Below are 57,671 nucleotides of genomic sequence, written 5' to 3'. Positions count from 1 at the left end.
TTGGACGTGCACTCGTTGTTGGGCATGCGCTCTGTCACGCAATAATTCCTGATCATATGTGGTATGCAAGAAAATTCATTGGTTGGCTAGCCTCATTCTTTGCGCTCATATTCATTGTTATAGCTTTTAGATTTGCGGTTGCGCTCGCCCCTGAGATTCCGCGCAGCATCGATACTGGCATTGCACTTTCGCATTTCACAAGTCCGCAGATGTTTCTGTTTACCCTTGTGTTACTCGTCGCCACAACCTTTTCTATCTTATTGTTCCGTTTCGGCTTCTCTCGCAAATGGAGAATGATCTTTGCGAAGCCAAAGTGCGATGAAATCAAGAAATTCTCCGCCTTCGACCATGATAATTATTCAAAATTCAGGGTCGTTCATGCTTCTGATCTACACGTAACCGCGAGCCAAGAAGCGGGCCTTATTGAAACCGGACAACCGATATCCGACGATGTCGTTCGTAAAGTATTGACGTCGATAGAGCGAGATGCCTCGGATTGCGATGCAGTTCTCATGACCGGTGATATCACGGACGACGGATCTGCGGCTGCCTGGGAGCGGTTCTTGACGCTTTGCCCGTCGAGCCTCCATGGCAACCTGATCTTGATTCCGGGCAACCACGACCTCAACCTTCAACAGGGCGCTAAAGCTGACACAAGACCACTCCGGCGAAAGCTGAATTGGCTTCTCAGTGTGCCAAGAATGAAAGCGGAACGGTTCAGTAATTTTGGTCGCGGCTTGCGTCAAATTCGCGCAATGTGTGTCATGACTGAACTAATGGGAGACCGTGCGCTTCTAGTCGACCAGCGGACAAATCGCGTCGTGACCCTCGCAGACTATTCACGAAGTCACCTTGCGTCTATTAATGCGCATATCAGCAGTACTCCGGGCCCCCAAACCCCCATGTCCGAGATTTGGAGTGGCATGTTCCCGCTGGTGGTCAAATCTGGAACCCACGACGTTGGCATGATTTTGCTCGATAGCGTAAAGCCAGCTTCCGTGAACGCCACTAATGCAATCGGTGCAGCACCATCCGATGCAATTTCTCGCTGCGAAACGTTGATGGCCGCTACCTCAGACACGTTCAAGTGCTTTGCAGTCGCCGTGCACCATCATCTCGCTGTTCCGAAAAGTAGCAGCCTCGCAACGCGATTCAAGGCCGCTTTCCTCGTGTTCGAAAACGCCATTGAGTTGGTTGAGATGCTAGTAAAGCGAGGCGAGCCTTCCGTCGTCCTTCATGGTCATCGACACCAGGAATATCTAGGCATCGTGCAGGACAGCGATGTAGCAGTCGTCGCGAGCGCCTCCGCTACAGTAGGTCCTCACGGAGTTGCTGATGGAAGTTGGAGGATAGTCGAGTTGGCCGTAAGCAAAGGTGCGTGCCGATTATTGACTCCGCCCGCTCGACGAAACCTGGCATGAAAAAGCGACGCGCTAGGGCTCCGCTCTATCGAGTAGGACGAGGACGCCGCCTATTTAGCGATAGGCGGCATCGCTGACCATGCGCCGGCTGTCGGTGAAGTGCGCGGATTTGTATTGGTCGCACGACGGAAGAGACTTCGTAGGGTAATAAACCTGTGGCAATTTGGGGTCTCTCGCGAGAGCTACCAATCAGGTCACAACCGGACGAAAGGGATAACAACCGCACTCTATCGGAAATCTTGTCCTCGAGAACTCGTCCTGCTCTTGCCTCACCTACATGCCGTTCTGTTCGCTCTCGCATCATGCAAAGCGTGATGCCGCCCCCCGTTTTTTTTAAAATACTCCTCTCTGCACCGGTGGTCGATCATCTGGGAAATTAGCTTTTCCTTCCATCCAGCAGGCCGCCCGCCGACTAGTCGCCACAGAAGCTCAACATCAACTGGATGGTCGTAGCAAATTACGGGGCGCTGCTTCTGTCCCTCGAAACTGTGCATCCACGTTCGAACGGCACCGCCCAAAGCTACAAGCGACATCATTTGCGCAGGCACCGTTCCCAGTTGCGGCAATACGTTAGCTAGTACGAATGAGCTACAGCGCTCTATCGGAATATCGTTCGATTCGCCGTAAAATTCCCGGCCATCCTCCGCGACCATCCCTAGGCTAACAAGCTCTGGTGCAGCTATGTCAGTGAATTCGGTGTCTATGTATATTCGACATTCCCATGGATGAAGTGTGCCCATGATCAGCGCGGCCCCGATGTTCGGTCAAACAATTGGTTGATAAGTTCGGTGATGATTTCGAACGTCCTCAAGACGGAAGAACTATCCAAATGACTCGAGCCGTGGGCATATTCATTTCGAATTTCAGGAAGCGTCTCGATGAACGTGCCAATCCAATCTTCGGCGAAATCCTCGCGCGGCAGCTCTGCGCGCGAATAATCGAGCTGTATGGATTTCAACCCCAAATCCTTCATCTGCTGAATCGCTTGAACATCTACTCGTCGCTTCGCACGTGCCTTCGCCCACTTTTCAGCCCACTGAAATCGATCATTAGCTATCGCACCTTGCTTCAAGGCTTCATTCAGCCACGCCTTCAACCCGCGCGGTCGCTTTGCACCTCTTGACGCTGAGCGAGAAGCATCGTCTTCCAGTCTTGTTCGAAGAGCGAACTCAAGCGAGGCCAACGCTTGCTGCTCCGCTACCGGATAGAAGCGATAAACAAACCACGCGTAAACGTAGAGATTCTTGGCCGTTTCAAAGTGGATATGAACCGCCGTCGGAACCCTGCTGGAGAGATTGAAGACAGCCATGTCGGCAATTTGATCTGCAGATGTGGCGAGACGAAGTTCCCCGGTGCTTGTATCTTTGCGCAAAGAACACGCGTTACGACTGTCGGCTTCGCAGAGCGTGTCCAGTGACCTCGTCAATTCACACGAATTCAATGCCGTAGGGGTGGCGCCCTCTGGATCGTTCCCGCTCATTATTCCTCCACTGCGAATGGGTATGACACGACGGAATGGGGTTGGAGAGCTGCGCCCCTAACTCCGCGATCTCTTGTCTATCAAATTGCCATACCGCTGAGCCATCCACGGAGGGACCTCGAATCGCGTTCATCATGCCTGAGCGTATGAGTGCATAAGCGTGCTTCCGCGAGATGCCAAGAACCCCTCGCACTTCGATCAGCGTCATCCGCTGCGCCCCTGCATTACGTAGCTGTTCAACGCTTAGCTTGCTTACTGTGCCCCAGGTCCTACCAGTTGGAGATACGTGGGTTTGTCCCTCGAGCCTTCCTTCTTCTATTAGCGCTCGAACAGTATCCCGTCCAACTCTTAGTAACTTCGCCGCTACTGTGATGGGAAGCCACGCGTGCTCGCGTCTTGTGGCTAGAGACATGCGACGGTTCCGTCCCGCTAATTGCCCCACCCATTCGCGTCCTACGAACGTCTCGAACTCTCTGCGCAGAAAATCGAACTGACTGGCACCGAACCGACGATAAAGCGCGGTATAAAAGTACCCGAACCTTGCCGACAGGCGACTAGGCGTGCCATTGACGGCGGCACGGTTACCGATTTCTCGAAGCAGTCCATAAAACCCATTGGGCCAATCGATCAATACGTGCCCAGCTCCATTTGCCACACCCAGAGCAACCGCCACATCGTACAAATTTGCCACCTTCGTGGGCTTTGTTCCCTTGGGGGATAGGTAGGTACCGAACTGAACGCAGAGGTCAAACAGATCGACAAGGGAAAGCGCCTGAACGTCCGGCTGTCGGTACCTCAGAGAGCTAGCTGCTTTAGGAGACATCGCGTAGGCTAAATAGGCCCCTATTGCGACAGACTCATCGGAGGCGTGCTCTGGTTCCACCTCCGTCAACGTATGACCACAATCACACTCGGAAACATGGCGACGCTTCCACGTTAGAGCACGATGACAACCAGGACAAGAATCGCGTAACAAGACCCGGTGCGCCGAGCAAGCGACCATCAATGTCAAGTCCCATACTGCGCGCCAATAAGGCGCCTGAGCGAGGCAGATTGGGCAATAACGCGGTCTTCGTCCATTCCAGCACTTCGAATCAACGCCCCCACAGTCAGGAATCTGGAGGTTCCGAAAGTGCGTCACCTGCCCGCGAGTTGCTGACAATGACAGCCCACCAAGCAGGCTCTCTACCTTTACGCGGCTACCACCGCAATTCTGGGAAGAGACCAAGAAATCGAGATCGCACAACGATGCAAGCCCATTGCATTCGGCGAGCCGAAGCAAATAGCCGATCATACTTTCATCGCGCATCGGCGCTGGACGCACAAGGAGCCTAGCCACGGCTCCGCCTTGCGAGTTCATCGAGCTCAGTTCGTCGGACATAACACCCATCCAGCCTTGCCGTACCTTTGGTGTCTCTGAACAGGGATATGCGAGCGGCGGCAGCCGCCCTTAGAATTTGCAACAGTAAACCCTTCCTTCGCACAGACAACTGGCTCAGCGGCAGCATATCGTCGAAGTCCGTGATATAGGTGCTGGCGTTAGTCAGCCAAGTACGGAATCGCTCAACTTCGGTCGACAACATGTTCCGTCTTTCGTCGTCAACTTTGAGGAAACCACCATTGACAAGCGCACCTCGTTGGATCGCCGTGGCCCCAATCAGGACTTCCACTTCTCGATTGTCGTAAAGCACGATGTTCGCGGCGCGCACGCCCTTGATGAAGCGCCCCAGCGGCAGAAAATTCCGCCGTTTTTTGCCCGCTGATGAACGCACGTGCGCAGCGTGTGGCAGTTCAAGGCCGAGCACCCCGTCCTCCCCAGACACCAGTCGGTTCGGATTGACGACGAGACCGCATCCGTCGCTATACACAACCAGCGAATGGCCGTAACCCTCAATTAAGTTGATCATGAAGTCGGGTAGGGTGAGCTCTCCACGGCGATACCTTAGGAATCGCGCCGGTATCTTGGCGCGCAAGTGTCGCGATGCGAAAAGTAGCGGACCGCCAGGGTCACACAGGGCCTGAGTGCTGCTGTTCAACTCCATTTCTGCACCCCGGGGCCATTGAGTGAACCATCTTACCGCCAGCAAGGTGGCACGCTTTTCGGCGTCCAGGTTCGCCTTTATTCGTGGGCTGACGCGAGGTTCGCCATCAACAAAAATGGCGAAGAAGCTCGCGACGGCTAACCAGTCGATGGCACTCATTTGCCGGGCTTCCAAGCAAAAATGCTGCTCATCTACGAAATTCGCCGCGTCTGAACCCACAATAGCGGCAGAGATCAGCATGCTGATGAGTACAGCCTGATGGGGAGCCGCAGTGGTCTTGGCTTGCCCGAACTCGAACCCGCATGCGCAGATCGTCGACCCGGGACGATCCCATCCCACCAACGCACAGCAACGTTGGCAACGTTCCAGAAGCCAGAGTCCGTGCGACTCACAAACGGCGAGCGCACGAAAATTCCATAGAGCCCTGAAGATCCCTCGCTCCCGGACACACGCCGGACAATACGCCACGTGCGGGTCACGAAAGAAATTGCGGCGCGCGTGGTCCTTAGCGTGCCCCGCAAAACCGTGAACGCGTCGATGACGTAGGCTGATTTCCCTCATGACGGATTCGTCCACGTCCAGCGCGCCTGAAACTGCTGCCCGTTCACTTGGGCGCTCAAGCGCGGCGGTGAGATATCGGACCAAGCTCCCGAGCGCTTTCCTACCCGTGAAGCCGTTCGCCTCGCCAAGGCGCATGAAGTAACTCAGTACGTGCTCGTCATCCGCCGGACGCGGCCGGCGGACAAAGCGACGGCCACCGATTTCAGACGGCATAACCACCGAAGGGCTCCCCAACGTGCGTCAGAGGCCTCATGATGAAGCGAGGATGAAATGGGTTATTGTTCCCCCGTGCTTCGGGCCAAACGGACTCGACAAATGCGTGCGCGAGCACCTCCCGGTCGATGCTCGAACGCTTCTCGTCCAATGCGATCTCCACCGACGTGCTCACAAGCGTCATGATGTAACCAATCAGGCCATACGTCGCATAGTGAATTCGGTCCAACATGTCGCCATCCTCCACCAAATCCGGTGACGGCATCACCGGGACGTTGGCCCAGATGGAGCGCATTAGACCATCAAAGATGCGTCTGGCACGTTTCTCAGAATTACCGAAGGGTTCGAGTGCGATGTGTCGCGAAAAACGCCGGCGTAGTTGCTCGTTACTCTGAAGAATGCGACGACATCGCCCCAGTCCCATTAGGACGAACGGCACTTTCGTGATGTTCACCAGATGCTTTAGCCAGTCCGCAACCCGAGTCTCGATCTTCTCACTCGAGTGGTCGATGAAATGCTGGAACTCATCGAGAACCACCAGTTCGACCTTGCAGTTTTTGAATAACGTCACAATCCGCGAGGTCATCGCTTCAGCAGAACCCCGGGTAAATAACGGATCGCCTAGCTCCCAAAGCACGCGTTCAGCAACATTTTTTATTGTCGGTTGCGCAGGCAACTCAAGATGCAATACCGGAATTTCCGTCCCCTCAGGGGTCTCCCGGCGAGGATGATGCCGCGCGTACTCTTTGCGAAGCGTGGACTTGCCACTGCCCGAAACGCCGGTAATTAACAGGCAGCCGGGCTCCTCGAGCGCAAACCGCCCCATGCGGTGGCATCGTTGAATCGCCGCAATTCCTGCAGCGAATGCCGGGTGTTCGATCAGTGTGCCCCGAACTCCGGCCACGATCTCCGTTATTCCGATCGCGGACGAAGACATCGACGCGATTTCGCTCGAACTGACCCGACTCGGCGGCTGCGCCCCTGCTCTAATGACGTCACTCATGACAAGTGCCTCCTGTGGGGTGCCGGGCCTCCGACGGGATTGTGCTCGCCGCCGCCCGTGCAGGTGGCACTCCATTCGTGCCGCGACGAACAGGGAAAAGCGGGACCTCGTGATCGTGCGCGAGGTCTTCCGTCGGTTCATGCGGCGCAGACGGCTCATCGGATTCGAGCTCCAGCGGCAGGTTTTGCTGTCGCGCCTCCGCCTGTTGCACCATGAGCTCCCGCTCATGCTTGGGCAGCGTTTTTCTTCGGTCCTTGCCCCGCAAAGCCCGGCCCGCGTCCATGGCTTTTTCCGTGTCAGCGCGCAAGTCTGCTTTCGCGGCGAGCAAAGCGTGTCGCATCGGCGAGGCCGCGTAGTCCCGACGTGCCTTGGACCGTATCCATCGGTGTTGCTCCACACTGACGCCATCCGCATAGCCTGGCATGGTGGATCGCGCTTCAAGATATCGTTTTGACTGATCATCAAAAACAAAAATGGCGCCCAAGTCATCAGGATCGGTCCTGACGGATACCTCAATGTTGCCGCATCGTCGCCTGAGCTCTTGCAGCGCTGCCGAGTTGTACTGTAAGGAATGGACCTCGATCCCGTTCTTCGTCAGGTGCCGGCGGCTGCAATTCCCGAGGTAAGCATTCACGACATCGGCGGATTTGGGCAGGCGTGGGGGAAACTTTTGTATTCCCTCATCCCACCTCTGGCTAGGTGTGCTTTGAATTGCCCGATGGAAAGTCACCGAGTAGACATCGACGATCCAGCGGTGAACGATTTCCTGCAGAGATTCGAGCGTGAGCGCCGCAGTGGCGCCAGAGTCGTACACATGCCGCTTGTCGTAGGTCGCGAATGTCGTTCCAGGCTGCAAGTGAACGAAGCCATAGTTCAGCGTTTTCAGGAAGCGCTCAACGCGGCCTTTCATCTGCGGGGATCTCGTCGGGCAATAGACCACGTGCGCGCCAAGCTCAGCGCATGCCGCCTCCAAATCGTGGGCGTGAAACTCAAGCCCGTTGTCGCACACCAGTTGATGGATGAGTCCGTACGCTTTCCATTCACCGTTGACCTTGGGGAAGCGCTCCTTCACATCGACTTTGGGCAGGATTGCGTGCTTCAGGCATCGAAGGACCGAACGAACGCTCGGATTGCGAAATGAAATATGGATACCAACGATCATCCTTGAGTACCCATCGATCATCACCGTGATCCAAGGTCGCCCCAGAAGCAGTCCGGTCTCAGCGTCAACGACCAGGATGTCCAGCGGCGTATGATCGACCTCGACGCGCTCCAGCGGATACGTACATGCCGGGCCTTTTCCGTAGACGCGCACCGCATCCTGCGCATATCGCTGCCCATAGCGGGCCTTGAGAATCGCATATCGGTCAATGCGAGAGAGTGCCTGGCGCAACATCCGATGCGTAACGTCAGGAAGCGCCTGCGTGGGAGCCCGTCGTCGGTTTTCCTGCTCAATCCTCAACTGAATCCAATCCCGAGTCTCTCGTAGCGACTCTCGCTGCGGCGTGAGGTAAATCTTCTCAATCCCCTCCTCAATGAGCTCCGATAGTGCCTCGGGCAACGACGTCGGGCGCCGGCCCCGCAGTTCATGCTTGTCGATGAGCGAACGCACATCAAACCGTGCCCAGACCCACTTCGATCTCCAGCGGTAAAAGCTCTGTATCGATGGCGGCATTGCACCGCCCGACTGCGCGCCAAGCCCCGTCCACACGCTCCTGAGCATTTGCGCCAGCACGGGCCGCGAGACCCCGAGCCGACCGTCGGGACAAATCGCGTTCAGGTATCGCCATTTTCGTAGTGCGCTTTGCTGGAGCGCCAACGGAAAATCCGCGAGGCTTCGCTCAAGCGTCACTTCGGTCGCAGCGCCGCTCATGCCGAACGCGAGCTCGTCACGCGTGATGAATCTCAACCGCCCTTGTGCGAAGTGCTGGAGAAGGGTGTACACCGGGTAGGTGGTGCGATGTGCGTCAGTCGCGCCGACCACGTGAACCACCTCGTCAATCACGTGTTCAACCAAGAAAGCCGTTTCCTCGAGCGCGATCATCTCACCGACTTTAAAGGAATAAGGCTGCATCGTCGCCCTCCTCAAAGGCCCTCAAGCGCGTCGTGCCGGTGATTTCTTCGTCCAGAGAACAGACGATTTCGCGTGATGCCAGTCGATGTAATATCGCCCGCCCTGATGCTCCGGCGTTAAGCACTTGCGCAATTGTGCGGTTTTCCATGCTCGACGGTGCTACCGCATCCACCGTTCCATCCAACCAATTTTCATAACGAATGCGCAACAGGTGCTTGATCTGCTTGAGCCGGACGGTGTTTCGTATCTGCTCGTCACACAGAATCACGAATTTTTCTTGCTGGTTACCGAATACCTCCGCGAGTCGCTCGAACTTCTCTCTGTTCGCAGGCGCTTGTAGTATGTCCGCTGGCTTCACTTCGACCAGCCAGCGTTGTCCGTCGGCCCAATCAACCGCAAAGTCAGGCGTGTACGTGCGCGAGCGACCTCGTAGCTGATATCGAATCGTTTTCGGCTGTTCGACGAAGCTCGTCACACCACGCGCAAATTCAAATAGGTGTAGGCAGTCAAACTCGAGAAGGCTTTCACACCGGATAAGCCGCTGGTTTTTGGGTGAGAAGAATTTCGCCCGAAAACCTCGACCGGACGGAGTAACAGGATTGCGCGCTGGAGCGCGATTGTGTGACGAGGAGGAAAGGATACTGCGGCTAGTGCCGGCCTCTCTAGGTTCAATGTCCATGTCCGCACCTACGACAGAATCCGCGCGCGTCGCATAAAACGCGGGGGTTCGTTGAAGACGAAACTTGGAACCAGCCAATGCCGATGTCGGCCACGTCGTGTTCACAACGTCAGCTACCGATATGCCGGAATTCAGGCGACATAGTGACCACACGCGGACACGTACGGTTCGCGCGCTTTCCATGTTCCGACGAAAAAGCGGCTTGACTGTCGCGAGTCGGCGATTGATACTAAAGGCGCTAACCGGGTTAGTGTCGTTCGCTAACTCGCAACGGGACAGGCCGCGAGGTTTGTCCCGTTTTTACATTGGCGCCTCCTCTTTTACTCGGCGTTTGATGCGTGACGGCTGATAAGTGGGCTGCATCCGTATCTCCTCGTCGAGCCCGGCGATTTTCCGTATCGCCACGATTTGTCCAGGCGACAATCTCCCAAGCTTCCGAGCAAGTTCTGCGTACATCCTGTACTCGTCGGTGGGCAAATCCGGAATCAATTGAATGCTCGTCGGAGAATCCGACATCTCCCTTTCCAAGTGCGCAATTTCGTCTTGCGAAAGCCGAAGCGCACTAGCAAAGCGAAGAAGGAAATCCTGAGATGGATTTTTGCGACCAACCTCTACGCTTGAGATGTGTGACGCGTCATATCCAAGCCGAGCAGCAAGCTCCTGCTGTCGAAGGCCAGCTCTCAATCGAAGCGTCTTAAGGTGGATACCGATCGGCGTTGACATCGTGAAATGCTTGCGGGCGGTCATAAGTGTTACCAACGTTAGACCAAAGGTGAAACCGAGTCAATGCGCAAGTTATTGATTAAAAAGAAGTATTTTTATTTCACTTTGCCACAAGAATGATTTCCTACGTTGGAAATCTGTGGTGGCGGGAAGTACGGTAAGCGTGCAGCGAATACATACGCGAGCGGGCACCGTGGTATCCAAGCTGGATCTGTCAGTCTCAGAGCGCCCCAATGAGGCGCAAGCAAACTCAGGCGTCCACCTATGTGCCAGACCAGACAAGTAGCTTGCGTCAAGGTTGCGCCAATGTGAAAACTGCTCGCACCCGTTGCATTTCGACGTGATGCCTTACCAAAACCGCCAAAAATTGACTGCCAGATAATTTTTATTGACTTTGGTGGGCATTCCACTATTATTTGCGCTGGGAGGAGTAGAACTGCTCCGGTGCTCTTTAACAGGTCGATTTCGTAATTCCTCAAGTGGTAGCGAGGTAGTGCCGCTTCGTCCTTTGGACGGGGTACCCGCTATGCGGGCAATTTTCGTGAGGCCTTCGGACTAACGCGCCGTCTCATTGTCGAACCGAGACGTATCGCGCCGTATCGCACGAAACGAGGCCGAGCCGCTGTCTGCGATTCGGGCGTCAATACTTGGCTCCGGAGCTCAGTGCATGCTGTCGGAACTTAGCTTCCGCGCGTGTCCTCTCCGATACCGGGTGGATTCTTGGAAGCTGTAGGCAATGTTCGGTATCTCAAAAGCTGTGTTGTGGAAGCTAATTGGAATGTGGTTCGTGGTGCTCTAACTCTCTCCGTTCGGTTACCTGCTTGTGGAAGCTGGGCATGTGCCCTGCAACGGAGAATCTCCATGAAATCAGACCATTTGAAGTACTGCATCGATGTGCTCAACGCGCTTCGTCAGAGCAAGCACCAAGAGTTAAGCACCAGCGTCAATGAAGAGTTGAAGGCACTCGTTGAGGAATTGGAACGTTGCCTGCAAGATAGGGAAGATGAAGTTGAAGTGCCGCGTCACCTGCGCATGCGCGCGTTGGAACTTATCGTTCAAGCCGCAGGTATCGTGAGTAACTTGGCAGCTCTCATTCACCAATTCTTCAACCCGAGTTGACGCAGCGAACCATTTTTTCCAAGGGTTAGAAAATGAATTTGGGCCGCGCAATCACGCTTTGTCGCAAGCAGCGTGGGTGGAACCAAGCGCAGCTTGCGGAGAAGGCCGAGATTTCTGTGTCGTACCTTTCGCTCCTAGAACAAAACAAGCGTAAGGACCCAACGTTATCGGTTATTCAGAAAATCGCTGAAGCGTTGGCTGTACCATCAGGTATTCTGTTTTTCCTCGCAGCCGATCAAACAGAACTCGCTGGGCTGCCACTTGACCTTCAAGAGAAGCTTTCCTTCACTGCACTCCAGTTGTTGAATGAAGAGCCTTCAGAACAAGCCCTTTTATAGAAACGCGCCTATAAAGAGTGTGGGCGCGCTTGCTCGGACATTGCTTTTGACCGAGCCTCAATTGCTTCAACTCGCCCGTAACGCGTCTCGCATGTACAGAAAAGTGCCCGTACCTAAAAAGGATGGCTCGACGCGGTACACATGGGATGCTCAGAAGCAACTGAAAGAAGTTCACGGACACATTAACAGCAGGATCTTCCACCGGACGATGTTTCCCCTATTCCTTCAGGGTGGAATTCGTGACCGGCTCCATCCTCGCGACTATGTTCGTAATGCCGAAATCCACGTTGACCCCACAATCCTCGTGACGCTGGATATCGCTGACTTTTTTCCAAGCACCTCCGATTCGGCAGTAATGGACATTTGGTCCAAATTTTTTCGTTTTTCTCCTGCGGTTGCGAAGTTGCTCACCATGCTCACAACCAAAGACGGGTTCCTTCCTCAAGGCGCGAGGACCAGTAGTTATCTCGCAAATCTTGTGTTTTTTTCAGACGAGCATGATCTAGTCGCTCGATTGGAAAGGCAGGGATGGCGATACTCTCGCTTGGTTGATGACATCACAATATCGAAGCAACAACGAGTAAATAGCGACGAAGTGACGGAGACGAATCGAATGCTGTTCGCGTTTGTCAACAGGCATGGCTATTCCGTCAAACGCCCCAAGCATGATGTTCAACGAAGCAACGCACGGACGTCCGTCAACGGCCTTGTGGTGAATAAGAAGGTCTCGTTGCCGAAACCTCAACGTCGAAGCATCTCCTCTCTGCTCCATCGCACAAACCTGGCTATCTCCATCGGTGAGGAGTCCACAATGCCTGTGAGCAGAGTTAGGGGACAAGCCGCTATGGTGAAACGTATGCACCCGGAGTTGGGCGAGAAGATGCTGGAGAGGTTGAAGCAGTCCCTCTCCGTAGGGGCAAGGCGACCGGCAGTCATGCCAGATGATCAGGAGGCGTCTCTGCCAAACCGGAGACAAACAAAACAAAAAAATAGTCCGGGCACGTAACGTCTCTGGCCCGTATAGCGTGAAGATCGAGCTCGACCGTTCCGGACATGAAACAGCTCATCGACACGACGATGCCGTATTCCTACAGCCGGCTGTGGTGGGCTCCTCCCCGGATGGGGTAGCCCGTATCATCGGCTAGGCACACCGATTACTGTAACCAATTGGTCGCACGGACTTCAGTTTCGCAAACGAATAAGCAATCTCAACGGGGGCAGGATGAAGTTGATCAAATACCGGGTAACGAATTTCCGCTCTGTGAAGGACAGCGGCGATATTGAAGCTGGTGACGTTGCCGCACTAATCGGTGTAAACGAGTCTGGAAAAACGAACTTGCTGCTTCCCCTTTGGAAGCTCAATCCCGCCCGTGAAGGCGAGATTCAGCCGACATCAGACTACCCGAAGACCATGTTCGCGGATGTGCGTGACAAACCGGGGCGGTTTCGGTTCATCAGTGCCGACTTTGATGCAACGTCTCTCAGCGCCAGATTGGTCGAAAGCACGAATCTGGATGCTTCACAACTTAAAATCGTGCGTGTCGACAGGTACTTTGACGGGCAATACGAGATCTCGTTTCCTCTGTATATTCCCGAGACGACCGTCACCGCTCTGGACATGAGGCACGAGTTGACGTCCTTATCCACAGCTCTTAAACAGACCGAGGCGCTCAAAAGCGAAGAGTCTCTTAAGCTAACACTTGTCGACGCTGTTCACGAGCTGATCGACTCCATTAGCCAAGACTGGACTGCACAGGACTTGGATACAGCCATTGAGTTACTGAATAGGTTATTGCCAGAACAACCAGCTAAAACGTCGACAATCGTCCCTCGCGTCCAGCAAACCATCGACGTCTTAACCGGCCGCTTGTCCCAAATCCGGTCACCCGCTCCAGAGAACATCGACGGAGTCCTGAACCTTGTCCTGAACGCGCTCCCCAAATTTGTCTATTACTCCAATTATGGAAATCTGGACTCCGAGATTTATCTCCCCCATGTAGTCCAGAATCTGGAAAGAAAAGATCTGGGCGCCAAGGAAACGGCGAAAGCTCGAACCCTCCGCGTGCTATTCAGCTTCGTTCGGCTTCAGCCCAAGGAAATTCTTGAACTCGGTCGTGATTTCAAAGACCCCAGCAATCAAAACCGGCAGCCAACCCAAGACGAGATCGCGAAGATCGCCGAGCGCAAGCGAGAGCGATCCATCCTGTTACAGTCTGCGGGCACAACTTTGACCAAAGAGTTCAAGTCGTGGTGGAAACAAGGCGACTACCGCTTCCGCTTCGAGGCAGACGGCGATCATTTTCGCATCTGGGTATCGGACGATCGACGTCCGGAGGAAGTGGAACTTGAGAATCGCAGTACTGGATTGCAGTGGTTCCTAAGCTTCTATCTCGTGTTCTTGGTTGAAAGCCAAGGTGATCACGAAGGTGCCATCCTTCTGCTCGATGAGCCGGGCCTATCCCTTCATCCTCTCGCGCAGCGCGATCTATCCGCCTTCTTCGATGGGCTGGCTAACACCAATCAAATCATCTATACGACGCATTCGCCATTTCTCGTTGATCCCGACCGCTTAGATCGAGTACGAAAAGTTTATGTCGCTTCAGATGGCTCGACTGAGTCCTCGCCAAATCTACGTCAGTCGGGGGCCGACCCAGCGCAAGCTGGCGCTGCGTATGCTGTGTATTCGGCACTCAATCTGAATGTCGCCGAGAGCTTGCTTCTAGGGTGCCTGCCGATCGTCGTGGAAGGTGCGTCTGATCAGCACTATCTCACGATGATCAAGGCTCTCCTCATTGGCGCAGGAAAGATTAAACCTCGTAGAGAATTGGTGTTTCCACCCGCAGGTGGAACCAAAACACTCCGGATCACTGCCAGCATCCTGACTGGTCGAGATGAGACTCTGCCGGTCGTTTTGCTAGATGGTGATCACATGGGCACTAAGTTGGCCGCAGAGCTTCGTAGTAGCCTCTATAACCTCGAGGAGGCGAAGGTCATATCAACAGACGAATTCGTCGATTTCCAAGGGTCGGAGCTGGAGGACTTGATTCCTCACCAGCGCTTTGTAGATGGTGTGGACCGCGTCTTTCGTGCTGCGGAGCAAACCTTCTCGGATGCCGCCTTGAAAGGTAAGCCCATCGTGCCTCAGGTGGAAGCTTGGGCCAAGCGTGAAGGCATTGAGCTCACGCTTGGTTGGAAGGTGGAGGTTGCGAAGCGTGTGAAGACCGTCTCGCTGTCCAAGGGGATCTCGGACATAGATATTGATTTGATTGAGCGATGGGTACGACTCTTTGCCAAGTTTGAGCCCTCCGTCGACTGACATGTCGCAGTTGGCGCGATTACGGGATCACGCATCGTTACTGTGAGGCTGACTAACCTGTTTCGTGCACCTACATAATTGGAGAAGTCTGCCGATAGCGAACATGAATCCGACGAACCGACAATTGCCCAGACAGAACCGCCTCGCCATGCGTGCCACTCCACGCCTCAATTAAATACCGCCATCCCGAGAGAGCGAATTGAAAATCGACACTGCGTGGGTCGAACCTCCACACTCCATCGGCGGATTGGATCACCTCGGCGCACAAGCGCCGTGCGTTCTTATTTACGGTCAGCTATTGCCGGGAATAACGAACGTCACCGACCGAGCCCGTTATTACTCCTTCTATCCGTGGCTCATATGGTCGCTCGCAAAACGCTTTCCGTATGACGAGGACGAGACATCGTTCGTCGAACGTTTTCGGCGAGCCGATTGCCTGTTCACACTGATTGCCGAACACCACTCGCAATGCACCGACAAGATCAGCGAGCGCCACGGCGCAGCGATGGTGGGTCGACAGAAACTGGTCAGCGCAGTGCAGCGAGCGCTCGACGGAGAGACACTGAAGCTAGTCAGGTTCACCGCCAACGACTCCGAAGATCGGTACTTCATGAATCGCATGGGAGGGCTTTCGCAGTATTACGCAGGAACGCTCACCGACTTACGCATGCTGCACGGCGGCAGAAAGCCGTGGTTTCAATTCACAAAGGAAGTCGGCAAGCCAATTGCCGAAGCTTTCAATGCATCGGTGCCGTCAGACCTATTCTGGAGCATCCTCGAGGAAGGTGAGATCGCTGACGACGACATTAGACAGTTGCATGCGTTCTGTCCGTGCCACCTTCGAAGCCCCGAGTCGAGTGAGCGCGAACGGCTCACCGATATCTATTTCGACCGGTTGCGAGAGTACGGCGAAGATGGCACGCAGCGCAAGCGTTCGCTAGCGATAATCCAGCGTCTCATAGATAATCTGACGCCTGACGTCGAGTTTTCCGAATACGTATTCCGCGCCGTCATGTATGGCAACGCACTGCCGGATCGGCCGTGCTGGAGCATCCCCGCCGATCTGGCGTCCACGCGTGCGACCTGGGCCATTTACGTTCGCAACGATCTGCTATCGGTTGCGGTTCAGACGATCTTCTCGCTTGTTTTAAACAAGCTATCCCCGCAGATCGCGGGAGAGCGCTATGTGTGCGACACAGTCGAGGCGTTCGTCAAGGCGTTCGAGGAATCAGCCGTCGTGGAAGGCTTCGTTGCCGACACCAACTGTGCGACGTTCGGAGCGTGGCTCTCGAACATCGAATCTACATTGCCAGCGCTCGAGGAGTGGTCCGCTGAGGGTCACGAGATGCCGATGGCTCAAAACATGGTTTCGTCTTGGGGGCGCGAAAGCGAAGCCGCGTTGTTTGCGTCAGCCATGCGAGTGCTCGCGATCCTCGTCATTCGTGATGATTTTAGTCGTGCGCCGTATGAAGGGCTCGCGATCACGCCACAAGCACTGCGGGATTACCCCATCAATCTCGATACGTTCCGGCGCAAAGCTGCTGAGTGGCGAGAGATGTCACCAAGCGCCGTGGTCTCTGACGTCGTTGCGTGGTGCATGAATACGCATTTGCGCGTGTCGTTGCGCAAACTTCATCGCACGAATTCAGCGACGTTTCGTTTCCGCCCGTCTGAGCGCGGTTTGCAACTGACAGATGGAAACATACCCGCACCGTCCAATACCACGCCGCGCTTTCGTCAAGCACTACAGATCCTGATGGACATAGGCGCGGTCGTGCGCAATGACGATAAGCGTACGTTGCTGAGCGCGGAAGGCAAGCAGTTGATGGAGGGCGTCAGTGCCTGATTCGATCTCCCTTTTGAATGTCATCAAGCAAGGCGGCTTCGACGCATCACTAATCACCACGTTCAACGCGAGCCTGCCCTTCTATGAAGAGGTCTTGCTGCGTCGCCTGGTGGCGGCGGGCTGCCACCAGAACATCGTCTTGATGGATCACGCACAATGCAGCTTAAGCTGGCAATCCGAAGCGACCCGCCCGAGGCTTGCAGGGATAGCGTACTCGCTCTTGCCGGTCAACGTGCGCGGAGCATTTCATCCCAAAGTCTGTATTCTGGCCGGCAAAAAGAAGGCCTCGATTCTCGTCGGCAGCCACAATCTGACGCTATCAGGCTTCGGCTACAACCGGGAGATCACGAACTGGGTGCACGTGACGGACCGTAAGGATCAGGAAGGTGCCGCTCTGCTGGACTCGATTTGGCAGATGGCGCAGGAATGGATCGAACTTGCACGGGAGCAGGCGCCACCCTCCCTGATCGAAGCGGTGCTTTCCTTTTCCAAAAGCGTGGCGCCGTTGTCGTCGCCAGGCGCAACCACGACGACCGTCGCGTTACATCAGCGCCCAGGAGGAGCGTCGCTTATTGAGCAAATTGACGCGCGCGTTAAAGGCGAAGTTCGCAGGATCGGGGTGACCGGTGCGTTCTTCGATAGCGACCTGGCTTTCGTCGCGCATCTGCATGAACGCTGGCCGCAGGCCGACGTCGTCATCGCAATCGATCCGGAAACCGTGCATTTGCCAAGCATGCATAAGGTGCAGGCGCGTTTCGTGGACGCGAGGCTTCTCTGGACAAACCCCAGCAATTGCGGCGACAAGTACCTACATGCGAAGGCGCTATATATTGAGCAAACGCATGACAATGGGAACGCGCTCATATCGGGAAGCGCCAATCCCAGCCGCCCCGCTTGGATGGGCGATCGAAGCCGCGCGAATGTCGAAGCCGTGATGATGCGCATTGGTCCAGACGCACAGGTGACGGCGGAGGCGCTGGGGTTGTACGGCATGTTCGCGTTGCCACCGCTCTCAGCACGCGAACTCGAGGCCACCGCTACACGAAGCGTCGCCCAAATAAGTTCGAACGATAAATCGGCCGAACGCTTCTGGATAGGTGTGGCGGCAAACCCTAACGAACTGCAAATCGCAACGCCAGGCGGGGCCATCGAGCCCGGTAGCGCCCGTCTGTTAAGTGACAATCTAGACGTAATTCAAGCAAATATCGCCGTCACTCGCAAGGGAGATGTCCTGAGTATTCCCGTGTCGATCGACGTGAAGCTGGTGCGCGCGTGCGACTTGTACCTGGGTAGCGAGCGAGTGGCTAGGGCGATGATCGCTCACCCACATTTGCTGACGGCGGAGACGCGATCGTCGCATCGCCAAGTTCGCGACGCGCTCGGTGCATTGGACCCGTCCGGTGAGAGCATTTCAGAAATGCTCAAGGCGGTCGAAGCTGCGATCTTCGAACCGGCCGCCGAAGAAGAAATACAGAACGAAGTGCGATTACGGCGTGGATCGGCGCAAGCCCACATAGCGAGTGGCGGCAGACCCGACACATTCGAAATCAGCGTCACCGAGCTTTGCCAGACTAGGAGACGTCGCCGTCTAGTCGAATCCGCCGATATCATCACGCTGATCGACCTTCTGACCCGAAAATTCGGCGAGGAGCTACGTACGCAGCCGACCATGCCCATGGACAGGGCAGGCCGAACCGAGGAGGAACAGGTCAATCAGGACGACAATCCAGAGCAAACCGAAGACGGTGAGAATGTCGACGCTCAGGTTCTCCGCGATGCCGAGATTGCGCGGCGGGTTGGCAAAAAGGTGACGAGGCTCATCAACCGGATGCTCGTCAAGCTGACTAAGGCCGACACAACTGATACCAAAGCGCGGGCGCTCGTTCAACTCATCGCCGTGCTTTCGCTCGTGAAGGAGCTGGTGCGTATTGAGCGCTTTCCGCGTTGGCAAATGGCACGCGAGTTCCTCGTTCCCGAGGCAGAGCGCCGTCGCTTGCTGGACGAATCCATGTGGTGTTTGTTCAATTCCAGAACGCGGCTAATCGACACACTGACGGACGATACCAACACGGAAACCGAGGAAGCGATTCAGCTCCGTGTGTTGCTGTTGTGGTTGGCATGGATTATCGGCGAGAAGGTTCCGGAATCATCCGTCGACGCGTTCGACACGAACGGTCAGAACGAACAGTTGCGCGCAAAGGCGATATTCCTCGCCCTCGCGCCACCTGTGGCCGCCGATGCCGCCGCCAGCGACGATCTGAGGCGCTACACTGCAGCGACGCTTCGATCCAATCCATTGGACTCAGCGCGGGCAGACAAATGGATCCGGCTCACAAATGAATTTGGCCAGTTCTGGAGCAGAGACTTGTCCGACGCCCCGCAAATCGAAGTAGGCGGTTGTTGCATCGTGGGCGACTGTAACTATCCTCGGTTGGTTGCCAAGATCCACGGTGAATTTGTCGATTTTTGGGACTTCGGATCCATCCGTTCCTTCAAACAAGACTTCGTGATGGCTGTTCAGCCGGAAGTGGTGTCCGGATAGTTCGCGGGAATGCCGCCCATCAGCCTCCAATCATCGAGATCCGCTGATCGGAGGAGTCGAACAACAATGGTCCGATCTTTAATCGGATTTTGCTCCCGTACGAATTGCCCGACGTCGAGCACATTCAACTCCGCACCCAACAAATCAAGCGGATTCGAATACCCACGCTCCTTACAGACGATGTACATTCGTGCCTCGGATCGACTGCGGCGTTGTCACGGTAGTCATCCAGATTCTCAGCTGGCCGGTAAGAGACGGTCGGGAGAACACCGCACGACGAAAGACTTCACGCTCATCATTTGTGGTCGTGCCGCAACCAGTTGGCTCGATTAGCGGCCGGTGGCGCCGTATCTGGCGTCCTACCGCGCGAGTTGTGGTGCCCCACAGCAGGGTTGCACTCCAATATCAAACAAAAAGAGGGCCTTGAACTTCAAGGCCCTCTTCGAATTTTTGCTATGGTCAACACACACCGTCATTTTGGCTCAGACGGTGCAAATGTGTGGCAGATCGAGTCCAGATAGTCTCATCAACTTCGTTACTTTGGTCTCACGAATTCGCGTCAAATCTCACGAATTCCGTTTCCCTGCAACAGGATAACCATCAAACGTCAATATTCCCCGCACGCAACGCGTTCGACTCAATAAACGCGCGACGCGGCTCGACATCGTCACCCATCAGCGTGGTGAAAATACCATCCGCTGCAATCGCGTCTTCGATCTGCACGCGCAGCAGGCGGCGCACCGTCGGGTCCATCGTAGTTTCCCACAGCTGTTCCGCGTTCATCTCGCCCAGGCCCTTATAGCGTTGCTTCGAGAGCTTGCTCTCGGCGTCCGCCATCAGCCACTTCATCGCCGACTTGAAGTTCGTCACCGGTTGCGAGCGTTCGCCGCGCTTGATCGTTGCACCTTCGCCGATCAGACCCTTGAACGTTTCCGCCGTCTTTTGCAGTTGCGCGTAATCCGCCGTCTGCAGGAAGTCCGGATCGATCACCGTCACCTTCACGTTGCCATGATGACGACGGTCCACGCGCAGCGAAATCACCGGGTCGGCGTTCTCGACTTCTTCCGTCACCGCCGTGATCGTGATCTCCGGGGCCAGCGGGTCGTTGCTGAGTGCAGCTTCCAGCGCCTTCGCCGACTTCGCTGCCGCTTCCTCAGTGTCCAGATTGATCTCGACACCTTCGGTCACGGCCGTCAGTACCGACGGCTCGTACAAGCGGCTCAGGCGCTCGATCACGCCATCCGACAGCTGATAGCTGCGCGTCAGCTCGCCCAGCGCGTCGCCCGAAATCGGGGCAGCGCCCGTCGACGGCGTCAGCTCGGCATTGTTCAACGCCAGCTTCAGCATGTACTGCGCCAGCTCGCTCTCGTCCTTGATGTAACGCTCGTCCTTGTTGTGCTTGACCTTGTACAGCGGCGGTTGCGCGATATACACGTAACCACGCTCGATCAGCTCCGGCACCTGGCGGTACAGGAACGTCAGCAACAACGTGCGGATGTGCGCGCCGTCCACGTCAGCATCGGTCATGATGATGATGCGGTGGTAACGCAGCTTGTCGATGTTGTAATCGTCCTTGCCGATACCGCAGCCCAGTGCCGTGATCAGCGTCACGATCTGTTCGCTCGAAATCAGCTTGTCGAAGCGCGCCTTCTCAACGTTCAGCACCTTGCCGCGCAGCGGCAGAATCGCCTGGAACTTACGGTCGCGACCCTGCTTCGCCGAACCACCGGCCGAGTCGCCCTCGACCACGTAGATTTCGCACAGCGCCGGATCCTTCTCCTGGCAGTCCGCCAGCTTGCCCGGCAGACCGACGCCGTCGAGCACGCCCTTACGACGCGTCATTTCACGCGCCTTACGTGCCGCATCACGCGCACGCGCCGCTTCCACGATCTTCGTGCAGATGATCTTCGCGTCGTTCGGCGTCTCTTGCAGGAAGTCCTCAAGCGCCTTCGCCACATACTCTTCCACCGGCGCACGCACTTCCGACGACACCAGCTTGTCCTTCGTCTGCGACGAGAACTTCGGCTCAGGCACCTTCACCGACAACACGCAGGTCAGACCCTCGCGCATATCGTCGCCCGTCGTCTCGACCTTCGCCTTCTTGGCGATCTCGCTCTCGGCGATGTACTTGTTGATCACGCGCGTCATTGCCGCACGCAGACCGGTCAAGTGCGAACCGCCGTCACGCTGCGGAATGTTGTTCGTGAAGCACAGCACTGTTTCGTTGTAGCTGTCGTTCCACTGCATGGCGACTTCCACGCCGATACCGTCGCGCTCGCCCATCACGTGGAACACGGTCGGGTGCAGCACCGTCTTCGACTTGTTGATGTACTCGACGAAACCCTTCACGCCGCCGCCAAAGGCGAAATCGTCTTCCTTGCCCGTGCGCTGATCCGTCAGACGAATACGAACGCCGTTGTTCAGGAAGGACAGCTCGCGCATGCGCTTGGCGAGAATGTCGTAGTGGTATTCGACCTTGCCGAAGATCGTTTCGTCGGCCAGGAAGTGCACCTCGGTGCCACGCTTGTCGGTGTCGCCCAGCAACTTCAGCGGCGACGTCTCAACGCCGTCGACCATCTCGAGCTCGCGGTTCTGCGGCACGCCCTGATGGAACTCCATGAAGTGCTTCTTGCCGTCGCGACGCACGGTGAGCTTAAGGTAGGTCGACAGTGCGTTCACGCACGACACACCCACGCCGTGCAGACCACCCGACACCTTGTAACTGTTCTGGTCGAACTTGCCGCCCGCGTGCAGTTCCGTCATCACGATTTCCGCCGCGCTACGCTTCGGCTCGTGCTTGTCGTCGAACTTGATGCCCGTGGGAATGCCGCGGCCGTTGTCCGTCACGGAAATGGAGTTGTCGGCGTGAATGACGACGTGAATGTCGTCGCAGTAACCCGCCAATGCCTCGTCGATCGAGTTGTCCAACACCTCGAAAACCAGGTGATGCAGGCCCGTGCCGTCCGACGTGTCGCCAATGTACATGCCGGGACGCTTGCGTACAGCCTCCAGACCTTCGAGGATCTGGATGGAGGCTGCGCCGTAGCCGTTTTCGGCCTGCTTTTGCTGTTCGCTCATGACAATCTTCCGGTTACTGCGTCATTGCTGACGAATTACTGCTTCATGACCTGCCGCCCCCCGCACGCTTTTGGCGCTCCGAAGGCCGCTTATCCCGCAAAAGGATAATTCTCTAGAAACGCCAAAGGGGCGCTCGGCCCCTTCGCGCATATGTGACGGCGCGTATGGCGGAATATCCGCTCAGATGCGCATCGGCATGACGACGTATTTGAATTCGTCGTTGTCCGGCAGGGTGATCAGTGCGCTCGAATTGGCATCGCCAAGGCTCACCTTCACTTGCTCGACCTTCAGGTTCGACAGCACGTCGAGCAGATACGTCACGTTAAAGCCGATGTCCACCGACTCGCCCGTGTAATCGATCTCGATTTCTTCCTGCGCTTCTTCGTTTTCGGTGTTGTTCGCGCTGATCTTCAACTGGTTTTCGCTCACCAGGAAACGCACACCCTTGAACTTGTCCGACGTGACGATCGCCGCACGTTGCAGCGAACGATGCAGCTCTTCACGGCTGATCACGAAGCCCTTGCTGTAACCCTTCGGGATCACACGGTTGAAGTCGGGGAACTTGCCCTCGACCAGCTTCGACACCAGCTCGACATTCGCGAAACGGAACTTGACCTGGCTCGGCGCCACGTCGATCTGCACCGGATCGTCGATGTCTTCGAGCAGACGCTGCAACTCGAGAATCGTCTTGCGCGGGATGATCACTTCCTGACGCGCAAACTTCTCACCGGCAATCGTCGTGTTGCAGTACGCCAGACGGTGACCGTCCGTCGCGACCGCTTCGATCTTCTCGCCCTCGACCACCAGCAGCATGCCGTTCAGGTAGTAACGGATGTCTTGCTGCGCCATCGCGAAGTGCACCATGCCCAGCAGTTGGCGGAACGCGCGCTGCGGAAGCGCGAAGCTCGCGGCGTAGTCGTTGGCTTCGGCCACCGTCGGGAAATCTTCAGCCGCCAGCGTCTGCAACTGGAAACGGCTCTTGCCGGCTGCCACCGTCAGACGCTTGTCCGACAGCGAGAGCGCCACTTCGGCGTCCGGCATGTTGCGCAGGATGTCGAGCAGCTTGCGCGCGGCCACGGTCGTCGCCACATCGTCGGCGCCGGCACCGCAGTCAGCGGTCGTGGTGATCTGCAACTCAAGGTCGGTCGACAGGAAGGAAATGTCCTGTCCGTGCTTGCGAATCAGCAAATTGGCCAGAATCGGCAACGTGTGGCGACGCTCGACGATGCCACTCACAATTTGCAGCGGCCGCAGCAGATTGTCTCGTTGAGTTTTGACCAATTGCATATTTATCCTTCGTAGTAACTGTTAACGGGTGCCAGTTTCTGCTGAAAACCCGAAGATTCCCTTATCAATCAATCGCTTGCAGATGGGATAACAGGGCGGAAAACGCTGTGGACGAGCCGGGGACGCATTGTGCGCCGATCCGCTATTGTGCCCGAAAACACCAGTTCCCCCCAAACCGCACCCAGCTTATCCACAGGGATGCAGGCAACCCCGCCCGTCCCCCTGCGCCATCGCTGGCTGTTACCCCTTGAGCGTCTGCTCCAGCACGTGCAACTCGTGATTGAGCTGCGCATCCTTGCCTCGCTCTTCCGCAATCTTGCGTACCGCGTGCAGCACCGTCGTATGGTCGCGGCCACCGAACAGTTCGCCGATTTCCGGCAAGCTCTTCTGCGTCAGTTCCTTCGCCAGATACATGGCAATCTGCCGCGGCCGTGCAATATTGGCAGGCCGCTTTTTCGAATACATGTCGGCGACCTTGATATTGTAAAAATCGGCGACCGTCTTCTGAATGTTCTCGACGGAAATCTGACGATTCTGAACCGTCAACAGATCCTTCAACGCTTCCTTCGTCAGCTCGATCGTGATCTCGCGGCCGTGGAACTTCGAGTACGCCAGAATCTTGCGCAGCGCACCTTCCAGTTCACGGACGTTCGAGCGCAGGTGCTTACCGACGAAGAACGCCACGTCCTCCGACAACCCCACGCCTTCGGCCTGCGCCTTCTTGATCAAAATCGCCACGCGCATTTCGAGTTCGGGCGGCTCGATGGCCACCGTCAGCCCCGAATCGAAGCGCGAAATCAGCCGGTCGTCGATCCCGGTGATTTCCTTCGGATACGTGTCGCTCGTGATGATCACCTGCGCACGGTTCGCGATCAGCGCCTCGAACGCATAGAAGAATTCTTCCTGCGTACGGCTCTTGCCCGAGAAGAACTGAATATCGTCGATCAGCAACAGATCGAGCGAATGGTAATAGCGCTTGAATTCGTCGAATGCCTTGCGCTGGTACGCCTTCACCACGTCGGATACGTACTGCTCGGCGTGGATGTATCGAATGCGCGGGTTCTGCTTTTCGGCCAGCAACTGGTTGCCGATGGCGTGGATCAAGTGGGTCTTACCCAGACCGACGCCGCCGTACAGGAACAGCGGGTTATACGAAGTCCCCGGGTTGTTCGCCACTTGAATGGCGGCGGCGCGGGCGAGCTGGTTCGACTTACCCGTCACGAAGTTGTCGAAGGTCAGCACCGGGTTGAGCTTCGAGCGCTCGTAGATCGACTCGACTTCGCCGACGTGCGCAGGCTCCTGCGGCGTGACGCGCCAGTTGCGACGCACGGCTTCGGCTTCGCTCGCTTCCAGATCGGGACGTTCACCGTCGAGCGCTGCGGCATCTGCCGCATGGTTGCCATTCGCGCCAGCCACGGCCGCGTGGACGGCGGCCGCCGTCGGATTGGCGCGCGCAACGGTCGTCGGCACGGGGGCGGGCGCGGCACTCGGCGCGGGCGGCGGGGTCACCGTCGTGGAAGAGGGCACCCGCAAACTGGCCTTCGGATCGACGACGAACGTCACTTCGATCGGGGCATTCCAATAGTCCGACGCCATGCTCTGGATACGCCCGGAGAATTGGCTCTTCACCCAGTCCATCTTGAAGCGGTTGGGGGCGCCAATCTTGAGCGTGCGCGCCTGTTCGTCGAAATCGAGCGGCGCCAGCGGTTTGATCCAGGTACGGAACTGCTGAGGCGTGAGCTCTTGTTCGAGACGGGTCGCGCAGTGTTGCCAGAAGTCGTTCATGCAGCGTGTGTCCAGGTGGCGCGGGGCCCATCCGACTGCTTCGTCTGGCGCTCTTGCCGTCCACTATCCGTTACATCAGATATGGGGGCAGAACGCGCCAAACCAAGCCGGAAATCCGTCCACCAACGCATGGGGGACGGGTGACCGGCCGGGATCGAGTCGGACCAGCGGCGCATTGCAGACGTCCGGCATTCGACGAACCACGGCGCGGCGCTCGGGCTTGGTCTCGCGCGTGCAACCGGTCGCTCCGGCGCGCGCAGACGACAAAACCCGGCGCGCTATCCACATGGCGGCGTCACCGGTACTCTGCTGGGAAAAAAATTGATGGGGGATTTTACCGCCAAAGCGTTCGCAAAGCGAGTTATCCACAGGAATGCCCACAGCATGTGCATCTCCGGGCGGGCGTACCGCGTTAACCCATCTGACTTCGCGCGATGGCTGCGCAAATGACCGGCAATTGCGACGATTTGCCGCGACCGCCAGAACATCTTCACGATTTCCCATTTATCCACCGGCAAAATGTGAAGCATCGGGCAATTTCCGCCATGATCCACAGCCACAGCCCCACGGGCTGGGGATTCCGCGACAACGGCGGCACCGATCGTGTGCGGATGCCGTCGGGGCGATGGCTAACCTATTGACACACAACGGAAAAGCCGATTAAATAGCGGGTTCGTTAGAAAGATAACCGGATTCCTATCCAACTCCCGACGGCTGGGTCGCGCGTGAAAGTCCTTGAATTTGCAGGTTTTCACGGTGTCCTTGTGGCGTTTTACGATGCTGCTGCGCGGGAATTTTTTCACACAGTGAGTGCATCATGAAACGTACTTTTCAGCCTTCCGTGACGCGCCGCAAGCGCACCCATGGCTTCCTGGTTCGCATGAAGACCCGTGGCGGCCGCAAGGTCATCGCCGCTCGTCGCGCCAAGGGCCGTAAGCGCCTGGCCGTCTAATCGCGGTTCTCGGTCGTACCGCGGTTTGCGCGTTAAATCCGCAAGGCGCGAAGTCCCGGCATTGGGGTTTCCCAAAGCCGCGCGACTTCTCAAAACGGATGAGTTTTCATCCGTTTTTAGTTTGCGCCCTCTGCGTCGCAGCGCGCACTTCGTGTTGTATATGCGCTGGCGCGAAGACGCGCCGGACACCCCTGCCGATGCCACGCCTCATGAAGGCCGCATCGGCATTGTCGTCGGTAAGAAGCATGCACCGCGCGCGGTCACTCGCAATCTGATCAAACGTCAGGCTCGCGAGATGTTCCGTCAGCGCCGTGAGGCACTGACCGGTTGGGACTTCGTACTGCGACTGACCCGGCGATTCGACAAGGGGACGTATACGGCGGCCGCTGCGCCAGTGTTGAACACACTGTGCCAGACCGAGTTCGCGCAGCTCTTCGACGCAGCTGAGAAAGCTGCCCGAAAGCGCCGCGCGTCCGACGACAAGACGGAAGGTAGTTAGTCCCCACACGGTAGCGCCCGACCCCGGGCATGCGCCGCCCACCCGGTCACCCTGTGACCAGACTGACAGGCGGAATCGAGATGCGAAGCGTGCTGTTGTTGCTCCTGCGCGGTTACAAGCTGGTGATCAGTCCCTGGCTGGGGAACCGTTGCCGCTTCCATCCGAGCTGCTCCGACTATGCACGCGAGGCCATCGTCGAGCACGGTGCCGGTTACGGCACTTATCTCGCGGCCCGGCGTCTATGTCGCTGTCATCCGTTTCATCCCGGCGGTTTCGATCCCGTACCGCCGGCTCGACACGTCTGTAACGTTCCCGACACCCCCGCCGATGGCGCCGACAAGGCCGCCGGAAGCGACACGTCGCGAGCTAAGCAGACGGTCTCGTCCGGGCCCGCGGCCGCATCGGCAGTTACGCGCCGCGCGCCGGGCCATTCCTGAGTTTCGTCCACCACGAGTTACCGCATGGACATCAAACGCACCGTACTCTGGGTCATTTTCGCGCTGTCTGTCGTGATGCTTTTCGACAACTGGCAACGCGCCAATGGCCATTCGTCGTTGTTCTTCCCGACGCCGGAAGCTTCCGCCCCGGCCGCCACGGGTAACAACCAGACGCCGGCCAACGACCTGCCGCAATCGGCCAATGCCGCTGCCGCCGCAGGCGCCGCACCGGGTAATGCACCCGCCACGGCGACCGCGCAAAAGGTCCGTATCACGACCGACGTCTATGAAGCCGACATCAGCACGCAGGGCGGCACGCTGTCGTTCCTCGCGCTCACGAAGTGGCCGGACGCCGACGAGGCCGACAAGCACGTCGTGCTGTTCGACAACACCCCGAGCCATCAGTACTACGCTCGCACGGGTCTGATCGGCGGCGACTTCCCGAACCACAACGACATCTTCACGCAAGTGCCGGGCCCGACCACGATGACGGGCGACTCGCTGACCGTGAAGTTCGAATCGCCGGTCAAGGGCGGCCTGCAGTTGGTGCGTGCCTACACGTTCCATCGCGGCAGCTATGTGATCGACGTGTCGAACACGATCGTCAACAAGACCGACGCCGCCATCAAGCCGACGCTGTACATGGAACTGGTGCGTGACGGCCGTGAAATCAGCGGCGCGAAGTTCTCGCACACGTTCACGGGCCCGACGGTCTACAGCAGCGACGAGAAATTCCAGAAGATCACTTTCAGCGACATCGACAAGGACAAGGCGAAGTACGTCAAGCAGTCGAGCGATGGCTGGATCGGCATGGTGCAGCATTACTTCGCCACGGCCTGGATTCCGAAGGAAGGCGCGACGCGCGACAACTACATCGGCAAGCTCGACAACGGCCTGTATCGCGTTGGCGTGAAGGAGCCGCTCGCCAGCATTCCGGCGAATGGCAGCGAGACGGTCGATGCGCGTCTGTTCGCCGGTCCGCAGGAAGAGCACATGCTCGAGCAGATCGCACCGGGCCTGGAGCTGACGAAGGACTACGGTTACTTCACGATCCTTGCCAAGCCGCTGTTCTGGCTGCTCTCGAAGCTGCATGCGCTGATCGGCAACTGGGGTTGGGCGATCATCGCCGTGACCGTGATCATCAAGCTGGTGTTCTTCCCGCTGTCGGCCGCAAGCTACAAGTCGATGGCGCGCATGAAGGAAATCACGCCGCGCATGCAAGCGCTGCGCGAGCGCTACAAGAGCGACCCGCAGAAGATGAACGCGGCGCTCATGGAGCTGTACAAGACCGAGAAGGTCAATCCGTTCGGTGGCTGTATCCCGATCGTGATTCAGATTCCAGTGTTCATTGCGCTGTACTGGGTGCTGCTCTCGTCGGTGGAAATGCGCGGCGCGCCGTGGCTGGGCTGGATTCATGACCTCTCGACGCAGGATCCGTATTACATCCTGCCGGTGCTGATGGCCGTGTCGATGTTCATTCAGACGAAGCTGAACCCGACGCCGCCGGATCCGATGCAAGCCAAGATGATGATGTTCATGCCGCTGATTTTCTCGGTCATGTTCCTCTTCCTGCCGTCGGGTCTGGTGCTGTACTACGTGGTCAACAACACGTTGTCGATCGCGCAGCAATGGTCCATCAACCGGATGCTCGGTACCAAAAAGAAGGAAAAGGCGGCCTGACGATTCAGGTCCGACCGTCTGACTGACATAGCCGCCCGCGAGTCTCTCGCGGGCGGTTTTGTTTGGTGCATGTCAAAATAAGCCACTGTTTTCCAACGAATCGTTCCATGAGCGCTACCGTCTCCACCGTTCCGATTGCCGCCATTGCCACCGCCCCCGGACGCGGCGGTATCGGCGTGGTGCGCGTCTCCTTCGGCAAGCATCGTGGCGAGGCTGTGCAGCGTGTCATCGCGCGTCTGGTCGGTCGGCCGCTCAAGCCGCGTCACGCGTCGTATCTGCCGTTTCTGGACGGTGCGGGCGATGCGCTCGATCGCGGTATCGCGCTGTACTTCCCCGGGCCGAATTCGTACACCGGCGAGGACGTCCTGGAGTTGCAGGGGCACGGCGGTCCCATCGTGCTGCAATTGCTTTTACAGCGTTGTATCGACGAAGGGGCAGAGCTTGGGGTGCGTCTTGCGGAGCCGGGGGAATTCACTCATCGCGCGTTCCTGAACGACAAGCTCGATCTGGCGCAAGCGGAGGCGGTGGCCGACCTGATCGAGGCGAGCACCGAGGCGGCGGCACGCTCGGCGAGCCGGTCGCTGGACGGTGCGTTCTCGCGCGAAATTCATTCGCTGGTGGATCTGGTCATTCACTTGCGCATGCTCGTGGAAGCGACGCTCGACTTCCCGGAAGAAGAGATCGATTTTCTGGAAGCCGCCGACGCGTTCGGGCAACTCGAACGCATCCGTGCTCAGTTGGCGCAGGTGCTGTCGCAGGCGAAGCAGGGCGCGTTGCTGCGCGAGGGGATCAACGTCGTGCTCGCGGGTCAGCCGAACGTGGGCAAGTCGTCGTTGCTCAATGCACTGGCAGGCGCAGAGCTGGCCATCGTCACGCCGATTGCCGGGACTACGCGCGACAAGGTGCAGCAGACGATTCAGATCGACGGCATTCCGCTGCACATCATCGATACGGCGGGCTTGCGGGAGACGGAGGACGAGGTCGAGCGCATCGGCATCGAGCGCAGCTGGAGTGAAATCGCGAAGGCAGATGCCGTGCTTCACCTGCTCGACACGCGCACGGGCATGACGCCGGAAGACGAAGTCATCGCGACGCAATTGCCGAAGCACGTGCCTATCGTGCGTGTGTACAACAAGACGGATCTGGCGGGCGAACCAGCGACGGTATTGCCGAAGGAAGGCACCGCGCCGTTGGGCGTTCGCTTGTCGGCGAAGGGTGGGCAGGGGATCGATTTCCTCCGCGCCGAATTACTGAAGATCGCGGGATGGCAGGCGGGCAACGAAGGTGTGTTCCTGGCGCGGGAGCGTCACCTGTCGGCGCTGCGCGCGGCGCGCGATCACGTCGAGATGGCGGACGCGCACGCGCGTCAGAACGCCGGTGCCCTCGACCTCTTCGCCGAGGAACTGCGTCTCGCGCAAGAGCAACTCAGCACGATCACCGGCGAGTTCACCTCGGACGATTTGCTGGGGGTGATTTTCAGTCGGTTTTGTATTGGGAAGTGAGGGGAGACAGAGGATGAGTAGTACAAAGCTGATACGCAACAGCACTGCAGAGTTTTTGATCTTCACCGGGCAGGCCGGAGAGCAGAGCATCGAGGCACGCTACGAGGACGAGACCTTGTGGTTATCCCAAAAATTGATGGCTGAGCTGTTCGGAGTCGACGTGCGGACCGTCAGCGAACATCTTAAGAACATCTTCGCCAGCGATGAGCTTGTACCTGAAGCAACTATCCGGAAATTCCGGATAGTTCAGCAAGAGGGTTCACGCGAGGTTTCGCGATCTGTGGATTTCTACAATCTCGACGCGATTATTTCCGTCGGCTATCGCGTCAACTCCATTCGGGCCACCCAGTTTCGTCAGTGGGCGACCAGCGTCCTGCGTGACTTCGCCATCAAGGGCTTCGTGCTCGACCGCCAGCGCATGGAAAACGGCAGTTTTCTAGGTGAAGATTACTTCGACCGGTTGCTGGCTGAAATACGAGAAATACGTCTCAGCGAGCGACGGTTCTACCAGAAAATTACAGACATCTACGCAACGAGCGTTGACTACAACAAGAACGCACCGACTAGTAAGGCATTTTTCGCAAAAGTGCAGAACAAGCTGCATTTCGCGATCCACGGACAGACGGCGGCAGAGCTAATCAGAAATCGCGCTGATAGCAATAAGCCTCATATGGGGCTTATGTCGTGGGCCAGCGCGCCCGACGGCAAGATATTGAAAACTGACGTCGCGGTAGCAAAGAACTATCTGCTCAAGGATGAGCTGGATTCGCTCGGGCGGATCGTCAACGCGTACCTGGAACTCGCCGAAGAACGTGCTCGACGCAAGATTCCGATGAGCATGGAGGACTGGTCCAAACGCCTGGACGCCTTCCTGGCATTTGACGATCGAGAAGTTCTACAGAACAGCGGCAAGGTATCTGCAAAAATTGCCCAAACGCACGCCGAGAGTGAGTTCGAGAAATACCGCGTTGTGCAGGACCGTCTATTTGAAAGCGACTTCGACAAGGTAATGAAAACATTGGAAACGGGTACGCAATCGCAAACCGATGTCGACCCCGCCTGAGACGGCCGCCGAGCAGACGGCCCCTCAGGAACGAACTCAAATGAAATTCGAATCGTCGTCGTAGTCGCCGGTGTCCATCAGGCCGTCGTCGATATTCGAGAAATCTGAGTTCGACGTGTCCAGGAAGTTGTCGCTTCCACTGCCGTTTCCGCCACCGCTGCCGCTACCGTTTCCGTTCTCGTAAATCGTGTTGTTGATGATCGTCTCCGAGGGCATCATGCCGCTGCCCAATCCGCCCATCGCCGGTTGACCGAAGAAGCCGCCGCCAACGTTGCGGTGGAACAGGCTCTCGATGCCCTGGAAGAGGAAAGCGCCGCCCGCCACGCCAGCGGCGGTCGTCGCGATGCTGCCGAGCGTGCCGCGTGCGCCGTCGCTCAACCATCCGGAACGCTGGGCCGGTGCAGCCGGTTGAGGCGACGCCTGAGCCGGTGCCTGCATCTGCGTCGGATACGACGCCTGCGCAGCCGCCGGGCCCGCGCTATACCCGCCTACGCCAGTCGACCCCACCGCGCCCGTCGCGCCCGCAGCATTCCCGCCATTCCCCCACGCATTACCTCCGCCAAGGAACGAATCGTGAGCGCCGCCCTGAGCACCCTGTGATGCCTGCGCTGCCTGCAATTGCGATTGCAGCGTCGCAATCTGCGCGCGCGCCGAGACCAGCGCATGGTCGAGCAGCAACGCACGCTGCACGAGGAGGTAAGCGGCATCCGGCTGACGGCGCACGGCGTCGGCGATCAACGCTTCCGCCTGTTCGTCCTTGACGCCTGCCTGCGCTTGCGTGAGTTGGGTCAGAAAGCTCTGAAGGGTCTGCATTTCTTGCGAGTTCATGATGGGCCTCTGTGAGCGGCACTTGCGATGCGAGTGGTGTGCGAGTGACGAACCCAGTATGCGAAGCCAAGCTTAAGCGGATCTTAAGACGCTCACCCCACGGGTCCCCGCACGTGTAACCACTTGTAGCTGAGCACTTGCGATACACGTTTCGATACACCGTCCACGCCATCTCCCGCACCGTCGCCCGCCCCCAAAAGGTAATGCTTTGAAACACTTCTAACAGGCATCGTAATTGCTCCGCGGGGGCGTCGGGCCTAGACTCGGAGACATCAGCTCCAGGGTTCTTCGAGGTCCGTGTCGTGAAACGTCTTCCTGTTGTCCTCGGCTTCGTCGCCGTGGCCGCTGCTATGGCCAGCAGCAGCGCCTTCGCCTGGCATGGCCGCGTGGGCGTCTGGGTCGGTCCCGGCTATTACCCATACCCCTACGCCTATCCGTACGCCGCGCCGTCGCCGTATTACGCGCCGCCCCTCGTCGTCGTTCCCAGCCAACCGCAGCAGTACGTCGAGCAACCGCAAGCCGGTGCGCAATACGATCAGCCCGGCGCGAACAGCGACACCTGGTACTACTGCGACAAGGCGGGTGCCTACTATCCCTACGTGAAAACGTGTCCGGCCGGATGGCGCGAAGTGCCCGCGCAACCGGCATCGAACTAATCGGGAAACACGTGATGTCATTCGACTCGCAGCCTCGCCTGAAACGTCTTGCGGCCCCCGTCGCCGCTGTTATCGCCGCAGCAACGCTTGCGGGTTGCGTCGTGGTCCCTAACGGGCCGAGCATGATGGCGCTGCCCGGCACAGGGAAATCGTTCGATCAGTTCCGGCAAGACGACTTCACCTGCCGCCAATACGCATCCGGACAAAACGGTGGCGTGGATACCGCCACGGCCGCCAACACCAGCGCCATCGGTAGCGCCGTGCTCGGCACCGCGCTGGGCGCGGCAGCGGGTGCCGCCATCGGCGGCGGATCGGGTGCTGCCATCGGGGCCGGGGCCGGTCTGCTAGCGGGCGGCGCCATCGGCGCGGGCAGCGCTCAGTCGTCTGCATACCTGACGCAAAGCCGCTATGATCAGGCCTACGTTCAGTGCATGTACGCCTCAGGCAATCGCGTTCCCGTGCGCGGCGACATGGTATCGTCGCAGCCGATTCAGCGCTATGCGCCGCCGCCGCCTCCGCCCCCGGGCTGGAAGCCGCCGCCCGGCAGTTACTGACCCCTATCGACAATAGCGAGAAGACAGACGTCAGCCGACGTTAGCCCTCCCGGGCACAAACGTCGGCCGTCGTACGTGTTCTCGCACGAGACATCCGATGGCCCACGACTCGACATCCCGTTTCGCCTCCCGCGCGCCGAGCGCATCTTTGCTGCAAAAGTCGCCGCAGAAGTCGCTCCATAAAGTGCTGTGGATGACGCTGCCCGCCGCCATCGTGGCCGCCTTGCTCGTCACCCCGCACGCACACGCGCAAAACACGCCTGCACCGGCCAATAACGCGGCCCCCGCAGGCGGTTCGTCCGTGTTCAATCCGAGCGCCGATATCTCGCGCGCGGTCTCTCGCGACACCACCGACACCGCCATCCAGAACAACTGGAACACCATCACGCGTCCGCCCGCGCCCAAGGCCGAGGAGAAGCCGCCTGAGACGCCGCGACGCAATCGCCGAGGCATCACGCCGGGCATCTCCACGAACTGATATCGAACGAATCGGACGAGGCGGCCACGCCTCGGGCTGCCGAAACCGGCAAGGGAAGCACCTGGCATTCGCCTGAACGCCCGCCTACTATGAGAATCATCAGCTGGATCCATTCCCTGGTGTTCTCATGCGACTCTTCCTTGCGCTTTGGCCGGGGCCGGGTGTGCGCGCGCAGCTTCACGAGTGGGCCGTGTCGGCGCATTCGGAATGCGGCGGCCGCGTACTCCGCGCCCAGACGTTGCACCTGACGCTCGCCTTCCTCGACGAGGTCGATCCTGCGCGTCTGCCCGTGTTGCTCTCGCTCATGCAGCGCACGCCGCTCGAACCGTTCACGCTGACCTTCGATCATCTGGGCTATTGGTCGGACAGGAAGATCGTCTGGGCGGGCGCACCGAGCGTGCCTGACCATCTCGTCGCCACCCGCAACACGCTGCTCTCTCAATGGCGCGCCACCGGTGCACGGGTCGTGACGCAGTCCTTCCGTCCCCACGTGTCGCTGCTGCGTCATGCGCGGCGCGCGCCGTCGGATCTCTATCCGCCTCCACTGATCTGGCATTGCGACGGCTACGTCCTCGTGCATTCGGTGCGCACACCGCGCGGGCCGCACTATCGCTTGTTAGCCGAGCACCATAGCGGACAGCCTGGCGGACAACACGACGGCTTTTTCGAGACGTCCGCCGAGAAATCGGCAATGCCCGCAACGCAATACGGTATAGTCGGATGACGATGTGCCGGCCGTCCGGTCGGCGTATCGGTTTCTCGTCATTCGCAGGAGGCTCAAGTGCAAGTCGGATCGATCGTAAAATCCAATCACATTGCAGTGCCGCGGGGTGCCATCGGCATCGTAATCCGTGTGCTGGGTCATATGGCGATGGTTGAGTGGTATGCCGGACAGCCCGGTGCATCGCGCAAACTCAACACTGAACCGTTCGATATCGTCGACCTGATTGAAACAGGCGACGTCATGCCTGTCGGAGCAAGCCCGATCCTGCACTGAACATCGTGCTGCGCCGTAAGGTGCTTGGTAGGCAACACATGAAAAACGCCGACCCGTCGAAAGACAGGTCGGCGTTTTTCATGGATTCAATGGATTCGGCGCGACGTCCGAAAGGCGCGCCTCAGACATGCCCCGCACGCTGACGCATGAGCGCATCGAGCCGCGCGGCCATGCGCTCACGTCGTCTGCGCGACGTGCGATACAGCAGCACCGCCATGCCCAGCAGCACCACGCAGGCAATGGCGAACACACCATACGGCAGCGTATCGCCCCCGAGTCGCATGCTGACCTGCGCGCGCGTCTCGGCGGCGCAGATGATCGTCCCGGCGCGCATGCCCGTGTAATGCATGCCGCACACTGCGACCGCCATCACCAGCGCCGCCAGTGCGCGTTGCAGACTTGTTTCGAGATGGAACGCCAGCCACAGCGCCACGCTCGCCGCCACAATGGCGATCAGCACGGACAGCGCGATGATCGTGGTGTCCCATTCGAAATACGCTTGCGTGCGCACCGCGCTCATACCGAGATAGTGCATGCCAGCCACGCCGAGTCCCGCACCAACGCCCGCAATCGTGCATTGGAGGATATTGCGATACGGCGCACGAGCCACGAACCAGAGCGCCGCCCCGGAAACGACAACGGCAAGCACCAGACTGCCAACGGTCGGCCAGAGGGAATAGGAGACGGGGAACGGCATGCGCTGCGCCGCCATCCCGATGAAATGCATGCCCCAGATGCCGATCCCGCCGAGCGCGAGCGCAGACACCGAGAGATAGCCAAGGCTGATGCGTCCGTCTTCGTCACGAATGCGCGACGCCGCGACCAGCGCGACATAGGCCCCCAGCGCCGAGATCACGAAGGAAAGCAGGACAAGGAATTCGCTGTAATAAAGAGGAACGACGCTACCTGGCTGCATGGGCTTATCCTGTGATTTTGCTGTCGCCGGGACGCCGGTAGGCGGTGGACGAGCGTTTCTTATTTGAGCCTGCACGACATCGATAAAGCGACGACAGCGCCCCGGGGACTGCGACGTTGCATCGCTAACGTCGGGCGCTACCGGCGATTCAATCCCGCCGCCCGAACGCCGTCAAGGGGCAAAAACGTCCGACGTTCGGCTGCCGCCGGTGAATCGCCGCGCCAGCCCCGAACGCCCCGATCCGGGCCGGTCGCAAACCCTTGCAGGGCGCGTGATTCACGCAAGATGAGCTAAATTGCGAGAGAGTTACGAGCGCAAGCTGACAATTTAGAGACTCGCTTCCAAACCTGCGTCGCACAGCGCGCAGGATGTGCGGCACCATCCGGGGAAGACTTTGGCTGCGATGCCACGGACGCCGGACGCTACCGGGGCCGACATCGTCCGGCCACCAATACAGGGAGACGTTTTACATGGCAGACGCCGCCACGGCATCCTCCGCCGCCCCGCCGCAAGGCGCGCCGCTCACCGGCGCACGACTGGCGATCCTCACCGTGGGACTTGCACTGGGCACGTTCATGGAGGTGCTCGACACGTCCATCGCCAACGTTGCCGTGCCGACCATCGCCGGGAGCGTGGGTGTGTCGAACAGTCAGGGCACGTGGGTGATCAGTTCGTACGCGGTGGCCGCCGCCATTGCCGTGCCGCTCACCGGATGGCTTGCGCGACGCGTGGGCGAAGCGAGGCTCTTCGTCATATCCGTGGCGGCCTTCACCATCGCATCGATGCTGTGTGGCCTCGCACCGAACATGGAGTCGCTGGTCTTCTTCCGTCTGCTGCAAGGGCTTGTCTCCGGCCCGATGGTGCCGCTCTCGCAAACGATTCTGCTGCGCAGCTTCCCGGAGAAAAAGCGCGGTCTTGCGCTCGGCCTGTGGGCCATGACCGTCATCGTCGCACCCATCTTCGGTCCCGTCGTCGGCGGCTGGATCACCGACAACTACACCTGGCCGTGGATCTTCTACATCAACGTACCGGTCGGCATCTTCTCCGCCGTATCGTGCTGGATCCTGCTGCGCGGGCATGAAACGAAGACGCAGAAACTGCCCATCGATCTGATCGGTCTCGCGCTGCTGGCCATCGGCGTCGGCTCGTTGCAGATGATGCTCGACCTCGGCAAAGATCGCGACTGGTTCAACAACAGCCTGATCGTCACCCTCGCGCTCACCGCCGCGATCTGTCTGTCGTTCCTGATCCTGTGGGAGCTGACGTCCGACAAACCGATCGTCGATCTCACCTTGTTCAAGGATCGCAACTTCGCGCTGGGCGTCGTGGTGATTTCGTTCGGCTTCATGACGTTCTTCGCGTCGGTCGTGATCTTCCCGCTGTGGTTGCAAACGGTGATGGACTACACCGCGGGTAAGGCAGGGCTTGCGACAGCGCCGGTGGGCCTGCTGGCGCTCGTTCTCTCACCCATCATCGGGCAGAACATGAACCGGCTGAATCTGCGCGCCGTGGCCTCATTCGCGTTCTTCGTGTTCGCGGGGGTGTCGTTCTGGAACTCGCATTTCGCGCTGAATCTGTCGTTCGCGAAGGTCATCGAGCCGCGACTCGTGCAGGGCATCGGCATCGCGTGCTTCTTCGTGCCGGTCACGACCATCACGCTTTCCAGCATCTCGGACGATCGTCTGGCGGCGGCTTCGGGCTTGTCGAACTTCTTCCGGACGCTCTCGGGCGCCATCGGCACGGCGGTCAGTACGACGATGTGGGAGGATCGCGCGATCTACCATCACGCGCGGCTCGTCGAGCACGTCACGCCATACTCCGACGCCACGACGAGCTACCTCGACCAGCTCCGTCAAGGGCTAGGTCTCACGAACGGCGCGGACCTCGGGGTGCTGAACGACCTCGTCACGCGGCAATCCTTCATGCTGGCGACGAACGACATCTTCCATCTGTCGGGATATGTCTTTCTCGCGATGGCGGCGCTGGTTTGGCTGACTAAACCGAAGAAAGGGACGTCGGCGGCAATGGGCCACTGACACCCGGTTGCCCCAATCGCGCCGGGCACTATCGGCGCGATTGGGACGTGTGTTCCCGGTGCATCACGGTCATCGTTCCAGATCCGCAACAATACTTTTCGACTTCACGGCTTCTGAGCGTCACGGCACAGCGTTAACATGCGGTATCGCGCCCGATGGGGCGTATTTGCGTTTTGGTTCCCCCGCAACGTTTCTCTGCCAACAGGTACCCGGCATGTTGTTCGATCTCATCGCCCGCTTCGGGCTCTGGCTCGTCTTTCTGAATATCTTCGGACAGGCGCTGGGGCTGCCGTTGCCCGCCTATCCCACGCTCATCGTGACGGCCTCGACTTCACTGTTCCCGCCCATGTGGATCGTCGCATTGGCAGTCTTTGCCGCACTGCTGGGCGACGCGCTCTGGTTCCTCGCCGGACGCCGATACGGCCACCACATCCTGCGCCTCATGTGCCGTCTGTCGATTTCGCCCGACACGTGCGTGAGCCGCACCGAAGGGGCCATCGGACGTCACGGTGTGCGGGTACTGATGTTCGCGCGCTTTGTGCCGGGCCTCTCGGCGTTGTCGGTGCCGATGGCTGGCGCGCTCGGTGTCTCGTGGCGCACGTTCCTGATGTACGACGCCATTGGTGCCGTACTCTGGTCAGGGCTGGCCGTGGCGCTCGGCGTCGGTTTTGCCTCGCACATCGTCGCGGTGCTCGACGCCTTCGATACGCTTGGCCGCGGTGTGCTCTGGCTGGTGGTGCTGATCTTCGCGCTGTACCTGCTCAACCGCTGGCTCAACCGTTACCGGCTGCTGCGCTCGCTGCGCATGGCCCGCATCGGCGTGCAGACGCTCGAATCGTGGATGAAGGACGACATCACGCCGGTCGTGATCGACGTGCGCTCGGCCGCGCGCCGCGCCGTGGATCCGTTCACGATTCCGGGGGCACTGGCTATCGAGCCGGACGAGATCGCCGCTAAGCTGAAAGACATCCCGCGCGATCGCCGGATCGTAGTGTTCTGCGCGTGTCCCAACGAAGTGACGGCGGCAAAACTGGCGCAAGAACTACGTCGACAGGGATTTTCGGAGGTGCGTCCGCTGCTCGGCGGGCTCGACGCATGGCGTGACGCGGGCTACACCGTCGAGAAAATCGATGGCATGGAAATGCTTGTGCCAGCGCACTGATCCCTGACGGTCGCGCATTCGATTGCGCACAACTGAATGACGCGCGCTTTTCCGCAAGGAGGCGCGCGTTTTGTTTTGACTAAGCGTCGTTGAGGGCGTCGCGCAATTGCAGAAGCAGGTTGCGCAATGTCTTTTGCGCGGTGTCCGACTGCCCCGTTGCTGCCTGCACCTGCGCGGGCACCTGACGTGCCTCGCGACGCAGGCTTACGCCGCGTGGCGTGAGATCGATGAACACCTGACGTTCGTCGACTTCACCGCGACGACGCGTCAAAAGCCCCATGGTTTCCAGTCTTTTCAGCAAAGGGGTCAGCGTGCCGGAGTCGAGTCCAAGACGCGCGCCCAACTGATTGACGGCGATATCGTCCTGCTCCCAAAGCACGACCATCGCGAGGTATTGCGAGTAGGTCAGACCGAGTCTGTCGAGCATCGGTTTGTGTGCTTTGGTCATCGCCAGCGATGCGGAGTACAACGCGAAGCCCAATTGATCTTCCAGACGCACGGGCGTTTTTTGTGCGGCCTTTTTGCTCACTGCCATTCGGGTATTACGCTTCAGTTCCAATTCAATTGCGCGCCATTCTATTTCACCGCGTGGAATGTGACCAGCGCGAAGAATCGTCGGAAGATATGCGCGACGGCGTAGTTTGCACGGTCGGAAACGTCGACACCGGGTTATCGCACCGGTCGCGCCCGTCGACGGGGAAGGGCGGCGACGGCGCGGTCTTGCGCCCGGTCGACAAGGCAGGCAAAGCATCGGGACCGATGGCATCGCGGCTTCCGTCTGCCCTGTGTGTAGCCGCGGACCAACCCCGGAGAACGTCCAGAAATCGCGCCCCGCGTCGCGTTCAGACCGCGAAAATTACCTTTATCTGAATACGATTCAGAAATGCCCTGCCGGAGCGGTAGCCATCGGAATTCATCGAGGTAAATACGCTCGGTTGGGGGAAATCGACGGTCGCGGCGCTGCGCCGCAAAACCCCCCGATCCGGTGCAAACGAGGCACGGAAAAACGCCTTATATGAGCAAGTCTCAGTTTTTCATTTGGCCGGAAAGGCGTCCTTCGGAAAATCGACGTTTACGGAGTCCTTTGACGCCAAATCCATGCCGACGGCGGGAGCGGCAAATCACTCGCCCCGAAATCGCGTCGAACAAAACGAAGCGGCGGAATTCGATTCGAAAAAATCCGCGTCGGATTTTCTCCATCCGAATCTCGCCCGATTCGCCCCAGCGAGCCTCGCTGTAAGCGTCCCCGACAAAATTCCCTCTGAAAATTACGTTACCTGAGCAATCCTCAGTTTTCGCGGCAAAAATCACTCGCCGGGCCGTGCGCTTTCAAAAAAAGGCGTCGATCGATACCATGAGGCCCAACTACGACAACAACTGTCTTCTATCCGTGTCAGCAGTGTCCGCCTGGGCCAAATCGCCCGTCGTTGTGTGGGTGCGGCGTCAGTTCGCACCGAACACCCTGCAAATTACGTTGCTGCTCGCTGGCATCGTCGGGCTGCTGGGGGCGTTGGCGACCGTGGCGTTTCGTGAAGCACTCTCCGGTCTGCAATTTCTCCTCGCCGGTCATCACAGCGGCATGGTCGAGCTGGCGCTGAACTTCAACTGGTGGCAGCGCCTGCTGCTGCCCACCGCTGGCGGCCTGATCGCCGGGCTCATCCTCCAGTACGCCACGCTCTGGGTGCCCAAGAAGGGTTCCGACGACTACATGGAAGCCATTGCCATCGGCACGGGCGTGCTGAGTCTGCGTCAGACGCTCGTCAAAAGTCTGTCGTCGCTGTGCTCGGTGGCGTCGGGTGCGTCGATTGGCCGGGAAGGGCCGATGGTGCAGCTCGCCGCGATGTTCGCGTCGCTCGTCGGCCGCATTCTCGCGTTCCCGCCCGAGCGGCTGCGCCTGCTGGTTGCCTGTGGTGCAACGGCGGGTATCACGTCCGCTTACAACGCCCCCATCGCGGGCGCGCTGTTCATCTCGGAGATCGTCTACGGCTCGATCTCGACGGCCACACTCGGGCCGCTGGTCGTGGCGTCGGTCATCGCCAACATCGTGATCCGCCAGTTCCTCGGCTACGACGCGGTCTATCAGATGCCGCGCTTCGACTTCGTCTCCGGCTGGGAAGTCTTTTTCTACGTCGGTCTCGGCGTGCTGGCCGGGGTGCTCGCGCCGCTGTTCCTGCGCCTGCTCGACACCGCGAAGCAACGCTTCAGCGCCTTGCCCGTCCCGCTGTTCCTGCGTCTCGCGATTGGCGGGCTGATCGTGGGCGTGCTGTCGTTGCAGGTGCCGCAAGTCTGGGGGAATGGCTACAGCGTCGTGAACTCGATCCTGCATACGCACTGGGCATGGCAGGCACTCGCGATGGTGCTGGTCTTCAAGGTACTGGCGACCGCGTCGTCCGCCGGTTCGGGCGCCGTGGGCGGGGTCTTCACGCCGACGCTCTTCGTGGGTGCGGCGCTCGGCAGCCTCTACGGGCTGGCGATGAACGCGCTAGCGCCGTCGACGGCATCGGTCGCGAGCAGCTACGCCGTGGTCGGCATGGGCGCGTTTCTGGCGGCCACGACGTACGCGCCGCTGATGTCGATTCTGATGATCTTTGAGATGACACTGAGCTATCAGGTCGTCCTGCCGCTCATGCTCGCGTGCGTCACGGCCTATCTGACGGCGCACACGCTGCGCGCCGACTCGGTGTACGCCAAGTCGCTGCGGCGTAATCTGGTGGCGGGCCGCTGGCTCTCGATGACGGGCGAGGGCAGCGAGATGCGGCTGTCGTCGCTGGCAGTAGATAACGACGCCGTGGTGAGCGCCGCCGACAGCTCGGACGCCATCGGAGAGCGCTTCGTCGAGACCGGCTACCGCAATCTTGTCGTGCGCGCGGAAGACGGTCGCCTGATCGGCACGCTCGACGCCGCAAGCTGGTGGCGTCGACAGGCCACGGGCAAGCCGGAACTGTGGACGGAAACCGTCACGCCGTGCAAGGCGCTCGACGGCGATATGGCGCTGGTCAGCGCGCTTCGCTCCGTCGGCAAGATGCACGCCGACTGGGTGCCGGTGACAGGCGTCGAAGGGAAGTGGCTGGGCGTGGTCTCGCTGCCCGGGCTGATTGAAATCGTGACCGAAGAGCGGGGCGGGGAATGAGCCACCGCCCGGGCACTGGCCCGCTCGTTCCCGCGCAGCCGTCGGCGACCGAAGACGGCACGCCGTACTCGGAAGCGTTCAGGGACGTCTATCACCGCGCCGACGGCGCATTGGGTGAGGCGCGCCATGTATTCCTGGAAGGCAACGGCCTGCCCGGGCGCTGGCGCGGCCGCGATCAGTTCGTCATTGTCGAGACAGGCTTCGGTCTGGGCCTTAACTTTCTGGCGACGTGGGCCGCCTGGCGCGAAGACCCGCAACGTCCCGCGCGGCTGCACTTCGTCTCCATCGAGAAGTTTCCGTTCCGGCCGGTGGATCTGCGCCGCATGCTCGAACCCATGCTCGTGCAGCCGGGTATGACCGAACTCGCGCCGCTAGTGCAGCGGCTATGCGACGTGTGGCCCGCCCCAGTGGCGGGTTGGCACCGGTTGGAACTGACCCCGGGGGTCGTGCTGAGCGTGGGCTTCGGTGATGTCGCCGAGCTGCTGCCGACGCTGCGCGTCGGGGCGGATGCGTTTTATCTCGACGGGTTCTCCCCGGCGAGGAACCCCGATCTCTGGACACTTGAGGTCTTTAAGGCGCTCGGGCGACTTGCACGCGATGACGCAACGCTGGCGACGTACACGGCAGAGGAGCAGGTCAGACACGACCTCGTGGCCACCGGGTTTCAGGTCGTGCCGAATGACGGCGACGAGCCGAAGCGCTCGATGCTCGCCGGACCGTACGCGCCGCCGTACCGCATGCGACGCTACGATCCGCCGCCCGCACCCGCGCCGCGTGCACGGGAAGCCATCATCGTCGGGGCGGGCATGGCAGGAGCAGCGATGGCACGACGGCTCGTCGCGCGCGGCTGGCGGGTCCGTCTGTTCGAACGGGCACAGGCCCCGGGCACCGCCGCCTCGGGCAACCCGGCCGGTGTCTTCCATCCGCAATTGTCGGTCGACGACAACGTACTCTCGGGACTGACGCGCGCCGGTTTTCTCTACGCGCTCTCCCAATGGCGCACGCTGCCCGGCGGTCTGCCCGGACACGCCGACGGATTGCTTCAGGTCGCCACGTCCGACACGGAAGCGCAGGCCTTGCAGCAACTCATGGATGCGCACGCGTATCCGGAGTCGTATGCGAAATGGGTGGACGTCGAGCAGGCCTCGGCGCTCGCCGGGGAGACGCTCGCGTATGGCGGCGTCTGGTATCCGGAGGGGGGATGGTTGGCACCCTCGATGCTCTGCCGCGCCGAGCTGGTCGCTGCCGGGCCGTCGCTCGATGCGCGTTACGGTGTGAGCGTCGAACAGCTTGAGCGCCGTGAGGACGGCCGCTGGACGGCGCTTGACGACGCGGGTCGTGTGCTTGCCGATGCGGATGTCATCATCGTGACGGCGGCCGACGCCTCCCAAAAGCTGCTCTCGCCCTTTATCGCGCCCGAGTTCCTCCCGGTACGTCGGGTGCGCGGGCAACTGACTTTCCTGCCGCCCGATGTCTTGCCCGGCCTGCGCGTGCCCGTCTGTGGAGATGGCTATGTCGCGCCGTCCCCTCTGGGCGGTGCTGGCCCCGTCACGGGTGCGACTTACGGTTTCGACGATCCGGCCGAGGAAGTGCGTCTGGCCGACCATCAGGCGAATCTGCGACGCCTCGCTGCGCTTCTCCCGGCCCATGCCGAGTTGTTCGGGGACGCGGGCCTCGCCAATGAGAGCGCCGCCGCCGAGCTGGGCGGGCGCACGGCGTTCCGCGCGATGGTCCCCGATCGTCTGCCGATGGCGGGGCAGTTGCCGGATCTGAGCGCCATCGAGCCGCTACGGCGGCGTCTGACCGGTGGGCATCTGCGGGATCTGCCACGGCTCGACGGCTTGTACGCGAGCTTCGCATTCGGGTCGCGGGGGCTGGTATTCGCGTCGTTGTGCGCGGAGCTGGTCGCCAGCCAGATCGAAGGCGAACCTTGGCCCATCGGCGGCGATCTGGCGGACGCCATCGATCCGGCGCGCTATCTGATGCACGCACTGCGCAAGCCGTGACGAGAGCGGCGGCAGGGGCGACAGGACGCCCGAATCGTCAGGCAAAACCCAGCGCTAGCCGTTATTCGCGCCCTTCGCCGCAGGCGAATCTACTGCGTCATAGGCCGGTTCTCCGAAAGTGCCAGCACTCTCAATAAATCGAATCTGACCCTTTAGGGGTTTAACGTCCGCCCCATGCGGGGGCGGCACGCCTCCGGCGCTGGCCCCCGTACTTTCCTGCCTCAGAGCCGATCTCAGGCGTCCGAAGGTCGGTCCGTCTCCCTGAACGCTTTGCAGAAATCCGGCGACGGGCGGTGACGCGGCCGGACACGCCCGTGCGACGGGGCGGCGGCCGTCGAGACGACCGTTTGAAAGCCTTGGAAACCGTCTGTGGCAAAATGACCCCAACCCTTCGGGTCCGTCGCGCATTTGTCCTTTCATCTGCAACCCCGCGCGCGACTTTCTTTCCTTTTCACCACTTGATGCGCCGTCAAGCGGCGCAAAGCGAGCATTAATGACGTCGGAACTGTCCCTTTTTCCGGGCTGGCCGCCGACGCCCGATCCCGTTTTCTTCGCAGGGCTGGCATTGGTATTTGCCGGTCTCGCGGGGGAAATCTGTTTCCGGAGACTGCGCCTGCCGCGCATCACCGGTTACGCCGTGGTCGGGCTGGTCGGTGGCACCCTGGGTCTTTCCTCAATGCTGGACGCGCAGACGAGCGCGGCCATCCGGCTGCTGATCGACCTGGCGCTGGGTCTGCTGCTGTTCGAACTGGGTAGCCGCCTCAACCTGAAATGGATGCGGGCCAATCCCTGGATCATCGTCACCAGCGCGCTCGAAGCTTTGCTCACCTTCATCGCGGTCTACGTGGTGTTGCGCGTTTTCAGCATCTCGCCGCTCACGGCGGTCCTGATCGCATCCATCAGCATGGCGACGTCGCCAGCGGTGGTCATCCAGCTCAAGAACGAGCTGCGGGCCGAGGGGCAGGTGACGGAGCGTCTGCTGGCGCTGGCCGCCCTGAACAGCGTCTACGCGGTCGTAGCGGTCAAGCTCGTCTACGGCTGGATGCACCAGGCCTACCACTCCAGCTTCTGGGTGGTGCTGTTCCATCCGCTGTATCTGCTGATCGGCTCGATCGTGCTGGCGTTCGTGTTGGCCAAGGCCTGCAATCTGGTTTTCCGTCAATTCGGCAGCCAGGACCATCACGCTTTCGTGATGCTGATCGGTCTGATCATGCTGATGGTGGCGCTGGTGCACATGCTCAAGCTGCCGAACTCGCTCACGCTGCTGCTCGCCGGGATCATTTTCCGGAATCTGGATGAGCGTCCGCAGCTCTGGCCAGCGTATTTCGGCACGGCGGGCTGGTTGCTCGCCGTGGTGCTGTTCGTCCTCACGTCGCTGGCGTTCCAGTGGCAATACGTCGTGCTGGGCGGAGTGGCGGCGCTGGCGATCATCGTCGTGCGTGGCATCGCCAAGGTCGTAGGCACCGTAGCGGTCGCTCATCAGGCCGGTATCAGTTACAAGCAAGCCGTCGCGCTCGGGATGTCGTTGTGCCCGATGGCCAGTCTCGCGTTCGTACTCGTTGCCGACACGTACGACATCTACCCGCAGTTCGACCCGATGCTCAAGGCCGTGGTGATGTGCACCATCGCGTTGCTGCAACTGGCTGGCCCGCTGGTGGTCTATTGGGCATTGGCCCTTGTCGGTGAACGGAAGGATTAAGCCATGTCATTAGAAGAATTCATTCCCTCGAAGCCTTGCACCTTCGGGGTGGAGCTGGAGATGCAGATCGTCAATCGTCACGATTACGATCTGACCAAGGCTGCGTCCGATGTGATGCGGCTCGTCGCCAAGGAGACGCATCCGGGCGAGATCAAGCCTGAGATGACGGAAAGCATGATCGAGCTGTCGACGGACATCTGCCATCACCACAGCGATGCCGTCACCCAGTTGCGTCGTGTGCGCGACGTACTGGTGGCTGCCAGCGACCAGCTCAACGTCGGCCTGTGCGGCGGCGGCACGCATGCCTTCCAGCGCTGGAGCGAGCGCACGATCTACGACTCCCCGCGCTTTCACTTCCTGTCCGAACTCTACGGCTATCTGGCCAAGCAGTTCACGGTGTTCGGACAGCACGTCCACATCGGTTGCCCGGATCCGGACAGCGCGTTGTACCTCCTGCACGCGATGTCGCGTTACATCCCCCATTTCATCGCGCTGTCGGCCTCGTCGCCCTATGTGCAGGGGGTGGACACCGGTTTCCATTCGGCCCGCCTGAACTCGGTTTTCGCGTTCCCGCTGTCGGGTCGTGCGCCGTTTGTCCTGGAGTGGTCCGAATTTGAGACCTACTTCGACAAGATGGTGAAAACGGGCGTGGTCGAGAGCATGAAGGACTTCTACTGGGATATCCGTCCTAAACCGGGTTTTGGGACGATCGAGGTCCGGGTGATGGATACCCCCTTGTCGGTGGACCGGGCGGCCGCTATCGCCTGTTACATCCAGTCTCTGGCCCATTATTTGCTCAACGAGCGTCCGTTCAAACTCAGCGAGGACGATTACCTCGTCTACACGTTCAATCGCTTCGAGGCCTGCCGTTTCGGTCTGGAAGGCGCTTACGTGGATCCGCAGACGGGTGAGCGCTCCATGCTGGGCGATCACATTGCGAAGACCCTGGAACTCATCAAACCGCATGCTGCCGTCCTCGAAGCCGAAGCGGCCTGTGAGGATATTCGTCAGCTCGTGTCGTCAGGAAAGAACGACGCTGTCTGGTTGCGCGAGATCCATGCGGACGCCAAGTCGCTCAACGAGATGGTTCGTCAGCAGTGTCTTCGCTGGGCCGCGTAGCCTGAAACACTTGTTGCAAGGTCTGTCGGTTGTCAGACAACCGGTTTGACGAAACCCCGCCTCGGCGGGGTTTTTTCTTGCCCGACGGTTTTGCAGCAGGGGCTCTGCGGCAGCTTTACGTCTCGCTCAGAGGCAAGCCTTTGCGCCACGGCGTTCTGCAGGACCGAAATCCGTCGAATCACGCATCGCAGGCGCTGCGCTCTTCACTTTCTCCACTGTTCGGTGCAACAGGCTTTTTCGCCGTTTTCGCGTGGCTCACAGCAAGGTTTTAAGGTTTTAATAGGTTTACTGTATGTATACATAGTAGTAGTTAACAAAGGCAGCCAACTTCTGTGGATAACCACAGTAAACGTTGAGTAAACAGGAAGTTGCCGGAATGAGAACTGGATGGACAAACAGCGGGTATCCAGAGAACAACTCTGAACAGTTTTCGACCCCTGTGGAAAGATTCGCGACTTATCCCGAACCCATGCACGACTAGTCCGATAACTTATCCATAAAGTTATCCACAGGCGCTTAAATATTGTGCAAAGCACCCCCGAAAACACGGTTTTGTGGATAATTTTGACGTTCTCACATTGGCCGACCGGTTCGCGGCTACAATCTCGCCACGCCGAATCCCGGACCTGCCGTACGTGGTGTAAGAAGTGAATGATGTTGGTTTTGCTGGCCGTAACGAGCGACAGCCTCCTTTTGGTCAAATTTCTCAATTCGCGTGTTCCGCAGCACTCGCTTGCCGACACGCCGATCAGTTCTTTCCCTTTTTTTTCGCGCAGCACGACCCTCGGCCACTGACGATCGACGGTTGTGTTTCAAATCATTTGCGTTCTGTCCTAAACGCAGGGGAGTCTGTGCGCGCGCGCCATGACACGGGCAAGGCAGCGTTGTCTCGAATATCTAGTGATTTTGGAAGGGGACGTAACAGGGACGCTGCGCACGTGCTGCGCGTCGTTACGGTCTACGAGCCACGTCTGGAGAGGCTTTGCGAGCGAGGTGAGAATTGGTCTGGGGTACGACGTGCTTCGACACGCCGCCGCGCGTTACATCAATTCAGCGAGCGATGTAATTCGCATGGGATGCGAAACGTTTTTTTCGATGCGACGTTTCGCTGCACAAGTGCGCAGGACACCAATATTTTGTAAACATCATGAGTAGGATTTGGGAGATCAGTACAAGAACTGATACGCCAAAATTAAACTCAGAACACACAATGGAATCGTGGTGGGGCGGCAGGTTCAACAGCGACTCGCCGTCGAGTATCGACACGGAAGTGGCTTAGGGTTTCCCCCGGGCGGGGCGCCGAAATATACGAAGCAATAGGCAGAGACGTGTGATGCACCGCCCGTGAGTTCATTTGACAAGCTGTTTTATCGACGTTTAGTTTTTAGAAATCCTAACGAAAATCATGGCTACCCCGACCCCACTTGATGAACCGCTTTCCAAGCGCGTCACGGCAAGCTTGCTGCGCATGGGAACTGCGTTACGGAGCCACGCCTGGGAAGGCGCGGCACTGTCTGGATTGACGCCGACGCAGGGTGAGATTCTCACGCTCCTGCTCATGCGCGGCGTGCCGATGCGACTGGGCGAAATTGCGGAGGATGCCGCGCTCACATCGGCCACGGTCAGCGAGGCCGTGAGTACGCTTGAGAGCAAGGGCCTGGTCGAGAAACGTCGCGATGCCAACGACGGTCGAGCGCTGGCTTTGCGCCTGACGGCCAAGGGCCGCACGTCCGCTAAACGGGCTTCGCAATGGGCAAGCTTCGTGACGACGGCTGCCGACGTGCTGAGCGAGAAGGACCGGGCACAGCTGTACCGCATGCTCGTCAAGCTCATGTCCACAATGGAGAGCCGAGGGGACATGCCGCAGCAACGCATGTGCCTGACCTGCGAGCACTTCGAAGCTGCGCCGCGCGGCAAGGGCATGTACCACTGCAACTATTTCAATACGACGTACGACGATTCGCGTCTTGCGATCGACTGCAATGCGCACCAGGAAGCCGACCTGGCGACGCGCAACAAGGTCTGGAAGCTTTACAGCAAGAGCTGAACGCCGGGCCGGTATTCGCTGCGCTCGGGTGGGATCCCGGCGCTGGGCGAATCAAGGGGGAGAACGTCATCCGCGACCGGGTGACGTTTTTTTTCGTCTGTCGTTGTCACGCACATGACCGTCGCGTGCCTGTACACTGCGCTTTTTTGCATCCACGAAACCTCATCGCATAGAGATGGCAGCCAAGCGCAGAATCGAAGTCAGGAAGTCGGGCGTCCACGGTAAGGGTGTGTATGCGGTCAAGCGCCTCAAGAAAGGGGATCGCGTGATCGAGTACAAGGGCGAGATCATTTCGTGGCGCGAGGCGTTGCGTCGCCATCCGCACGATCCGGATCATCCGACCCATACGTTCTACTTCAGCCTGGAAGACGGTCGCTGCATCGACGGCAAGGTCGACGGGAACAATGCTCGCTGGATCAACCACGCGTGCTCGCCGAACTGCGAAGCGCGCGAGGAAGGGGAGCACGTCTATATTTATGCGATGCGCGATATCGATGCGGGCGAAGAGCTTTTCTACGATTACGGTCTTGTGATCGACGCCCGCTATACCAAGAAACTCAAACGCGAATACGCTTGCCACTGCGGCAGCAAGGCCTGTCGCGGCACGCTGCTCGCGCCGAAGCGCTGAGCGCGTGAAGGACGGGGAAGGTTAGCGCGACGCGCGGTCGCCGGCGAACTGGTCGATGGCCAGCGCCAGGTCGACGTCGCGTTGCGTGAGGCCGTCGGCGTCGTGCGTCGAGAGGGTGATGTCCACACGGTTGTAGACGTTGAACCACTCCGGGTGATGGTCCATCTTTTCCGCCTTGAGCGCGACTTGCGTCATGAAGCCGAAGGCTTCGTTGAAGTCGTGAAACGTGAAGCTGCGCTGGATGGCGTCGCGTCCGACCACCTGGTGCCACTCGGGCAGCACTTCGGCCAGGCTGGCGCGTGCCTCGGATGAGAGTCGTGTTGTCATGGCATTCCTTTCAAAACGTTTCTTGCAACCATGAACGGCCGGTTCGCCGGTTCGCCGGTTCATTCGGCCTATTGTTTCACAGGCGGGCGGCGCACGTGTGTAAGCGCTGTCTGATCGCGCTTGAAGGGGGCTTGGGACGAATGGGCCCGGGTCGCCCCGGGGCCGTGCCATCATGCCGGCAGCAGAATCTGCGTGTCTTCCGGGCGGCGTGCGTTGGCTTCGAACGACGGCTGTTCGGCAAACGCCTTAAACAGCGCCGGGAGGTCGGCGCGCATGGCGTCGAACAGTTGGGCGAAGTCGTCGATGACGAAGTACGTCTGTTGAAACGTATCGATGCGGTATTGCGTGCGCAGTACGCGTTCGAGCGAGAAGCCGATGCGATTCGGCTCGCGCGAGGTCAGTGAGAACTCCGTTTCACCACGGCTCGATACGATGCCCGCGCCATAGATCCGCAGACCGTCGCCGTCACGCATCAAACCGAATTCAACCGTGTACCAGTACAGACGTGCCAGCAGCGGCAGCGCGCCGAGCGATTGTGCAACCGTGCCCGCTTTCCCATAGGCCTGCATGAAGTCGGCAAACACGGGATTGGCGAGCAGCGGCACGTGACCGAACACGTCGTGGAAGCAATCGGGTTCCTGAAGGTAGTCGAGCTGGTCCGGACGGCGCATCCACCAGGTCGCCGGGAAACGGCGATTGGCGAGGTGGTCGAAGAAGACTTCGTCCGGCACGAGACCGGGCACCGCCACGACCTGCCAGCCGGTGGCTGCCATCAGCTTTTCGTTCAGACGTTCGAACTCCGGAACGCGACGCGCGTCCATGTCCAGAGCACGAATGCCTTCCATGAAGGCATCGCAGACACGGCCGGGCAACATCGCCGTCTGGCGTTCGTACAGCTGCTGCCACACCGCGTGATCGACCGCGCCGTATTGCTCGACGGGTTGATCGATGGTGAAGTCGGAGCGGGTCGTGAGACCTGCGTCGAATTGCTCCTGGAGCATGGCAGTAAGGGACATGATGCGAACGACTCAGTTAAGCGGTGACAATGATTGAAAGTGTATTGCGCATGGCATGCGAAATGGGCGCATAATGCGCCTGTGGTGAAAGTCGTTTGCATAAATTTCGCATAAAAATGTGATTTATTGCGGAGAATCGTCATGCTTGATCTGGATAGCTTCGATTTGGCCCTTTTGGACGCCTTGCAGAAGGAAGGCCGGGCCACCCATCACCAGTTGGCAGAGCATGTGGCGTTGTCGGCGTCGCAGATCGGTCGACGCCTGCAACGGCTCGAAGCCGCGGGCGTGATCGAGGGGTATCGCGTGGTGTTGCGCCCCGAGGCATTAGGCCTGGCGGTGACGGCGTTCACGACCCTGCGCCTGCAACATCATGGCGATCAGGTCATCGAACGGTTTCAGGCGGAGATCGATCTGTTGCCCGAAGTGCTGGAGTGCCACGCTGTGGTGGGCGAAGCCGATTACCTGTTGAGGATCGTGGTGCCGGATCTGAACGCCTTGTCGGCGTTCGTGATGAAGCGGCTGATGCAGGTGCCGGGCGTGGAGAACGTGCGCTCGAACATCGTGCTGAGCGCATTCAAGCGCAGCAACGCATTGCCGCTGAGCTATCTGTCGAACAACCGTCCGGCGTCACGCTGATCGCTGTCGATGTCGGCATGAGGGTGACGCTGCGCGGCACTAGCTGCCGCGTTGCCCCGGGACGGGGTTCAATCCTCCGGCATTAGCCACGGCTTCACGTAGCGTCCGTAGATCAATGACTGGATAAGCGCGACGGTGGAGCCGATCAACACTTCGATCACGCGCAGCATGGCGAGGCTGAGCTCTTCGTGCAGCCCTTGCCCCTGTCCGCTGAGCGCCGCCGACATCAGAATCACCACCGTGGCTGGCCCCAGACGCCAATTCGCCGGATAGTTCTGCACCAGCATCGCGGCGAGCGTCGCGATCGTAATGCCCACCAGCATCGCCGCCAGACCCGGCCCCATCACCAGCAGCACGATACATGCCACGACCGCCCCGGTGATCGTGTTGATCGAACGCGCCTTGAAGTTGCTGCGGGCCTGCAATGGATCGGGCTCGGTCACGATGATGAGCGAGATCATCGCCCAGTACGGTTCGGGAAAGCCTGCGGCGCGCAGGCCGAACCAGACGATCAGCGACCCGGTAAGAATCTTGACGAGATAGACCAGCGCGTTCTTCTTCGGGTGCAGAAAGGCGATGGACATGGGCAGCGCAGGTGACGAATGCGGGAAGCGCCAGTGTGACATAGGGCGCTTTCTTGTTTAGCCCATTCGCAAGATTTTCGAAGCGAATTCCGAGCGACTGTCCGGACGATTCCGACCCCAACGGGGATCTCATCCCAAATATCGTTTTCCGCCCAAGTTCTGTTGGGAAACGGTTCGATATGCCAAAGACTGCGGGTTAGAATCGCCTCACCAGAACCCGGGAGGAGTCCGGCATGCATAGCCGAACGCAACGCGTCTGGCCGACCGCGCCGTTGGCGTGGGCGGCGCTGAGTCTTGGAATTGTCATGGCGTCGCCAGCACAGGCCGCTCGCGTCGTAAGCGTCAGCCCGCAGGGCGAGGTCGCGAGTGTGAATCAGGTCGTCGTCAAGTTCGACGAAGCGATCGTGCCCGCAGGCGATCCCCGGGCGACCGCGCCCGCTACCGTGCGTTGTACGGATGCGACGCTGACCGGCGACGGTCACTGGCTCGAACCCAAGATCTGGGTCTTCGACTTCAAGAGCGATTTGCCGCCGGGCGCGAAATGTTCCGTCGAGATGCGCAGCGGCCTGTCCGCCGTCTCTGGCACCGCACTCTCCGGCACCACGAAATACGCATTCAATACTGGTGGTCCCGCCGTCTCGTCTATCCGTCCGTCGTACGGTCCTATCGACGAAAACCAGATTTTCATTCTCACGCTCAACGGGGCGGCAACGCCTGCCAGCGTGCGCCAGAACGCCTGGTGTGAAACGGAGGGCGTGGGCGAGCGTATCGGCGTCAAGTGGATCGAGGGCGACACGCGCACCGCGTTGCTAAAGCGATTCAATCTCGACAAGCAGTCGGCGCGCGTCGTCATGCTGCAATGCAATCGCACGCTTGCGGCCGGTGCGAAGATGCATCTGGTCTGGGGGGCGGGGATTGCCACGCCGTCCGGGGTGCCGACCAAACAGGCACGCCGTTTCGAATACGAAGTACGTGAGCCATTTACGGCGAGCTTCAGTTGCGAGCGCGAGAATGCCAATGCGCCGTGTACGCCGTTGCGTCCGCTGCGTCTGTCGTTCAGTTCGCACGTAGCGCGAGACATGGCCGCGAAGATTCGCCTGCAGGGAGCAGGGGCCGAACGGTCGCCGAAGGCTAGCGATTCGGACCGCTCGTCGAGCGTGAGCGAGGTTACCTTCGATGCGCCGTTCCCGGAAAAGGCCGAGCTGACGATCACCCTGCCGAAAGGCTTTACGGATGACAGCGGCCGCGCGCTTGATAACGCCAGCGAATTCCCGTTGAAAACGAAGACGGCAACGATGCCGCCGTTGGCCAAGTTTGCTGCGGCACCTTTCGGCATCGTGGAGCGATTCGCCGAGCCGGGTATGCCGCCGATGCTGCCGGTGACATTGCGCAAGGTCGAATCTGCGCTGCAAATCAATGGTCTCGGCGTCGCGGGCGAAGCGGCGAAAGTGGGCGACGCGGGGCGGACGTTGCAATTGCGTGTCGACGATGACGCCGATGTGCTGACGTGGATGTCGCGCGTGCGTCGCTTCGACGAGACGACGATGACGCGCAAGCAGATCGCGCAGGAAATGCCGTCGATTCTGACGGCACCAGCTGCGAAGGAAGCGTTTGGACCCAACGCGGCGGCCATCGTCGAAGAGAAGGTCACGCGATACGACACGCGCAGTCTTTCCCTGCTCTCGGGGCTGCAGGGGGTTCAGGCCCTGACGCTGCCCGTGCCGAAGGAGAAGGATCCCCGGCCGTTCGAAGTGGTCGGTATTCCGTTCCAGAAGCCCGGCTTCTATGTCGTGGAACTGGCATCCCCCTCGCTTGGGGCGGCGCTGTTGGGCAAGTCGTTGCCGATGTACGTGCGCACCACGGTGCTGGTGACCAATCTCGGCGTGCACTTCAAGATGGGGCGCGAGAATGCGGTCGCATGGGTCACGACGCTCGACAAGGGGCAGCCGGTCGCCAACGCGAAGGTGCGCGTGCTCGACTGTGACGGCAGTGAAGTCGCGACGGCCGTCACCGACAAGACGGGCGTGGCGAAGATCGACAAGGCGCTCGAACGTTACAAGTACTGCCAGAAGACGGGCCGCTCGGGCTACTTCGTAGTGGCGCGCACGCAGGGCAACGATCCCGATATGGCATTCGTGTCGTCCGATTGGGATCGCGGCATTGAACCGTGGCGCTTCCATGTGCCGACCGACGGCGGCAACAGCCCGACCGTGCGCGCGCAGACGGTGTTCGATCGCATGCTGTTCCGTGTGGGCGAGACGGTGTCGATGAAGCACTTCATCCGTCAGGAGACGATGCAGGGGCTGGCATTACCGGCGAGCCTGCCGTCGCAAATGACGATCACGCACGAGGGCTCAGGCCAGACGTACACGCAGCCCCTCACCTGGCGTAACGGACGACTGGCCGAGAACACCTTCCAGATTCCGCAGGGCGCGAAGCTGGGCGAATACGCGGTGACGCTGGACTACACGGACAACGATTCGCGGCCGAAGACCTATCCGCAGTCGCTCGACGCCGGGCATTTCCGCGTGGAGGCGTTCCGTCTGCCGGTGCTGGCTGGATCGATTGGCGTACGCGATGCCGCGAAGTCGCCGCTGATCAACAAGACCGAAGCGCCGGTGAATGTGCAGGTGAACTACGTCGCGGGAGGACCGGCGGGCAATCTGCCGGTGCGCGTGTCGGCATTGATGCGCGTGCGCGATCTCACGTTCGACGGGTACGACGATTACAGCTTCACGCCCTATCGTCCGCCGTCCGCCCAATCGGGTGGCGACGATGACGATCAGGGCAACGACGAAAGTTCGGGGTCGAGCGACCAGAAGCTGGTGGCCGACAAGCAACGGCTCGTGCTCGACCGCAACGGGGCAGGCACGTTGACGCTGAAGGATCTGCCGAAGGTCGACCGTCCGAGCGATCTGGTGCTCGAAGCGAGCTTTGCCGATCCGAACGGCGAGATTCAGACGCTTCGCGGAAACGCCACCTTGTGGCCAGCCAACCTGATCACCGGCGTGCGCAGCGAAAGCTGGGTGTCGGTGACCAACAAGCTGCCGGTCAAGGCGCTGGCGCTGGATTTGCAGGGCAAGCCGAGGTCGGGCGTGGCGATGGAGGTGCGCGCGGAGGCGCGTATCACCACGAGCAGCCGTAAGCGGATGGTGGGTGGCTTCTATGCCTACGACAACCGCACCGAGGTCAAGGATCTCGGCAAGGTGTGCAGTGGCAAGACGGACGAGCGTGGCGAGTTGTCCTGCGACGTATCGCTCTCCCAGCCGGGCGAGATCACGCTGGTCGCGCAGGCGAAGGACGACAAGGGCAACCTGAGCACGTCGACGACCGGTGTGTGGGTTACGGGCCGGGGCGAAGTCTGGTTCGGCGGTGACAACACCGACCGGATGGACGTGCTGCCGGAGCGTCGCGCTTACGAGCCGGGCGAGACGGCCAAGTTGCAGGTGCGCATGCCGTTCCGTTCGGCAACGGCGCTGGTGGCCATCGAGCGCGAAGGCGTGATGGAGACGCGTACGGTGGAGATTTCGGGCAAGGATCCGAACATCTCGCTGAAGGTCGATCCGGCGTGGGGGCCGAACGTCTATGTCTCGGTGCTTGCGGTGCGCGGACGCATCCACGAAGTGCCCTGGTACTCCTTCTTCCAGTGGGGGTGGAAACAGCCTCTGGAGTGGTTCCGCGCGTTCTGGTACGAGGGCCGCGAATATCAGGCCCCGACCGGTCTGGTCGACCTGGGCAAGCCCGCATACCGGTTCGGTCTGACCGAGTTGCGTGTGGGGACGGCGGGCCAGCGCCTTGCCGTGGAAGTGAAGCCTGACGCAGCGACCTATCCCGTGCGCGGTCACGCGAAGGTCCGCATCAAGGTCACGCAGCCAGACGGGAAGCCGGTCGCAGCAGGTTCGGAGGTCGCGGTCGCCGCGGTGGACGAAGCCCTGCTCGAACTCGCCCCCAACACGAGCTGGAATCTGCTCGATGCCATGTGGCAGCGCCGCAGCTACACCGTCACGACGGCGACGGCGCAAATGGAGATCATTGGCCGTCGTCACTACGGGCGCAAAGCGGTGCCTGCCGGTGGCGGCGGGGGCAAGAGTCCGACGCGCGAGCTGTTCGATACGCTGTTGCTGTGGCAGCCGCGCGTGGTGCTCGACGACAAGGGCGAGGCGACGGTCGACGTGCCGCTCAACGACTCGCTGTCGAGTTTCCGGATCGTGGCAGTGGCGGATGACGGCAAGCCCGGCACGCAGGCGCTTGGCTGGTTCGGTACCGGTTCGGCGACGATACGCTCGACGCAGGACCTGCAACTGATCTCGGGATTGCCACCGCTGGTTCGCGAAGGCGACAACTACCGTGCGCAGTTCACCGTGCGTAATACGACGCAGCACGCCATGCAGGTGCAACTGACCGCGCGTGCGACGCAACTCACGCTCGCACCGCAACGCATCGACGTGCCAGCCGGGGAGTCGCGTGAGGTGATGTGGGAAGTCACCGCGCCGACGGGGCTGGCCGACACGCGTGCGCAGCGGGTGCTGTGGGAGGTCAGTGCGCAGGCACCGGCAGCGGGCGGTGCGCCCGCCGCGAGTGACGCGATCAAGGTGGGGCAGGACATTCAGCCGTCCCTGCCAGCGACGGTGCAGCAGTCGGTGCTCACGCAGGTCGAAGGCAGCCTCACGTTGCCGATGGCGCCGCCCGCAGGGGCGGTGGCGGACAGCACGGGCAAGTTGCGGGGTGGCGTGCGCGTCAACATGCAGCCACGCCTGTCGCAGGGATTGCCGGGGGTGAAGCGCTGGTTCGAGCTGTATCCGTATGCTTGTCTGGAGCAGCAGGCGTCCAAGGCGCTCGGCTTGCGCGACGTTGCGCAGTGGAAGCGCGTGATGGGCACATTGCCGTCGTATCTCGACGAAGATGGCCTCGCGAGCTACTTCCCGCCGCAGGAGGGTTTCGCCAATCAGGGCAGCGATACGCTGACGGCCTATCTGCTTGCGATGAGCAACGAGGCGAAAGCGCTGGATCCCGCTTACGGTCTTCCGGAAGATGCGCTCGCGCGCATGGAGGACGGACTGACGGCGTTCGTGGAAGGCCGCCTCACGCGGCGCTTCTGGGCACCGCGCGACGACCTGACGCTGCGCAAGCTCAGTGCGATCGAAGCGCTCTCGCGCTATGGGCGCGCCAACGCCCGCATGCTCGGTTCGCTGACGATTGCCCCGAACGACTG

The 57,671-nt window shown here is 59.7% G+C and carries 45 protein-coding genes and 1 pseudogene (2 of these 46 cut by a window edge); 28 read left to right on the top strand and 18 right to left on the bottom strand.

The genetic code is table 11. From position 1 onward, the window contains the following. Nucleotides 1-1,421, top strand: partial view of a metallophosphoesterase family protein gene (locus ACIQWO_RS09910; RefSeq protein ID WP_402822629.1) — the 3' portion only. 316 nt of this gene lie to the left of the window's left edge; only the last 1,421 of its 1,737 coding nucleotides appear in the window; its start codon lies off the left edge, out of view; it ends in the stop codon at nucleotides 1,419-1,421. 742 nt (nucleotides 1,422-2,163) lie between these two features. Here ACIQWO_RS09910 and ACIQWO_RS09905 read toward each other — a convergent pair. From ACIQWO_RS09905 to ACIQWO_RS09870, 8 genes and pseudogenes are all read right to left on the bottom strand, one after another. Beyond that, nucleotides 2,164-2,901: a hypothetical protein gene (locus ACIQWO_RS09905; protein ID WP_402822626.1), complete on the bottom strand. Its 738-nt coding sequence runs from the start codon at nucleotides 2,899-2,901 to the stop codon at nucleotides 2,164-2,166. Further along, nucleotides 2,849-4,261 (bottom strand): TniQ family protein, encoded by a 1,413-nt coding sequence (locus ACIQWO_RS09900; RefSeq protein WP_402823898.1) that lies wholly within the window; start codon nucleotides 4,259-4,261, stop codon nucleotides 2,849-2,851. The genes ACIQWO_RS09905 and ACIQWO_RS09900 overlap by 53 nt, the downstream gene beginning before the upstream one ends. Then, a complete protein-coding gene (locus ACIQWO_RS09895; RefSeq protein ID WP_402823971.1) occupies nucleotides 4,233-5,183 on the bottom strand; it encodes a hypothetical protein in 951 nt (316 codons plus the stop codon). Before ACIQWO_RS09895 ends, ACIQWO_RS09900 begins: the two co-directional genes overlap by 29 nt. A gap of 147 nt (nucleotides 5,184-5,330) precedes the next feature. Beyond that, nucleotides 5,331-5,717: pseudogene (locus ACIQWO_RS09890) on the bottom strand (TniQ family protein); the annotation flags it as partial. Further along, nucleotides 5,707-6,720: a TniB family NTP-binding protein gene (locus ACIQWO_RS09885; RefSeq protein ID WP_402822623.1), complete on the bottom strand. Its 1,014-nt coding sequence runs from the start codon at nucleotides 6,718-6,720 to the stop codon at nucleotides 5,707-5,709. The gene ACIQWO_RS09885 and the pseudogene ACIQWO_RS09890, both read right to left, overlap by 11 nt. Beyond that, entirely contained in the window at nucleotides 6,713-8,794 is a 2,082-nt protein-coding gene (locus tag ACIQWO_RS09880) for a Mu transposase C-terminal domain-containing protein (protein WP_402822620.1), read from the bottom strand. Before ACIQWO_RS09880 ends, ACIQWO_RS09885 begins: the two co-directional genes overlap by 8 nt. Beyond that, entirely contained in the window at nucleotides 8,775-9,473 is a 699-nt protein-coding gene (locus ACIQWO_RS09875; protein WP_402822617.1) for a TnsA endonuclease N-terminal domain-containing protein, read from the bottom strand. The genes ACIQWO_RS09880 and ACIQWO_RS09875 overlap by 20 nt, the downstream gene beginning before the upstream one ends. Before the next feature lie 300 nt (nucleotides 9,474-9,773). Beyond that, nucleotides 9,774-10,220 (bottom strand): helix-turn-helix domain-containing protein, encoded by a 447-nt coding sequence (locus tag ACIQWO_RS09870; RefSeq protein ID WP_402822614.1) that lies wholly within the window; start codon nucleotides 10,218-10,220, stop codon nucleotides 9,774-9,776. Nucleotides 10,221-11,057: 837 nt separating this feature from the next. On the opposite strand from ACIQWO_RS09870, the gene ACIQWO_RS09865 reads away from it, so the two are divergent. The 6 genes from ACIQWO_RS09865 to ACIQWO_RS09840 all read left to right on the top strand — a co-directional run bounded on the left by ACIQWO_RS09865 (nucleotide 11,058) and on the right by ACIQWO_RS09840 (nucleotide 19,357). Beyond that, nucleotides 11,058-11,315 (top strand): hypothetical protein, encoded by a 258-nt coding sequence (locus ACIQWO_RS09865; protein WP_402822611.1) that lies wholly within the window; start codon nucleotides 11,058-11,060, stop codon nucleotides 11,313-11,315. Between the two features lie 32 nt (nucleotides 11,316-11,347). After that, nucleotides 11,348-11,653, top strand: a complete 306-nt coding sequence (locus tag ACIQWO_RS09860) for a helix-turn-helix domain-containing protein (RefSeq protein ID WP_039373237.1) — start codon at nucleotides 11,348-11,350, stop codon at nucleotides 11,651-11,653. Nucleotides 11,654-11,699: 46 nt separating this feature from the next. Beyond that, a complete protein-coding gene (locus ACIQWO_RS09855; RefSeq protein ID WP_402822606.1) occupies nucleotides 11,700-12,659 on the top strand; it encodes a reverse transcriptase family protein in 960 nt (319 codons plus the stop codon). A gap of 216 nt (nucleotides 12,660-12,875) precedes the next feature. Beyond that, entirely contained in the window at nucleotides 12,876-14,969 is a 2,094-nt protein-coding gene (locus ACIQWO_RS09850; RefSeq protein ID WP_402822603.1) for an AAA family ATPase, read from the top strand. Nucleotides 14,970-15,168: 199 nt separating this feature from the next. Further along, nucleotides 15,169-16,815, top strand: a complete 1,647-nt coding sequence (locus ACIQWO_RS09845; RefSeq protein WP_402822600.1) for a hypothetical protein — start codon at nucleotides 15,169-15,171, stop codon at nucleotides 16,813-16,815. Then, nucleotides 16,808-19,357, top strand: coding sequence for a hypothetical protein (locus ACIQWO_RS09840; protein WP_402822597.1), 2,550 nt, complete (start codon nucleotides 16,808-16,810; stop codon nucleotides 19,355-19,357). Before ACIQWO_RS09845 ends, ACIQWO_RS09840 begins: the two co-directional genes overlap by 8 nt. A 600-nt stretch (nucleotides 19,358-19,957) precedes the next feature. On the opposite strand, the gene gyrB is transcribed toward ACIQWO_RS09840, so the two are convergent. From gyrB to ACIQWO_RS09820, 4 genes are all read right to left on the bottom strand, one after another. Then, entirely contained in the window at nucleotides 19,958-22,435 is a 2,478-nt protein-coding gene (gene gyrB, locus ACIQWO_RS09835) for a DNA topoisomerase (ATP-hydrolyzing) subunit B (protein ID WP_402822594.1), read from the bottom strand. A gap of 180 nt (nucleotides 22,436-22,615) precedes the next feature. Continuing rightward, the gene (dnaN, locus tag ACIQWO_RS09830) at nucleotides 22,616-23,722 is read right to left on the bottom strand and encodes a DNA polymerase III subunit beta (protein WP_402822591.1); all 1,107 of its coding nucleotides are present in this window, start codon (nucleotides 23,720-23,722) and stop codon (nucleotides 22,616-22,618) included. A gap of 240 nt (nucleotides 23,723-23,962) precedes the next feature. Next, nucleotides 23,963-25,507, bottom strand: coding sequence for a chromosomal replication initiator protein DnaA (gene dnaA, locus ACIQWO_RS09825; protein ID WP_402822588.1), 1,545 nt, complete (start codon nucleotides 25,505-25,507; stop codon nucleotides 23,963-23,965). Nucleotides 25,508-25,582: 75 nt separating this feature from the next. Then, entirely contained in the window at nucleotides 25,583-26,011 is a 429-nt protein-coding gene (locus ACIQWO_RS09820; RefSeq protein WP_402822585.1) for a hypothetical protein, read from the bottom strand. A 313-nt stretch (nucleotides 26,012-26,324) separates the two neighbouring features. Here ACIQWO_RS09820 and rpmH point away from each other — a divergent pair, with 313 nt between their 5' ends. The 6 genes from rpmH (at nucleotide 26,325) to ACIQWO_RS09790 (ending at nucleotide 31,640) form a co-directional block, all read left to right on the top strand. After that, the gene (gene rpmH, locus ACIQWO_RS09815; RefSeq protein WP_010806664.1) at nucleotides 26,325-26,459 is read left to right on the top strand and encodes a 50S ribosomal protein L34; all 135 of its coding nucleotides are present in this window, start codon (nucleotides 26,325-26,327) and stop codon (nucleotides 26,457-26,459) included. Then, the gene (rnpA, locus tag ACIQWO_RS09810; RefSeq protein WP_402822581.1) at nucleotides 26,398-26,958 is read left to right on the top strand and encodes a ribonuclease P protein component; all 561 of its coding nucleotides are present in this window, start codon (nucleotides 26,398-26,400) and stop codon (nucleotides 26,956-26,958) included. Before rpmH ends, rnpA begins: the two co-directional genes overlap by 62 nt. Before the next feature lie 80 nt (nucleotides 26,959-27,038). Further along, nucleotides 27,039-27,395 (top strand): membrane protein insertion efficiency factor YidD, encoded by a 357-nt coding sequence (yidD, locus tag ACIQWO_RS09805; protein ID WP_084104123.1) that lies wholly within the window; start codon nucleotides 27,039-27,041, stop codon nucleotides 27,393-27,395. Between the two features lie 24 nt (nucleotides 27,396-27,419). Then, nucleotides 27,420-29,075, top strand: a complete 1,656-nt coding sequence (gene yidC, locus ACIQWO_RS09800) for a membrane protein insertase YidC (protein WP_402822578.1) — start codon at nucleotides 27,420-27,422, stop codon at nucleotides 29,073-29,075. 107 nt (nucleotides 29,076-29,182) lie between these two features. After that, entirely contained in the window at nucleotides 29,183-30,577 is a 1,395-nt protein-coding gene (mnmE, locus tag ACIQWO_RS09795; RefSeq protein WP_402822576.1) for a tRNA uridine-5-carboxymethylaminomethyl(34) synthesis GTPase MnmE, read from the top strand. Nucleotides 30,578-30,590: 13 nt separating this feature from the next. Then, nucleotides 30,591-31,640, top strand: a complete 1,050-nt coding sequence (locus ACIQWO_RS09790) for a virulence RhuM family protein (RefSeq protein WP_402822574.1) — start codon at nucleotides 30,591-30,593, stop codon at nucleotides 31,638-31,640. A gap of 36 nt (nucleotides 31,641-31,676) precedes the next feature. Here ACIQWO_RS09790 and ACIQWO_RS09785 read toward each other — a convergent pair whose 3' ends face one another. Continuing rightward, nucleotides 31,677-32,468, bottom strand: a complete 792-nt coding sequence (locus ACIQWO_RS09785; RefSeq protein WP_402822571.1) for a DUF2076 domain-containing protein — start codon at nucleotides 32,466-32,468, stop codon at nucleotides 31,677-31,679. A 302-nt stretch (nucleotides 32,469-32,770) separates the two neighbouring features. Between ACIQWO_RS09785 and ACIQWO_RS09780 the strand changes: the two genes are divergently transcribed. The 5 genes from ACIQWO_RS09780 (at nucleotide 32,771) to ACIQWO_RS09760 (ending at nucleotide 35,153) form a co-directional block, all read left to right on the top strand. After that, nucleotides 32,771-33,124 carry a hypothetical protein gene (locus tag ACIQWO_RS09780; RefSeq protein ID WP_046290257.1) on the top strand — a complete coding sequence of 118 codons (354 nt, stop codon included), beginning with the start codon at nucleotides 32,771-32,773 and terminating at the stop codon, nucleotides 33,122-33,124. A gap of 14 nt (nucleotides 33,125-33,138) precedes the next feature. Continuing rightward, a complete protein-coding gene (locus ACIQWO_RS09775) occupies nucleotides 33,139-33,678 on the top strand; it encodes a hypothetical protein (RefSeq protein WP_402822568.1) in 540 nt (179 codons plus the stop codon). 97 nt (nucleotides 33,679-33,775) lie between these two features. Then, the gene (locus tag ACIQWO_RS09770; protein WP_402822565.1) at nucleotides 33,776-34,156 is read left to right on the top strand and encodes a hypothetical protein; all 381 of its coding nucleotides are present in this window, start codon (nucleotides 33,776-33,778) and stop codon (nucleotides 34,154-34,156) included. Nucleotides 34,157-34,283: 127 nt separating this feature from the next. Further along, nucleotides 34,284-34,880 carry an RNA 2',3'-cyclic phosphodiesterase gene (gene thpR / locus ACIQWO_RS09765; protein WP_402822562.1) on the top strand — a complete coding sequence of 199 codons (597 nt, stop codon included), beginning with the start codon at nucleotides 34,284-34,286 and terminating at the stop codon, nucleotides 34,878-34,880. Nucleotides 34,881-34,937: 57 nt separating this feature from the next. Further along, on the top strand, nucleotides 34,938-35,153 hold the full coding sequence (locus ACIQWO_RS09760) for a hypothetical protein (RefSeq protein WP_402822559.1): 216 nt from the start codon (nucleotides 34,938-34,940) through the stop codon (nucleotides 35,151-35,153). A 121-nt stretch (nucleotides 35,154-35,274) separates the two neighbouring features. Here ACIQWO_RS09760 and ACIQWO_RS09755 read toward each other — a convergent pair whose 3' ends face one another. After that, on the bottom strand, nucleotides 35,275-36,069 hold the full coding sequence (locus tag ACIQWO_RS09755) for an MHYT domain-containing protein (protein WP_402822556.1): 795 nt from the start codon (nucleotides 36,067-36,069) through the stop codon (nucleotides 35,275-35,277). A 470-nt stretch (nucleotides 36,070-36,539) separates the two neighbouring features. Here ACIQWO_RS09755 and ACIQWO_RS09750 point away from each other — a divergent pair, with 470 nt between their 5' ends. Beyond that, nucleotides 36,540-38,105: a DHA2 family efflux MFS transporter permease subunit gene (locus tag ACIQWO_RS09750; RefSeq protein WP_402822553.1), complete on the top strand. Its 1,566-nt coding sequence runs from the start codon at nucleotides 36,540-36,542 to the stop codon at nucleotides 38,103-38,105. A 214-nt stretch (nucleotides 38,106-38,319) separates the two neighbouring features. Next, the gene (locus ACIQWO_RS09745) at nucleotides 38,320-39,267 is read left to right on the top strand and encodes a DedA family protein/thiosulfate sulfurtransferase GlpE (RefSeq protein WP_402822550.1); all 948 of its coding nucleotides are present in this window, start codon (nucleotides 38,320-38,322) and stop codon (nucleotides 39,265-39,267) included. Between the two features lie 79 nt (nucleotides 39,268-39,346). On the opposite strand, the gene ACIQWO_RS09740 is transcribed toward ACIQWO_RS09745, so the two are convergent. Continuing rightward, nucleotides 39,347-39,802 (bottom strand): MarR family winged helix-turn-helix transcriptional regulator, encoded by a 456-nt coding sequence (locus ACIQWO_RS09740; protein ID WP_402822547.1) that lies wholly within the window; start codon nucleotides 39,800-39,802, stop codon nucleotides 39,347-39,349. An 819-nt stretch (nucleotides 39,803-40,621) separates the two neighbouring features. Between ACIQWO_RS09740 and ACIQWO_RS09735 the strand changes: the two genes are divergently transcribed. From ACIQWO_RS09735 to ACIQWO_RS09710, 6 genes are all read left to right on the top strand, one after another. Then, nucleotides 40,622-42,397: a ClcB-like voltage-gated chloride channel protein gene (locus ACIQWO_RS09735; RefSeq protein ID WP_402822544.1), complete on the top strand. Its 1,776-nt coding sequence runs from the start codon at nucleotides 40,622-40,624 to the stop codon at nucleotides 42,395-42,397. Then, on the top strand, nucleotides 42,394-44,403 hold the full coding sequence (gene mnmC, locus ACIQWO_RS09730; protein ID WP_402822541.1) for a bifunctional tRNA (5-methylaminomethyl-2-thiouridine)(34)-methyltransferase MnmD/FAD-dependent 5-carboxymethylaminomethyl-2-thiouridine(34) oxidoreductase MnmC: 2,010 nt from the start codon (nucleotides 42,394-42,396) through the stop codon (nucleotides 44,401-44,403). The genes ACIQWO_RS09735 and mnmC overlap by 4 nt, the downstream gene beginning before the upstream one ends. A 493-nt stretch (nucleotides 44,404-44,896) precedes the next feature. Then, nucleotides 44,897-46,102, top strand: a complete 1,206-nt coding sequence (locus ACIQWO_RS09725; RefSeq protein ID WP_402822538.1) for a cation:proton antiporter — start codon at nucleotides 44,897-44,899, stop codon at nucleotides 46,100-46,102. Nucleotides 46,103-46,105: 3 nt separating this feature from the next. Continuing rightward, complete coding sequence (locus tag ACIQWO_RS09720) at nucleotides 46,106-47,221, top strand: YbdK family carboxylate-amine ligase (protein WP_402822535.1); 1,116 nt, start codon at nucleotides 46,106-46,108, stop codon at nucleotides 47,219-47,221. A 1,405-nt stretch (nucleotides 47,222-48,626) separates the two neighbouring features. Then, entirely contained in the window at nucleotides 48,627-49,268 is a 642-nt protein-coding gene (locus ACIQWO_RS09715; protein WP_039394218.1) for a MarR family winged helix-turn-helix transcriptional regulator, read from the top strand. Nucleotides 49,269-49,443: 175 nt separating this feature from the next. Beyond that, nucleotides 49,444-49,896: an SET domain-containing protein gene (locus ACIQWO_RS09710; protein WP_046290246.1), complete on the top strand. Its 453-nt coding sequence runs from the start codon at nucleotides 49,444-49,446 to the stop codon at nucleotides 49,894-49,896. A 21-nt stretch (nucleotides 49,897-49,917) separates the two neighbouring features. Here the strand turns inward: ACIQWO_RS09710 and ACIQWO_RS09705 are convergent, their stop codons facing one another. Continuing rightward, nucleotides 49,918-50,223 (bottom strand): 4a-hydroxytetrahydrobiopterin dehydratase, encoded by a 306-nt coding sequence (locus ACIQWO_RS09705; RefSeq protein WP_039394212.1) that lies wholly within the window; start codon nucleotides 50,221-50,223, stop codon nucleotides 49,918-49,920. 170 nt (nucleotides 50,224-50,393) lie between these two features. Further along, nucleotides 50,394-51,239, bottom strand: a complete 846-nt coding sequence (gene phhA / locus ACIQWO_RS09700; protein WP_150810860.1) for a phenylalanine 4-monooxygenase — start codon at nucleotides 51,237-51,239, stop codon at nucleotides 50,394-50,396. 141 nt (nucleotides 51,240-51,380) lie between these two features. Here phhA and ACIQWO_RS09695 point away from each other — a divergent pair, with 141 nt between their 5' ends. Continuing rightward, nucleotides 51,381-51,875, top strand: coding sequence for an Lrp/AsnC family transcriptional regulator (locus ACIQWO_RS09695; protein WP_039394205.1), 495 nt, complete (start codon nucleotides 51,381-51,383; stop codon nucleotides 51,873-51,875). A 68-nt stretch (nucleotides 51,876-51,943) separates the two neighbouring features. On the opposite strand, the gene ACIQWO_RS09690 is transcribed toward ACIQWO_RS09695, so the two are convergent. Next, the gene (locus ACIQWO_RS09690) at nucleotides 51,944-52,459 is read right to left on the bottom strand and encodes an FUSC family protein (RefSeq protein ID WP_046290244.1); all 516 of its coding nucleotides are present in this window, start codon (nucleotides 52,457-52,459) and stop codon (nucleotides 51,944-51,946) included. Between the two features lie 233 nt (nucleotides 52,460-52,692). Between ACIQWO_RS09690 and ACIQWO_RS09685 the strand changes: the two genes are divergently transcribed. After that, a protein-coding gene (locus ACIQWO_RS09685) for an MG2 domain-containing protein (RefSeq protein ID WP_402822524.1) crosses the window boundary here: on the top strand, nucleotides 52,693-57,671 show its 5' portion. The gene runs 1,057 nt beyond the window's last position; only the first 4,979 of its 6,036 coding nucleotides appear in the window; the start codon lies at nucleotides 52,693-52,695; its stop codon lies off the right edge, out of view.

It is taken from the genome of Pandoraea sp. NPDC090278 (assembly GCF_044772185.1).
Classification (GTDB): Bacteria; Pseudomonadota; Gammaproteobacteria; order Burkholderiales; family Burkholderiaceae; genus Pandoraea.
Note: the sequence above shows the minus strand (reverse complement) of the source record. Positions and strands in the feature narration are given on the sequence as shown.

Bases quoted from the DNA above. Each gene is read 5' to 3' on its own strand.
- ACIQWO_RS09905 (WP_402822626.1), bottom strand. From the start codon at position 2,901: ATGAGCGGGAACGATCCAGAGGGCGCCACCCCTACGGCATTGAATTCG.
- ACIQWO_RS09900 (WP_402823898.1), bottom strand. From the start codon at position 4,261: ATGAACTCGCAAGGCGGAGCCGTGGCTAGGCTCCTTGTGCGTCCAGCG.
- ACIQWO_RS09895 (WP_402823971.1), bottom strand. From the start codon at position 5,183: ATGCTGATCTCTGCCGCTATTGTGGGTTCAGACGCGGCGAATTTCGTA.
- ACIQWO_RS09885 (WP_402822623.1), bottom strand. From the start codon at position 6,720: ATGAGTGACGTCATTAGAGCAGGGGCGCAGCCGCCGAGTCGGGTCAGT.
- ACIQWO_RS09880 (WP_402822620.1), bottom strand. From the start codon at position 8,794: ATGCAGCCTTATTCCTTTAAAGTCGGTGAGATGATCGCGCTCGAGGAA.
- ACIQWO_RS09875 (WP_402822617.1), bottom strand. From the start codon at position 9,473: ATGGACATTGAACCTAGAGAGGCCGGCACTAGCCGCAGTATCCTTTCC.
- ACIQWO_RS09870 (WP_402822614.1), bottom strand. From the start codon at position 10,220: ATGACCGCCCGCAAGCATTTCACGATGTCAACGCCGATCGGTATCCAC.
- ACIQWO_RS09865 (WP_402822611.1), top strand. From the start codon at position 11,058: ATGAAATCAGACCATTTGAAGTACTGCATCGATGTGCTCAACGCGCTT.
- ACIQWO_RS09860 (WP_039373237.1), top strand. From the start codon at position 11,348: ATGAATTTGGGCCGCGCAATCACGCTTTGTCGCAAGCAGCGTGGGTGG.
- ACIQWO_RS09850 (WP_402822603.1), top strand. From the start codon at position 12,876: ATGAAGTTGATCAAATACCGGGTAACGAATTTCCGCTCTGTGAAGGAC.
- gyrB (WP_402822594.1), bottom strand. From the start codon at position 22,435: ATGAGCGAACAGCAAAAGCAGGCCGAAAACGGCTACGGCGCAGCCTCC.
- dnaN (WP_402822591.1), bottom strand. From the start codon at position 23,722: ATGCAATTGGTCAAAACTCAACGAGACAATCTGCTGCGGCCGCTGCAA.
- dnaA (WP_402822588.1), bottom strand. From the start codon at position 25,507: ATGAACGACTTCTGGCAACACTGCGCGACCCGTCTCGAACAAGAGCTC.
- ACIQWO_RS09820 (WP_402822585.1), bottom strand. From the start codon at position 26,011: ATGGGAAATCGTGAAGATGTTCTGGCGGTCGCGGCAAATCGTCGCAAT.
- rpmH (WP_010806664.1), top strand. From the start codon at position 26,325: ATGAAACGTACTTTTCAGCCTTCCGTGACGCGCCGCAAGCGCACCCAT.
- yidD (WP_084104123.1), top strand. From the start codon at position 27,039: ATGCGAAGCGTGCTGTTGTTGCTCCTGCGCGGTTACAAGCTGGTGATC.
- yidC (WP_402822578.1), top strand. From the start codon at position 27,420: ATGGACATCAAACGCACCGTACTCTGGGTCATTTTCGCGCTGTCTGTC.
- mnmE (WP_402822576.1), top strand. From the start codon at position 29,183: ATGAGCGCTACCGTCTCCACCGTTCCGATTGCCGCCATTGCCACCGCC.
- ACIQWO_RS09790 (WP_402822574.1), top strand. From the start codon at position 30,591: ATGAGTAGTACAAAGCTGATACGCAACAGCACTGCAGAGTTTTTGATC.
- ACIQWO_RS09785 (WP_402822571.1), bottom strand. From the start codon at position 32,468: ATGAACTCGCAAGAAATGCAGACCCTTCAGAGCTTTCTGACCCAACTC.
- ACIQWO_RS09775 (WP_402822568.1), top strand. From the start codon at position 33,139: ATGTCATTCGACTCGCAGCCTCGCCTGAAACGTCTTGCGGCCCCCGTC.
- ACIQWO_RS09770 (WP_402822565.1), top strand. From the start codon at position 33,776: ATGGCCCACGACTCGACATCCCGTTTCGCCTCCCGCGCGCCGAGCGCA.
- thpR (WP_402822562.1), top strand. From the start codon at position 34,284: ATGCGACTCTTCCTTGCGCTTTGGCCGGGGCCGGGTGTGCGCGCGCAG.
- ACIQWO_RS09755 (WP_402822556.1), bottom strand. From the start codon at position 36,069: ATGCAGCCAGGTAGCGTCGTTCCTCTTTATTACAGCGAATTCCTTGTC.
- ACIQWO_RS09750 (WP_402822553.1), top strand. From the start codon at position 36,540: ATGGCAGACGCCGCCACGGCATCCTCCGCCGCCCCGCCGCAAGGCGCG.
- ACIQWO_RS09745 (WP_402822550.1), top strand. From the start codon at position 38,320: ATGTTGTTCGATCTCATCGCCCGCTTCGGGCTCTGGCTCGTCTTTCTG.
- ACIQWO_RS09740 (WP_402822547.1), bottom strand. From the start codon at position 39,802: ATGGCAGTGAGCAAAAAGGCCGCACAAAAAACGCCCGTGCGTCTGGAA.
- ACIQWO_RS09735 (WP_402822544.1), top strand. From the start codon at position 40,622: ATGAGGCCCAACTACGACAACAACTGTCTTCTATCCGTGTCAGCAGTG.
- mnmC (WP_402822541.1), top strand. From the start codon at position 42,394: ATGAGCCACCGCCCGGGCACTGGCCCGCTCGTTCCCGCGCAGCCGTCG.
- ACIQWO_RS09725 (WP_402822538.1), top strand. From the start codon at position 44,897: ATGACGTCGGAACTGTCCCTTTTTCCGGGCTGGCCGCCGACGCCCGAT.
- ACIQWO_RS09720 (WP_402822535.1), top strand. From the start codon at position 46,106: ATGTCATTAGAAGAATTCATTCCCTCGAAGCCTTGCACCTTCGGGGTG.
- ACIQWO_RS09715 (WP_039394218.1), top strand. From the start codon at position 48,627: ATGGCTACCCCGACCCCACTTGATGAACCGCTTTCCAAGCGCGTCACG.
- ACIQWO_RS09710 (WP_046290246.1), top strand. From the start codon at position 49,444: ATGGCAGCCAAGCGCAGAATCGAAGTCAGGAAGTCGGGCGTCCACGGT.
- ACIQWO_RS09705 (WP_039394212.1), bottom strand. From the start codon at position 50,223: ATGACAACACGACTCTCATCCGAGGCACGCGCCAGCCTGGCCGAAGTG.
- phhA (WP_150810860.1), bottom strand. From the start codon at position 51,239: ATGTCCCTTACTGCCATGCTCCAGGAGCAATTCGACGCAGGTCTCACG.
- ACIQWO_RS09695 (WP_039394205.1), top strand. From the start codon at position 51,381: ATGCTTGATCTGGATAGCTTCGATTTGGCCCTTTTGGACGCCTTGCAG.
- ACIQWO_RS09690 (WP_046290244.1), bottom strand. From the start codon at position 52,459: ATGTCCATCGCCTTTCTGCACCCGAAGAAGAACGCGCTGGTCTATCTC.